The following is a 57671-nucleotide window of genomic DNA, read 5'->3' on the forward strand; positions in this document are numbered from 1 at the left end:
CATGAACGGGCAATATCTCCTCGGTTTCGGTCCACGCACGCCCAACGCCGTGCATGACCTTGCCAAGGCAATTTATGGCGACAAACTCAGCCAATGAGCAAAGCCTTGACCATAAAACTCATGGGGCGGCGCCAGACATCGACGAGGCACCTCGCCGATGGCGATCGATCCCATCTGGCAAGGGCAGTCATCGTCATCTTGTGTGGCTGCCTTCTGGCTTCCATGGCGTTCAGCCTTACGGCCGGCGCATCGGATGCGTCTGCTCTTTCAGTGCTCTCCAGTTTATTCTCCGCTTCGCAGGATAGTCTGGACGCGGTATCGCTCCGCGACCGGATCATCGTCTACGACATCAGATTGCCGCGGGTCATCCTTGGCGCACTGATCGGTGCCTCACTTGCAGTGTCCGGGGCGGTGATGCAGGGCCTCTTCCGCAATCCCCTCGCCGATCCCGGCATTGTCGGGGTCTCGGCTGGCGCAGGACTTGGCGCGGTGAGCATGATCGTGCTTGGCGGCACGGCGCTCGCGCCCATGATCGCATTCTTCGGTAGTTACGCCCTGCCGCTTGCAGCGTTTGCAGGCGCCTTGAGTTTCACTGCGATTCTCTACCGGGTAGCGACCCGGCGCGGACAAACGTCGATCGCGACGATGCTGCTCGCCGGCATCGCGCTCGGCGCCATGGCCGGCGCCTATATGGGCATACTTGTCTATGTCGCCGATGACAGGCAGTTGCGTGATCTCACCTTCTGGGGGCTTGGTTCCCTTGCCGGCGCGAGTTGGATCAAGATCGCGGCAGCCGGACCGTTCATCATCGTCTCGCTGCTTGCCTCCCCGTTCCTCGCGCAAGGCCTGAACGGGCTCGCCCTCGGTGAAGCATCCGCCGGCCACCTCGGCATTCCGGTGCAAAGGCTGAAGTATGTTGCCATCGTCACAGTCGCCGCGGCGACCGGCGCATCCGTTGCAGTCAGCGGTGGCATAGGCTTTGTGGGGATTGTCGTACCGCATCTTCTGCGCATCGTTATCGGCCCGGATCACCGCTACCTCCTGCCAGCCGCGGCGCTGCTCGGCGCATGCATGCTGCTGCTTGCCGATACGGTGAGCCGGACGATCGTGGCACCCTCGGAACTGCCGATAGGCATTGTCACAGCCGCTGTTGGAGCACCATTCTTCCTCTGGACATTGCTGCGCAGACGCGGCATCCTCGATCTCTAGGACCCGCACAATGGCGAATTCCCATTGCATTGACGTGAGCGACGTAACTGTCTTCCTTGGCCGCAAAAAGATCATCGACTGCGCTGCTTTCACGGCTGAAGCCGGAAAATTCACCGTCGTCGTAGGGCCGAACGGATCGGGCAAGACGACTTTGCTTCGGGCGATGGCGGGCGACCTGCCATTTACGGGCCGCATCAGCCTCAACGGTACACCGATCGACAGGATGAAACCCTGGCAGATGGCTGCCGCGCGCGCCATCCTGCCGCAAGCCACCTCGCTCTCATTTCCGTTCACCGTCCGGGAAATCGTCAAGCTGGGAGTGATCGCCGGTCGTACCGGTGCAGGGGCGGCAAGAGATTTGCCGGATCTTGCGCTGGACCTTGTGGATCTTGCCGGATTCGGCGGCCGGTTCTACCAGGAGCTCTCAGGCGGCGAGCAACAGCGTGTGCAACTTGCCCGCGTTCTCTGCCAGGTATGGCAACCCGTGCTTGACGGACAGCCGCGTTTTCTTTTCCTCGATGAGCCGGTCTCGAGCCTGGACATCAAGCATCAGCTGATCATCATGCGGATCGCGCGCGACTTTGCTGAACGCGGGGGAGGGGTCGTTGCGATCCTGCATGATCTCAATCTGACCGCGATGTACGGCGACAAGGTCGTTATCATGAATCGCGGTCATACCGATTGCGTCGGCACGCCGGCCGAGGTGCTCACGGACGAGCGCATCCTGCGTGTCTATGATTGTGCGCTGAAGGTCGGCGCATTTCCGGCGCCGGGCACGCCGTTTGTCCTGCCGCATTCCGTATTGTCCTGAATAGTAGCCGCACGCAAGACGGAACCTTGGGCTCAGGCAGCACCCGGGCAAAACCGTCCCCGTCGCAAAGGCGACATTTCACAGCATAATTTATTTCTGGTTGCATGAAGCGGAGACTCGCTCTCCCTTCGATGCCGAATTCTATCGCGCCCCGCCTATGCTAACCGGCATCCCGAGGATAAAAGGGGCGAAAGCGGCGCACTATTCGTGCTTCGAGAAGGTTGAAATGGCTCAGAAACCAGCGACGTTGAAGGATGTGGCAGCTTTTGCGAACGTCTCCCGTGCGACGGCTGCCCGTGCGCTCAACAGCTATGGTTACGTTGGCGACGAGACCGCGCAGCGCGTCCAGGAAGCGGCGGAAAAGCTGGGTTACAGGGGCAATCGCCTGGCACAGGCGCTGCGCAACGGCCAATTGCCGATCATCGGCTGCATTCTCGGTGACATTCAGAATCCATTTTTCGCCCGGATCGCGCACGATATCGAGGCTTTGGCGCGTCGAAGCCGGTACAATCTGATTATCGGCAGCAGCGAAGAGCAACTGGAACAGGAAGTCTCCTTGCTGGCGAGCCTGCAATCCCTGAGCATACGCGGCTTCATCGTCGCGCCGACATCGGACGAGAACAACATCCATCTTAAGCGCCTGATCGAGGAAAACGTCCCGCTGGTGCTGATCGACCGTGTTGTGCAAGGAATCGATTGCGACAGTGTCGTCGTCGATAATGAAGGCGGAGCGCGCAAGGCCATCGAATACCTCATCGCCATGGGCCACCGACGTATCGGCCTTCTGCAGGACGATACGCGCATCTTCACGTCGCGCGCACGCCTGAGCGGCTATCAGAGCGCGCTTGTCGCCGCAGGCATCAACCCGGACGACAGGATGATTTCCGTATCCCAATCGACAGTCGAACACGCGATCGATGCGACCATTCGACTGTTCAGCCAGAAATCGCCACCGACTGCACTCTTCACCGTCGACAGTTTGATGACCCAAGGCGCGCTGTTGGCCTTTCGTTCGATGGGAATCTCCATCCCCCATGACGTGTCGCTCATCGGATTCGACGACTTCAACCTGGCGACATTTACCGATCCGCAGATCACAGTCGTTGCACAGCCGGTGTCGGAAATCGGCCTTGCTGCGGCCCGGCTCCTTTTTGAACGGCTCTCCGGACATAACCGCCAGACAAGACAAATTCGCTTTGAAACCAAGCTGTTGGTCAGAGGTTCGGTGAGCCGTCGACAGGACGTTTGAGCCACACCGCCCATCTCAGCAAAAAAATATTCCAACCCACTTGTCAGCGTGAAATTCTTGTGCGCTAAATATGTGTGAGATCGATCTCACATTGTCTTAACGAACATTCGCGCAAGACGGTACCTCGCTCTCCAGCGGTGTTGATATGCGCAAACGGGAAGGTTCTAATGCTCAACTTCGATAAAGATCGCTTTGTGAAGATACAAAGTGGCGCAGTCGCAATCGCCGATGACGTGCGCGCCCTGGTGCGCAAGCTGCTCGACGATGGCCTCGAACGGATTTTCTTCATGGGCACGGGCGGCGTGCAGTTTCTGACGCAGCCGGCGATCGAGCTTGCCCGGAACGGAACTGTTTTCCCGGTCTCGGCGGCATTTCCGGCGCAGGTCGTTCTCGAAGCGCCGGCTGGCCTTGATGAACGGGCGCTCGTCATTCTTCCGTCGCTATCGGGAACAACCAAGGAAAGCGTCCAGCTTATGGCTTTCCTGAAGGAACGCGGCGTCAAGACGCTTTCCCTCACCGGGCATAAGAACACGCCTCTCGGCCTCGATGCGGACTACAATTTCACCAACTTCGCCGAAGACGATACATCCTCGGAATCGTTCTACCTGCAAACTCTCCTGATCGTTCTCGCCCTGCTGGCTGAGCGTGGTGAATTTGCGGACTTCGATGCAACTGTGGCAGAGCTTAAGAAGCTGCCGGAATTGCTCGTATCGGTGAAGGAAGATTACGAGGCTGGCGCTGCCGCGCTCGCCCAGGAAATCAAGGACGAGACCTATCACATCTTCACCGGCGCAGGTTCGGTCTGGCCGGAAGCGCATTATTACGGGATGTGCATCCTTGAGGAAATGCAGTGGATCCGCACACGTCCGGTTCATGCGTCCGATTTCTTCCACGGCACGCTCGAATTGGTCGAGCCCGGTGTCAGCCTGTTCATCTTCAAAGGTGAGGATGCCTGCCGCCCACTGACCGATCGCGTCGAAAACTTCGCAAAACGCTATACCGACAAGGTCCGGGTTCTGGACGCAGCCGCTGCCAAGCTGCCGGGAATTTCCGAGAATACGCGCAAGCTGATCTCTCCGATCATCCTCGCCACCATGCTGGAGCGTCTGAGCGCCCATCTCGAAGTTTTGCGCGACCATCCGCTGACAACGCGCCGCTATTACAAGCGCGTCGAGTATTGAGATTGTCCCGATCCGATCAAGTCGGATCGGGATTGATTCATTCACAGAAACGAAAGATCAAAAAAGAGAGGAACTGCGAAATGAAAAGCACCACGTTTTTAAGCACGACGAGTCTCGCTTCTTTCATGGCGGCCGGATTGATTGCCGGCAGCGCAAGTGTCGCGCTGGCAAAAGACCCGGTCGTAGCGGATCCGGATGCAAAAGTTGAATATTCGGGCACACTCAGCATTCTCACCAAGTTCGGTCTGCAGCAGCTTTCTCCGTTTTTCGTCGATGCCGCCAAGGAATATGAAAAGCTTCATCCAGGCGTCAAAGTCGAACTTATTCAGGAGAGCGACGACAGCGTGAAGGGCAAGACGAAAGCTCTCGTTGCGTCCAATTCCTTGCCTGATATCTATTTCTCCTGGACCGGCAGCTGGGGCGAAAACTTCGTCCGCGGCAATCGCGCGGTCGACCTTAGCAAGGTGATCGGTCCCGATACCGCCTGGGGCAAGCAACTTGCCGGCGCCGCAGTCAGCGCCTTCCAGTACAATGGCAAGCTCTATGGCATTCCGCTCTATCTCGACGCCAAGTTCATGGGCTACAGCAAGCCGCTGTTCGAAAAAGCCGGCGTTTCCGAACCCAAGACCTTCGATGAATTGCTCACCGCCTGCGCGGCTCTGCACAAGTCGGGTGTTACACCGATCTCCTTCGGCAACAAGGAAGGCTGGCCGGCGGTTCATTATGCCGGTCAACTGCTCTCCTATAACGTGCCGCAGGCGACGCTCGAAAAGGATTTCACGCCGGCCACGGCCGACTACTCCGATCCGGGCTATGTGCTGAGCCTGACCCAGTTCAAGCAGTTGATCGATGAATGTTCGGATGGTTCCGGGACGAACGGCTCGTCCTATGCATCGGCGCTGCAGCAGTTCTCCAATGCCAAGTCGGCCATGTACTATCAGGAAATCATCGAGTTCGATCAGAGCACTGCCGACGGCGCCTTGAAGCGGGACGATTTCGGCTACTTCAAACTGCCGGCACCGAAGGACGCAAAGGGCGACGTGAAGTCGATCGAAGGAGCGCCGGAAGGTTACATGATCAATGCCGCTTCGAAGAACATCCCGCTTGCGATCGACTTCATGAAGTTCGTCACTTCTGCAGATAATGGCAAGGTTCTGTCGGCTCCGCCTTATGGCCAGCCGAGTGCGACCGTCGGAGGATATTCCGCCGATACGATGAACCCGGCGGTCGTCGGTGGCCTGAAAGTTATCGCGGACTCTTCCTATCTCATGCCCTGGCTCGATACGGCCAACCCACCACGCGTGGCGGCTGCCTGGCTTTCGGGCCTGCAGGCACTCATCGGCGGCTCGCAGACTCCCGAGCAGGTCATGGAACAGGTGAAGAAAGCTGCGGCTTCTTCAAAGTAAGAAAGCTCTCAGACAATGACTGTCGTGAAGCATGACTATAAGGGTGAAGCCGCCGCGATCGGCTTCACCCTGCGGAGGAAAGCCGGGAATGATCAGACCAGCCCCTTGTCGGGCTTGCTGTCGTTCCGCTGGGTGCTGGTCGCATTCGTTCTGATCCTTTGGTTCGTCTATTATCCAATCATCGACAACTTCATCGTCAGCACGAAAAACCAGGATATTTTCACCGGCGAAACCGCCTTTGTCGGCCTCGACAACTATCGCCGGCTCCAGAGCGATCCGATCGTCTGGACCGCGATCCTCAACAACACGCTTTATGCGGTCATCTCGATTGTTTTTCAGGTATTTGGCGCATTCGTGCTCGCTGCGCTCATCGAGGGTCTCGACAACGAAAGATGGCGCAGGTTCTGGCGCGCCGTCTATTTCATCCCCTCGGCGATTTCGATCACCGTCACCGGCCTGCTATTCTACTTCATCTATCAGCCGGACATCGGTCTGCTTGACTCCTTTCTCACACAGATTGGCCTCGGGAATTGGTCGCGGGCGTGGCTCGGCGAAGAGCATACGGCGATCTATGCAATCATAGCCATGAGCCAATGGCAGGGTTTCGGCTATTCGACGCTGTTGTTCGGCATTGCGATCCAGAAGATACCGCGCGAACTCTACGATGCGGCGATCATGGACGGGGCTGGCACCTGGCGGCGGCTGTGGAACATCACCATGCCTCTGACACGCGAGATGACAGGCCTGATGGTCATTGTCACGATCACCGGCGCCTTCCAGGTTTTCAACGAGGTCATGGTCATGACGGCCGGCGGTCCGAACAATTCCAGCCAGGTGCTTGGAACCTGGCTCTATCAACAGGGCTTCATCGAAAACGACTTTGGATATGGCGCCGCCGTGGCAACCGTGATCTTCGTCATCACCTTGCTGACCGGCTTCGCCCAGCTCTGGTACACAAGGAAGCGGAGGGTGCATCTGTGAGCGTCACCCTTCAATCCAGTGAGAGGGAACCGGTCGATTTCGTGTCGGCGCTGGCAAAGGTCTGCCTTGTCACCTTTCTTGTCAGCCTCGGTGTCATCGTCATCTATCCATTGATCTGGATGGCCCTGAACGGCTTCAAGAGCAACTCGGAGATCTTCGGCAATCCGTTTGCGCTTCCGACCAGCTTTACGATCGGAAACTATATCTCTGCGTGGAACCAGGGCATCCGCAATTACATTGCGACGAGCATAATCGTGACGCTTGGTTCCGCCATCTGCACCGTTCTCGTAAGCGCGTGGACCGCATACGGCCTGACCCGGTCAAGCTTGCCCGGGAAGCCTTATTTCGTGGGCATCGTGCTTGGCGGTCTCATGCTCAGCCCGACTGTCGCGGTAATCCCGCTGGTGCGCATGATGCAGGATCTCGGCCTCTACAATACCTATTGGGCGCTGATCATTCTTTATACAGCCTTCCGCATCCCGTTCACGACCTTTCTCATTCGCGCCTACATGCTCGGACTCCCACGCGATCTCGATGAAGCAGCGATCATGGACGGCGCGACCGAGGGCCAGATCTTCTGGAAGGTGATCCTGCCGCTGTGCAAGCCGATACTTGTATCCTGTGTCATCCTGCATGTGCTTTTCGCCTGGAATGAATATCTCTTCGCGATGATTTTCACGAGCGGCGCAGACTTGCAGACACTGCCTGTCGGCCTGACATCGATCATGGCGAAACACGGAACCAATTACGCCATCGTCTTCGCTGCGATGACATTATCGGCACTTCCCATCGTCATTGTTTTCTTCGCCGCGCAGCGCTTCTTCATCCGGGGCCTCGCCGAAGGCATCGGCAAGTAAGGGGAGTGGGAAATGTTGAGACGTGAACAACTCATCGGAGCAAATTTCTCCTTTCAGCACCACCCGTTCCGGTGGGTTGCGGAGCAGCTGCGCCGGATGGGATTCAGCCGCATGGAGCTTTGGGGAATTGCTCCCCACCTCGACCTCTTCAACGATAGCAATTCGCGCCTGAGAGAAGTGAAGGCCGTCCTCGTCGACAATCAGTTGTCGGTTCACTGCTTCACGCCGGAACAGGTGCTCTATCCCATCAACATCGCATCGGGCGACGACACCTATCGCGCAAAGAGCGTGGAGCGCTTTCTCCATGCTGCCGATATTTGTGCTGAACTTGGTGCGAAATACCTGTTTCTGACACCGGGCCGCGGGTTCGAAAGTGAAAGCCGCGAGCGTGCCTGGGCTCGCTCGATCGAGTCGGTCAACACGATTGCCCGGCACGCCAGGAGCAACGGGGTTGCCTGTCTTCTGGAGCCACTGCAACGTACCGAGAGCAATATCGTCAACAATGCGGATGAGCTCTTTGCCTTCTGGCGCGAGCTCGACGCAGATAATGTCGACGCCGTTCTCGATATCGTGGCCATGGCAACCGCGAAGGACAGCGTCGGCGCCTATGTCGAGAAGTTTGGCGAGCGCCTTTCCCATGTTCACATCGTTGACGGGACGCCGGCCGGCCATCTGGTCTGGGGCGATGGCAACCTGCCATTGCACGACTATCTCGCCGAACTCGATGCGAGTTCCTTTACAGGGACCCTTACCTTCGAACCCTTCGGCAATGGATCTTATGCGCTCGATCCCGTTTCGGCCTGGCAACGTTGTCTGACCGCGATTGCTCCTCTTCTTGATCGTGCGGAGCAATGATGCAGAACGCCAGTCCAACGCTGATTGCTGTCGGCGACAATTGCCTTGATGCCTACCTGAGCAAAGGCTTCGTCACGGTGGGAGGAAATGCGCTCAATGTCGCGGTTCAATGGCAACGACAGGGCCACAATGCGCGCTATTTCGGCGCCCTCGGCCATGATGAAGAAGCCGGGATCATGCTCGACGAGATCGAACGTATCGGCCTCGCTCCGGGCGACGTGGAATTGCTGACAGGGAGTTCCGCGGTAACCCTCCTTGCCGACGATGCCGGCGAGCGGCGCTTCCTGCTCGAGTCCCTCGGCGTCGGGGCAGACTATTTCCCCAAGGGCGAACATTATGATGCGCTGCTGCGGGCCGACTGGGTCCATCTCGGCACAAATGCGAGCGAAAAGCTGGTGCGCCGGCTTGTAGCGGATGGCGTAAGGTTCAGCGTCGACCTGTCGACGCGACACTTCGATTTGCCGCTGGATAATGTACCGCTGGTTTTTGCGTCAGGTCCAGACGATCCGGACGAACCGGTCAAGCCGCTCATCGAAAAGTTCAAGCGGGCAGGGGCCCGCGAAGTCGTGGTCACATGCGGCAAGCGCGGCTCCTTCTACGATAATGGCAGCGCTCTGTTCTTCGCGGATTCCGTCCCGGTATCTGTCGTTGATACCTGCGGCGCCGGCGACAGCTTCATCGCAACATTCATCGTTAGCCGCTTTCTTGAAGGCTGCTCGGAGGAAACCGCGCTTAATCGTTCGGCCGTGCGGGCTGCGGAAACCTGTACGCATCTCGGCGGGTTTCCGCAGGCGATCCTGCCTATACCGCAATGGCTTCTCGACAAATACGACAGCGTCATCCGTACCGCGCAAAGGGCTTGAGCATGAGCAGCATCAAAATGAGACCGCCGGTTGCGGCCTCAAGAGAAGACCGGTCCTTTTGGTTGCAGAGCATTGCCGCCGATGCCGCAACGACACCGCTCAAGGGCAGCGAGACGTGCGATATTGCAATCGTCGGCGGTGGTTACGCCGGCCTGTGGACCGCGCTGCGGATAAAGGAGCATGCGCCCGAGACGCGCGTTACGATCCTCGAAGCTGATTTTTGCGGGTCGGGCGCTTCGGGCAGGAATGGGGGACAGGTCCACACCTGGTTCGCCGAGATCGACATGCTACGGGAACTCGTGGGTACTGAAGACGCGCTCATGTTGTGCCGCGCTACTGCCGACGCCATCGATGAACTCAAGACCCTGCAGGATTCCGGCACGATCGACATGGATTTGCGACTGGACGGCTGGTTGTGGACGGCAAGTTCCGCCGCCCAGGAAGGGGCGTGGTCGAAGGCCTATGATCTCACCCGGACGTTGGGCGAGAAGCGATTTCGGACCCTTGACCGGGCCGATATGCTGAAGCGGACCGGTTCTTCTGCGTCCTACCTTGGCATCGTGGAAGACCGGGCTGGGACAGTCCAGCCGGCAAAGCTGGCGCTGGGTTTGCGCCAGCTTGCAATCTCGAAAGGCGTCATTATTCACGAACAGAGTCCGGTTCTGGAGATCGTACCCGGGGCACAACCGCAATTGCGCACGGCTCAGGGTACGTTGTCTGCCAAGAAGATCGTCCTAGCTGCCAACGCATGGCTTTCGGCGATTCCGGAACTTCACCCCTATCTTTATGTAGTCAGCAGTCAGCTCATCGCAACCGCGCCTGCTGCCGACATTCTGGATGAGATCGGTTGGGTCGACGGTGCATCGATCTGCGATGCCCAACACCACGTGCTCTACTACCAGCGCACCCCTTCAGGCCGGGTGATCTTCGGCCGGGGAACCGGCGGCATTGCGTATCAGGACCGCATCGGCTCCAGCTTCAACCGGAGCGGAGACAAGGGTTTGGACAATATCCGCGAGCTGCACCGCGTCTATCCGCAACTTAAAGAAGTTGAGGTGCAATATGATTGGAGCGGACCAATCGACTGCACTGCCCAGCATCTGCCGGTTTTCGATCATCTGAAAGAGCATCGGAACATCTTTTACGCTGTCGGTTTCAACGGCACCGGAATTGCCCAGACGCCCGTTGCCGGCCGCATCATGGCAAGCCTCGTTTTGGGACGCGACGACAAGTGGAGCAGATGCGGGTTGGTCGGTATCGGTCGCCGGACGAAGCTCCCGCCCGAACCGTTGCGATATGTCGGTGCAAAAATCGTCAGGGGCGCCATTCGCCGCAAGAATGACGTGGAAATTCTCAATCAGAAGCCGGATCGGATCACGCGATTTCTGGCCAATCTTGCTCCCTGAGTGATGGGAAGCAAATATAAGGAACGGAACGATGGCTGACTTGTCGCTGAGAAACATACGTAAGTCATACTCCAATCTGGAGGTCCTTCACGGCATCGATCTCGACATTAAATCCGGTGAGTTCATCGTTTTTGTGGGCCCCTCGGGCTGTGGAAAATCGACACTGCTTCGCTCGATTGCCGGGTTGGAAACGATTACCTCCGGCGACCTCATCATTGACGGCGAGCGGATCAACAATGTGGCGCCGTCCAAGCGCGGCATTTCGATGGTGTTCCAGTCCTACGCCCTGTACCCGCACATGACTGTCTTCGAAAATATGGCCTTCGGTCTGCGCATTGCCGGCCTGCCCAAAGCCGAAATAGATAAACGTGTGCGCAATGCAGCAAACATCCTCCAGCTCGACAGCTATCTGCTGAGGCTGCCGAAGGCTCTTTCCGGCGGGCAGAGGCAACGTGTTGCCATCGGCCGCGCCATCGTGCGTGATCCGCGCGTGTTTCTCTTCGATGAACCATTGTCCAATCTCGATGCGGCGCTGCGCGTAGCGACCCGGATCGAGATTGCGAAGCTGAAGCAGAGCATGCCGGACGTCACCATGATCTACGTGACACATGACCAGGTCGAGGCCATGACTTTGGCCGACCGCATCGTCGTCTTCAAGGACGGAAACATCGAGCAGGTTGGAACACCGATCGAGCTTTACAAAAATCCTGCCAATCTTTTCGTTGCGCAGTTCATCGGGTCGCCTTCGATGAACATATTGGAGGGGAAACTCGAAAAAGACTTGTCGGGCTCCGCGAAATGCAAGCTGGATTGCGGGGTCGCTCTCGATCTTGGTGTGCTGCCCGCTGGCGTTTCTGCTGAGGATCGGCTCAGCATCGGTATTCGTCCTGAAAATACACAGATCGCGGATGCAAAAACGAATGGGCCGGTGTTTACTGGTACCATCGATTTTGTCGAACACCTCGGCGAAGTACAAATTCTCTATGTCGATATGCCGGGCTCTGATCGAAAATATCTCATCAAGGTAGACGGTGCAGGCACTTACGCCAGGACGGACAAGATTCGCTTTACCGCGCGACCGCAAGACGTCCACATTTTCGATGCCAATGGCGCTGCTATCGCGCGCTTGTCACAAGCCGGCGTCCAAAAGCAAAGTGAATACGGGATGCAATGAAACCTGCTTTTGAGGCGAGCGGGCGGGAAAGGGTGTTCCGCCGCTATTAGACTTAAATATGAATGTGAGACTCCTCTTTGCAGTTTATGAAAAAATTCAAACCAGCAAGGAGGCTTTCGTGACAAGGATCTTATTCAAGCGTGCGCGCGCGCTCGGTATCGCGGCATTATTGGCTTCAGGCAGCGCCTTCGCTGCCGATCCGGGCAAGGTGTCGATTGTCGATGATCGCGGCGTCACGGTCGAAGTTCCTGCACAACCGAAGCGCATCGCCTCGATCTCCTACTTCGCCGATGACATCGCGCTGGCCCTCGGCGTCAAGCCGGTCGCAAGCACATATATGACAGCGGGCCGCGAACCGGATTTCTTGCTTGGCCTGACCTCGCGGATGAAGCGGATAGGACAGCGCGCCAAACCGAACCTTGAACTGCTTTCCGAAGCAAAGCCCGATCTGATCATCGCAATCCGCCGCTATACCGTCGGCAACGCGGCGCAGTTGCAGGGCATCGCACCCTATGTGGCGTACAACATGGAGTTGCTCGACGAGAGCTATAAGGAAGTTGCCGAGATTTCGAAGCTGCTCGGCCAGCCCGAGCGGGGCGAGCAGTTGAATGCCGACTTCCGCAAGAACCTGGCCGACTTCGCAGCCAAGGCACCGAAGGATGTCCACCCGCGTTTCATGATCATGTGGGGTGGAGCAACGCCGTTTGCGTTCCATACCGAAAACACATCCGCCTCCATCGTGGCGGCTATAGGGGGCGACAATATCGCCGGCCCGAAGTCGCCGGGCGGCGAGTTCGGTATCGATCTCAGTCTCGAGACCATGCTGGAGAAAGATCCGGAGGTCATCTTCGTCTACGATTCCGGGCCGGACCGCCCCCACGAAAGCAATCCGATCTGGTCGCAGCTCTCAGCCGTCAAGAACAACCGGGTTTTCTATGTCGGTGACCAGTGGGTCGAAACAAATGGTCCGATCGCTCGCGAGATCGTTCTGAGGGAAGCGGCGCACTATCTCTATCCGGACACCTTCTCCGCCGTCGATGTCCGTGCGGAAGCGGCAAAGATCATTCCCGCGACCGTTCAGGACTGACGGCCAGTCCGACGAATGAGCCCAAGCCGATCATTGCTGCTCATTGGGCTTATCGTGCTGGCCTGCCTGGCGACGATCGCCGTCGGTTTGCTGGTTGGCGCAAAAACCCTATCGGTCGCGACGGTTTTCCATGTTCTTGTCGCGCCCGATGGCAAGGTCGATTCAATCCTCGTGTGGACGCTGCGGCTGCCGCGAAGCCTGACGGCCGCCGCCGGCGGTGCGGGGCTCGCCGTTTCAGGCTACCTGTTGCAGACGCTGACGCGCAATCCGCTGGCAGATCCCGGCATTACCGGCGCGACCGCCGGAGCCGTTGCGCCGATCGTTTGTTGCTTCGTGTTCGTGCCCTGGCTCTCCCCGGTTTATTACCCGGTCATCGGGCTCCTGGGCGGGCTCGCGGCTTCTTCCGTAACGTTCTGGGTTTCACGCGGCGGGCAGGGGCGTCCGCTGCAACTGGCACTTGGCGGTGTCAGCGTTTCGCTGTTTCTCGGCGCGATAACCACCTATGTCCTGTTGCTGACGGGGCCGCAGGCCGCGTCACTGCTGTTCTGGCTGTCGGGCGGGTTTCAGGGAAGGACTTGGACGCATCTCATCCATATGCTTCCTTGGACGGTAACAGGTGTCGTCGGGGCGCTCGTTTTTCGTCGTGTAATTGGAATGTTCATGCTGAGCGACCATGCCGCTGCCGGAATGGGCCTGCAGCTTGGTCTCTGGAAGCCGGTCATTCTCATTCTGGCGATTATCCCGGTCGCGGGTATCGCGCCGATCGCCGGTCCGGTTGCCTTTGTCGGCCTTGCGGCACCCCACATTGCGCGCCTTCTCAGACCAGGCGGGACTGGATGGGACATCGGGTTGAGCGCGGTCATCGGTGCGCTCATCGTCACCTTTGCCGATGTTGTTGGACGCAGCATCGCCGTCCCGCGGGAATTGCCGGTCGGGATAATCACGGCGCTGATCGGCGGCCCTATCTTCATCTACCTTGTCCAGCGCGGCCGGCTCAATCTTTCGGGCGCTGAGCGATGAGTGCAGTTGCCTCCACGCGAGCGGGCTCGAACGCCGGCTGGATCGTTTTCGCTCTGGTCGCCGTTACCACCGCTTCGATCGTCGCAGCGGCGTTGCTGGGCGTCGCCGATATTTCCCACAACGACATCATGGCTGTCCTGAAGGGCAACGGATCCGATGAGGCCCGGGCGATCATCCTCGATATCAGGCTTCCACGCATCGTAACCGGCGTATTGGCAGGAATTCATTTTGCATTGGCGGGGTTCCTTCTCCAGGCAATCACACGCAACCCGCTTGCGGACCCATCGCTGATGGGGATCTCGCAAGGGGCCACGCTTTCGGTAACGACCTTCCTGATGTTCACCGTCTATATCTTCCAACCGGGCTCGAACACGCTTGCAGAGTTGCCGGTGGCTTGGCTTCCGGCGGCGGGGCTTGCCGGGGGACTGCTAGCGGGTGGCATCATCTACCTGCTGGCATTTCGCCTCGGTCTCAGCGCCATGCGTATCACGCTCTGCGGCGTGGCGGTCGGCGCAGTGCTGCATGCGATAGCCATCGGCCTTATCGCAGGATGGGGCTCGGCACGCATCGAGATCATTCTGGAATGGTTGTCCGGAAGCCTTTATGCCCGGACCTGGGACCATGCGCTCTTCCTGCTGCCCTTTACGATTGCCGGCCTGTTAATGCTTCCAGTCATCTATCGGCCGCTGCGCCTCCTGCATTTCGATGCAACGGTGGCGCAATCGTTCGGGCTTGCTTATCGCCGCCAGTTTTCCATCGTTCTTGTCGTTGTCTGCATGCTCGCTTCAAGCGCCGTCGGAGCGGTCGGGCCGCTTGTCTTCGTTGGCCTGATCGTGCCTCATATGGCAAAATTCATTGCCGGCCGAAACTTTGTGCTGTCGCTGGCGCTAACGATAGGCCTCGGCGCCATTGTCGTCACGCTTGGCGATCTGATCGGGCGTTTGCTCGGACAGGCCGAGGAAATTCCCATCGGGGTTGTGACCGCCATTGTCGGCGTCCCCCTACTTCTAGCATTGTTGCGCAAAACCACGTGAGACCGCTCATGCCACTGTCCTGTTCCAACGTGTCGGTTGCCTATGGAGAGCGCAAGGCGCTCAACCAGTTCGGCCTTTCGCTGGAGCAGGGAGAAATCCGCGCGCTCATTGGCCCTAACGGTTCGGGCAAGAGCACTGCCCTTCATGCTTTGGCCGGATTGATCCGACCGGTCGAGGGCCGGGTGCTCCTTGGCGAAACGCCGGTCGCAACCTTGTCACGGCGAGCGCTTGCCAAGAAGCTCGCATTCCTGCCGCAACAGCCGGCAGCGCCGGACGAATTGACCGTGGCCCAACTCGTTCGGCAAGGGCGCTATCCGCATGTGGGATTATTCCGCTCCTACGACAGCACGGACGAAAAAGCCATCGACTGGGCGCTAGAAAGCACTGGATTGGGCGGTCTCGCCGACCGCAGCCTCAACGAGCTTTCGGGCGGCGAGCGCCAGCGGGCCTGGATATCGGCCGCTTTGGCGCAGGAAGCAGCCATTCTTCTCCTCGATGAACCGACATCCTTCCTCGATATCGGCTACCAGGTGGAAGTCCTTGACCTTATCCACCGCCTCAGCCGCGAAAAAGGCGTCACCATCGTCATGGCAATCCACGACATCAACCAGGCGATCGCCGTTAGCGACCGCATTTCATTGTTGGAGAAGGGCAGGCTTCGATTTGACGGCTTGCCGGAAGACCTGGCCGGCAGCGGGTTGATCCAGGATATTTTTCGCGTGAGAGGCCGTTTCGTTCAAGTCGCCGCCGACAGCCCGCCGCACTTTGACGTCGAGCTTGCCAGGTTGCAGCGGCCTATGGTTTGACCAATCGGAAGACGATCTTGGTCTGCGTATAATATTCGAGCGCGTCGGCGAAATTCGGGGTCCAACCATCGGCCACGAAGGGGATAAAACCATTGAATTCAAGCTTGCGCGCCGAAACTCCGAAACCCGCCTTCTCGAAGGCGCGCCCGTAATCCGTGATCGAGCGATCCTGTACGATCGTATTGGTCCGCTTGGCCACAAGCTCGCGCCATTTCGGCCACAGCGGATTGTCCATATGACAGCCGGTTACCGCATAATAGACGCCGCCGCGCTTCAGCGCCTGCCAGATGTCCGCGGCATGCGCATCGATATCGGGAACGAGGTAGATTACTTCGTGACTGATCGCGACATCGAATTGATCCGCCCAACCCGTAAGACTGCTTGTGGCCTGATGCTGATTGGCAGGTTGCCTTTCAGTGCCTCGGCCTTGGCGACGGACGTGTCGGCGATATCGACGCCAAGAGCTTTGTGAAAGGGCCGGATCGCATAGAGATGCCTCAGAAGGCCACCTTGATTGCAACCGAAATCAAGCACGCTCTTGGCGGTAAGATCCTTCTCGACGATAAGGTCGATAAGGTGCCGCCAGATCGGCGCATGACCGTCGGCCATCTTGTCTTCTGCATCGGGATCGATATACCACGTGCCGATGTTTGCTGATTGAGTTTGAGCCATACCTGTCTCGTTCACCGGGATCGGAGCGCGGTTTTACAATGGCTTGTCTCGCTTGGCCAGCGTCTCAGACGTGTAAAGCCGTAAGACGACAACCATATGTCGCGGTCATGGAACCGCAGATCGCGTATGATGCTTGAAAGCAAGGAGGTCCCCGCATGGTTGACATCGGTCGCGTAGGCATCATTGGAGGGTCGGGGTGGCTGGGAACAGCCATAGCGAAAGCTCTTGTCGGTTCGGGAACAGTCGGGTCTGAACGGCTCACTTGCTCGTTCCGCAGCGGACGACCAGAAAATTCGCTCGGCTGTCATTGGACGTCTGACAACACGCAACTCGTAAATAATTCTGATGTCATTGTGCTCTCGGTGCGGCCGAACGACTGGAATGCTGTCGATATCGACGCCGCGGGAAAATTAGTGGTGTCGGTAATGGCCGGTGTGACGATCAAGGACATCAAGCAACGAACCGGCAGCAACAGGGTAGCCCGCGCACTGCCCAATGCGGCAGCAGAACTCGGCTATTCCTATACCCCCTTCTTCATCGATTCGCCTGAACCCGGAGATAGCGATACGATAGCGAGGCTGTTCCGCAGTTGCGGCGTGGTCGACGCGGTCAGCCAGGAGGAGCACATTGATTACTTCACCGCCATGTCGGGTTCGGGCGCTGCATTCCCGGCCTTGCTCGCCGAAGCGATGATGAATCATGCGGTCGCCCGGGGTGTTTCCCCTGACGTCGCGCGACGCGCCGCACAGCAGGTGATCATTGGCGCTGGCCGGCTTCAGGAGTTCAACGGCGCATCGCCATCCGAGACGGTCAAATCGTTCGTGGACTATAAGGGGACGACGGCGGCAGGCATCATTGCCATGCGGCAAGGGGGCTTTGACGCCGCGGTGGACACCGGTCTTGATGCCGCTTACCGCAAGGCCAAGGCATTATCGACGACGCCATAGAAGGACTGACGGATGAATGCGAGACCCCTGACCTCCGAGACGGCGCGATTGAAAATCGGCTTCGTGCTCGCGCGTTCCTTCACTCTGTCGGCCTTTGCCATGTTCGTCGATACGTTGCGGCTGGCAAGCGATGAGCTCGACCGTTCTGGACGGGTGCATGCCGACTGGCAGGTGCTCGGCAGCACCCGGCATCTGATCACGTCAAGTTGCGGCGTCGAGGTGGCTCCGACGTCGGATTTCGTTGATCCCGGCCAGTTCAGCTACATCGTGGTGGTCGGGGGGCTGTTGACCGTAGAACGCCCCATCGACAACGACACGATCGCTTTCCTCAAGCGGGCAGATCTGCAAAAGGTGCCTCTGATCGGCGTGTGCACCGGATCGTTCATTCTAGCGGAAGCCGGATTGATGGATCATCATGAGACGTGCGTCAGCTGGCTACACTACCAGGCATTCAGGGAGCGCTTTCCTGATCTGGCGGTACGTTCGGATCGACTGTACAACCTCGACAAGGCGCGCGGATCATGTGCTGGCGGCACCAGTGCCGCCGATCTGGCGGCGTCGATCGTGCGCCAGTCGATCAGCAGGGACGCCGAACGCAACGCGCTCGAAGTGCTGCAGATAGAACGGGCACGAACTGCGCTGGATATTCAGCCGCGCAGGCCGCTGGATATCGACTGCAGCGACGATCGCCTGAAGTCGATCCTGATCACCATGGAACGGCATGTCGAGGACATTATCAGCATCCCCGACCTCGCAGCGTCTGTCGGCATCTCGCGTCGCCAATTGGAGCGTCTCTTCCATGAAAAGACAGGCCGCTCGCCCGCCCAGGCCTATATGGCGTTGAGACTGCATCGCGCACGGGCGCTGCTCCTGCAGACCAAGGCGCCGCTGATCGAGATCGCCATTGAGGTAGGCTTTGAGACCGCGGGGCACTTCATAAAGGCCTTCAAAAAGGCTTACGGGGAGACGCCGGGGCGGGTACGGGGCGCAACGACGCACTGATACGCAGAGTGCGCATGTCTGTACCAAACGATTGCGTGCGATCCATTCAGCAGGCCTCGTCCCTTGCTACAAGCCACCTCACGCTAGAAACAAATGCGCCCGCCGCTGCCAGGGGTTTGCAGCAGCGGCGGGCCAAGTTTCAAGTCTAGAGAGGGGAACTTGAGATATCGACAATATTGAGAGGATCAGCACGCCGCAATCAGCACTAACCCTAGGCTCTGCCGAGAAAACTACGTAGAGCAGCCAATGATTGACTTCGATCGGAATATTTCCCCGATAAGTTGTGTCTAGATGGCATTTGCTTTCGGGCGCGGCTGCAATACCCTCCGTCCGTCCAATTCAAACCGTCAGGAGAGAGCGATATGCCAACGATCAACACAAAGGATGGGGTCGAGATTTTCTACAAGGACTGGGGAGCAGGGCAGCCCATCGTCTTCAGCCACGGGTGGCCGCTATCGGCGGACGATTGGGATGCGCAGATGATGTTCTTCGCCAACAACGGTTTTCGCGTCATCGCCCATGATCGGCGCGGTCACGGGCGTTCAAGTCAGGTGAGCGACGGCCACGACATGGATCATTATGCCGATGATCTTGCTGCATTGACCGAAAAGCTCGACCTGAAGAACGCCATTCACGTCGGCCATTCCACCGGCGGCGGGGAAGTCGTGCACTATATTGCGCGTCATGGCGAAAGCCGGGTAGCCAAGGCGGCGATCCTGAGTGCCGTCCCGCCGCTCATGGTCAAGACCGACGCCAACCCCGGCGGACTGCCGAAGGATGTATTCGACGACTTCCAGAAGCAGCTCGCCGCAGGCCGCAGCGATTTCTATCGTGCGATAGCCGCCGGCCCGTTCTACGGCTACAACAGACCCGGCGCAAATGTGTCGGAGGCCGTGATTCAGAACTGGTGGCGTCAGGGCATGATGGGCGGCGCCAAGGCGCATTATGACGGCATCGTCGCCTTCTCGCAGACCGATTTCACCGAAGATCTGAAGAAGATCAAGGTCCCGGTACTCGTGATGCACGGCGACGACGACCAGATCGTTCCTTATGCCGATTCTGCTCCTTTGTCGGCAAAGCTTTTGCAGAATGGAACGCTCAAGACCTACAAGGGCTTCCCGCACGGCATGCCGACGACGCACGCGGAGACAATCAACGCGGACCTTCTCGCATTCATCCGCAGCTGATCGACGCGGCGGGGCCGACCCTTGGCCCCGCTTCTTTTTTTACAAGGCGCAAGGCCTTACCCATGATTGATCATGATGTGGCGCACGGCCGTATAGTCCTCCAGCGCATAGACGGACATGTCCTTGCCGTAGCCTGACTGCTTCACGCCGCCATGCGGCATCTCGTTGGTGAGCATGAAATGCGTGTTGATCCAGGTGCAGCCATACTGCAGGCGTGATGCTGCCTGCATCGCCTTGGTGATGTCGCGAGTCCAGACCGACGACGCCAGACCGTAATCGCTGTCATTGGCCCAGCTAACTGCCTGCTCGTCCTCTTTGAACCGTGTCACGGAAACGACCGGTCCGAACACTTCCCGGCGCACGATTTCGTCTTCCTGCGTGGCGCCGGCGACCACCGTCGGCTGAAAGAAAAATCCATTGGTGCTGCCGGGGCCGCCGCCCGTCGTGATCTCGATGTGCTTCTGTTCAGTTGCCCGTTCGACGAAGCTCGCAACCCGGTCGCGCTGGCGTCCCGAGATCAGCGGCCCGATCTCGTTGACCGTGTCATCAGGGTCGTTATAGCGGATTGTCGACACCGCCGAAGACAGGTCGGCTACAAGGCGCTCATAAATGCTGTCCTGCGCGTAGATGCGGCAGGCCGCAGTGCAGTCCTGGCCGGCATTGTAGTAGCCGAACGTGCGGATGCCATTGACGACGGCTTCAAGGTCGGCGTCTCCATATACGATCACCGGCGCTTTGCCGCCAAGCTCGAGATGGGTGCGCTTGACGGTCTTGGCCGCCGCCTGCAAGACTTTCTTGCCTGTCGCAATGTCACCGGTAATGGAAACCATGGCGATCTTCGGATGGTTGATAAGGGCGTTGCCGACGGTCTCGCCGCGGCCAAGGATGATGTTCACGACACCTTCAGGCAATATTCCGGCGAGCAGGCGCGCCATTTTCAAGGCTGTAAGCGGTGTCTGCTCCGATGGCTTGAACACGACTGTGTTGCCCCCCGCGATCGCTGGCGCGAGCTTCCAGGCCATCATCATCAATGGATAATTCCATGGGGCAATCGAGCCGACGATGCCGATCGCATCGCGGCGGATCATGGAGGTATGTCCGGGCAGATATTCTCCGGCAACAGGGGAGGTCAATGTTCGAACTGCTCCGGCAAAAAACCGCCAGCAGTCGATGATGGCCGGCAGTTCATCGTTGCGCACCGCATTGATCGGCTTGCCGCAATTCAGTGCTTCGAGCGCGGCAAAACCGTCCGCCTCCGCTTCGATCGCATCCGCAATCTTCAGAAGATACCCCGCGCGCTCGGCCGGCGTTGTGCGCGACCAGCCCAGGAAAGCTCGTTCGGCAGCATCGACCGCCGCGTCGATCTGGCTGTGGGAAGCCTCGGCGAGATCGATGATCCTGGCGCCGGTCTTGGGGTTGAGGATCTGTTCCTCCGTTTCCGTTCCGGCTTCGAACCTTGACCCGATGAGCAATTGCGTATCCATGACATGTTCTCCCATAGTCTTATTATTTGCCTGAACCGGCGATCTGGTCGCCGTCACGTGTGAGGTAATAGGCGGCAAGGATCGGCAGGAACGTCACGAGCACCACAACCATTGCCACGACGTTGGTGACGGGCCTCTGGCGCGGACGAATAAGCTCCTGCAGCATCCAGATCGGCAGTGTCGATTGTTGGCCACCGGTAAAGGTGGTGACGATCACCTCGTCGAACGACAGGGCGAAAGCGAGCATGCCCCCGGCCAACAGGGCGGTTCCGATGTTCGGCAGGATGATGTAGCGGAACGTCTGGAAGCCGTTGGCGCCGAGGTCCATCGATGCTTCCATCAGCGAGCCGGAAACGCGGCGGAAGCGGGCCACTGCATTGTTGTAGACGACGACGATGCAGAAGGTCGCGTGACCAAGGACGATGGTCCAGAACGAGAAGGGTATATCGGCCAGGCTGAAGGCGGAACGCAGCGCAATGCCGGTGATGATGCCGGGCAGCGCGATCGGCAGGATGACGAGGAGCGAAATTGTCTCGCGGCCGAAGAAGCGCGTCTGGCTCACGGCGGCGGCGCAAAGCGTGCCGAGAATTAGCGCCAGTATAGTCGATACCGTCGCGACACGCACGGAGAGAAACAGCGCCTGCCAGACATCGGGCCGCTCCCAGGTGACAGCGAACCATTGGAGGGTCAGGCCGGGCGGCGGGAACTGGTAGCTCTTGTCTTCGGTCGTGAAGGCATAGAGAAAGATCAGAAGCAGCGGCACATGCAGGAAGAGGAGGCCGCAACCGGCAGCGATCTTCAGTCCGAGCGGAGCAGAGCGATCAGAGCGCATCGAATGCCCCCATGCGCCGCGCCATCCAGAGATAGAAGCCCATGATCACGATAGGAACAACGGTGAACGCCGCTGCCAGCGGTATGTTGCCCGCCGTGCCCTGCTGCGCATAGACCGCCTGTCCAATAAACAGGCGCGACGAACCAATGATCTGCGGAATGATGTAGTCGCCGAGCGTCAGCGAGAAGGTGAAGATCGAGCCAGCAACGATTCCGGGAAGGGCAAGCGGGAAAAGGACATGGCGGAAGGTTTGTTGCGGCGTGGCCCCAAGGTCGGAAGAAGCTTCGATTAGGTTGCCGGGCACGCGTTCGAGCGCTGCCTGGATCGGGAGGATCATGAACGGCATCCAGACATAGACGAAGACGATGAACGTCCCCGTATAGCTGACCGATAGGGAGTTGCCGCCGATGACCGGGAGGGAGAGCCAGGCGTCGAGCAGCCACATCAGATTGAGCTTGGTCAGAACCCAGGTGAGGATGCCTTCCTTGGCGAGGATCAGTTTCCAGGCATAGATCTTCACGAGGTAGCTCGACCAGAGCGGCAACATCACGCCGAGGTAGAAGAAGGCCTTCCATTTTCCTTGCGCATAGCGCGCAGCATAGTAGGCGATGGGAAAGGCAATGACCGCCGAAACCAGCGTCACGATCGAAGCCATGAGAACCGTCCGGAGGATGATGTCCAGGTTGGCTTCGTTGAGCAACTGGCCATATGTGGCGAGTGTAAACTGGTAGTTGATAAGCCCGGAGTAGTCGTCAATGGAAAAGAAGCTTTGCAGCAGGAGCGCAAAGAGGGAACCGAGATAGATTATGCCGAGCCACAGCAGCGGCGGGGCGAGCAGGAGCATGAGCAAAACATGCGGATGCTTCCACAGGAAGTCCGAGAGCCGCCCGCTCAGCCTGCCGCGATCGGTGAGGGTTGATCGTTGTTGCGCGATGGCGCTCATGACGCCTGGTCCATCAGGTGGAGATCGGCCCGGTCGAAACTCAATGTTACGCGCCCGCCTTCGGCGGGGACCGTCGCTGCGGCCGGGCTCATCACGTGGATGCGCGTGCCATTGACGCTGACGAGGATGCGGTTGGTCGCACCAAGGAAGCTGCGCGACACGACGGTGCCGTCAAGCACCAGCTTGCCGTCGCCAGCGCGGCCGAGCGTGATAGCTTCGGGGCGCAGGCTTGCATAGCGGTTGGCAGCGCCAAACTGGCTGACGAATTCCGGTGGCAGCACGTTCGACGAACCGACGAAGTCGGCGACGAAGCGCGTCTGCGGTCGCTTGTACACCTCCTCCGGTGTGCCAAGCTGTTGAATTTTCCCGTCATTGAACACAGCAATGCGGTCGGCCATCGACAAAGCCTCGCCTTGGTCGTGGGTAACGAAGACAAAGGTGATGCCAAGCGACTTCTGCAGGGACTTCAATTCCTCCTGCATCTGCTCGCGCAACTTCAGATCGAGCGCGCCGAGAGGCTCGTCAAGCAGAAGTACCTTCGGCTTGTTTACGAGCGCACGCGCCAGCGCCACGCGCTGGCGCTGACCGCCCGACAACTGACCCGGACGCCGCGAGCCATAGCCGGGAAGCTTCACCATGGCGAGGGCGTCCTCCGCGGCCTTGCGCCGCTCGTCCTTGCCTGCGCCCTTCACCATGAGCCCGTAGGCAACGTTGTCGAGAATATTGAGGTGCGGAAACAGTGCGTAGTCCTGAAACACCGTGTTGACGCTGCGCTTGTAAGGTGGAACGCCCTCGGCGGTTTCTCCGAAGATCTCGATGTGACCGCTCGTCGGTTGTTCGAACCCGGCCATCAGCCGCAGGCACGTCGTCTTGCCCGATCCCGATGGGCCAAGCATTGCGAAGAACTCGCCTTCAGCGACTGTCAGATCAACTGCATCTACCGCACGAACGGCACCGAAATGGCGGGATACGTTCTGGAATAGAACAGCAGGTGTCATGGCCTTGCTCCAGCAAGTTGGGGTATGATTGGCCCGGGCCTAGCCTATGCAGTTCGCGATCGACCGGCGTCCATGGCCGGTCGACAAATCTGCAAACATCAAGCGGCGTAGCGGCAGTGACCGGTATCAGCGTCCGCCAATGACGGCGATATAATCCGAGACCCAGCGGTTGTAGGGAATGCATTGGCCCTGTGATTCACACTTGGCAACCGGCGTCTTCCAGAACTTGATCTTGGCGAAGTCGTTATAGCCGTTGGCGGTGCAGCCCTCCTCCGTCAGCAGTTCATTGCCCTTGCAGGCAGCACCGACCGAAGGATTGGCGCCGAACCATGCCGAAACGTCACCCTGCACCTTGGGCGAAAGTGAATGTTCGATCCACATATAGGCGCAGTTGGGGTGCTTGCTGTCAGCGTGCAGCATGGTCGTATCGGCCCAGCCTGTCGTTCCCTCCTCAGGGAAAACCGATGCGACCGGCTGTTTCTCGCCTTTCAGAAGATTGACCTGGAACGGCCAGGATCCCGATGCGACAACACCCTCATTCTTGAAATCGTCAACCTGTACCATCGCATCGTGCCAGTAGCGGCCGGCGAGCGTGCGCTGGACGCGCAAGATGTCGAGCGCCGCCTTGTATTGATCCTCATTCAATTCATAGGGATCCTTGATGCCAAGCTCGGGCTTGTGGAACATCAGGTAGTTGGCAGCGTCGGCGATGTGGATTGGACCGTCGTAAGCCTGAATGCGGCCCTTGTTGGACTTCCCGTCCGGCAGATTCATTTCCTCGAACACCACGCTCCAGCTCGTCGGTGCCTTGTCCTTGAAAACATCCGTATTGTACATGAGGATATTCGGGCCCCAGACATAGGGGACGCCGTAATGGACGCCATCAATCGTATGCCATGGCGCATTTTGCATGCGCTCGTCGATGGTCTTCCAGCTCGGGATGAGGTCCGTGTTGATTGGTTGGACCCGCTTGCCTGCGATCAGGCGCCGTGTCGAATCTCCGGATGCGGTCACAAGATCGAAGCCGCCTTCGTTCATCAACGCTACCATCTCGTCGGATGTGGCCGCCGTCTTGACGGTGACCTTGCAGCCGGTTTCCTTCTCGAAGCCGGTCACCCAGTCGTAGTTCTTGTCTGTGTCGCCGCGTTCGATATAGCCCGGCCAGGCGACGATCGAAACTTCACCTTCACCTTTGCCGAGTTCCTTCAGCGCTTCCTGCGCCATGACCTGTGTCGCGAACACCAGCGAAAGCGTCAGCGCGGTGCAGGATTTGAGTAGCTGCTTCATGTTCGAATCTCCCCGATTCGGCTGCGATTTTGCGAGCCATGTTCCCTGAGAAGAGACTGCCTCTGTTTCGCTGCATTCGCAAATTCATTTACGAGAAGGTAGGTATCGGAAATTCCGATATCGCCAATGTTAACGGGTGCGCCCGCTACGAAGCGCTTCGGCTATGCCGACGAAATCCCGCGCCGCCTGCGGCAGGCTCGAGCCCTTGCGCCAGACCATGCCGACCTGCACGACGGGGAGGGCGCCCGAAACGTCGCGGCTTTCGATGCGGTCGCCTTCCAGTGACCACGGGCGGTACACGAGATCGGGAAGAAGGGCGATGCCAGCACCCGTCGCCACGAGACTGCGCACGGCTTCAACCGAGCGCGTGCGAAAGGCCACGTGCGGACGGGCACCAAGAGCGGTCAAAAGCTTGCCGGTATTCTCCTCGATTTCGTCGACGGTCAGCATGATCAACGGCTCCTTGGCGATATCGTTGATCGAAATGATGTCGGCGCTGACCAGCGGATGCCCGAGGGGCAGCCACAATCGATAAGGCGAGGTCTCGATAATTTCAGCCTGTAGCGCCATCCGATCGCGCAGGTTGGAGATCACCATCACGGCGACGTCCAACTCGCCTCCGATGAGCAGATGTTCGAGATAGGAACCATTGTCCTCGATGGCGCTCACTTCGACGCCGGGACTGGCACGGCGAAACCGGGCAAGCAGGTCGGACAGCACATACCCTGCCACCAGCGAGGTGACGCCAAGGTGCAGCTTTCCACCCATGGCTGGCGCATCGTTGGAAAAAGACCGGCGCGCATCGGAAACGTCGGCGAGGATCTTCGTCGCGTGCCGCAGGAACTGGTGCCCGTTATAGGTGATATCAAGCCCGCGCGGATGCCTCTCGAAAAGTTCGACGCCAAGGTCGTTTTCAAGTTCCTTCACTGCTTCGGTGATGGATGACTGCGATATGGAAAGATTCTGTGCTGCTCTGGTGACGGAGCCTTGCTCCGCCACCGCTACGAAATATTGCAGTTGCCGCAGTGTAAATGCCATGCCACGAGTTAATGGCCCTGCGCGCAATTGGCAAGGCGCGAGGCATTGGCAGCCTTCAGTGTGCGCCGGCCGCTGCAGGGCCTTTCGGCTTTTCGGCGAACAATAGGGCAATTGCCGCAATAGCAAGCAGGACGCCAATAACCGCAAAGGTGTCGCCGAAGCCGAGGATCAACGCCTGTCGCTTGACGAGCCGGCCAAGGACGACGACGGCCTGTTGGGCGGCCAGGGCGTGATCGGAAACGCCGTGGGCGATGAAATAACCCGTCAACTGGTCGAGGCGCTGATGAACCTCGTCGCGCGCCAGGGTCACAGACTGGCCGATGATGTTCGAGTGGAACTGTTCCCGCTTGGTCAGAACGGTTCCGAGCGTTGCCGTACCGACCGCGCCGCCGAGATTGCGCAGCATGTTCGTCAAACCCGATGCTGCAGCGGCGTCGGCAGCGGCGATCCCGGCCGTGGTGATGGCAGTGATCGGCGTTAGGACAAGCGCCTGCCCGATTGCACGAACAATGTTCGGGATCCAGAATTGGTCGCCGGCATTGTCGGGTGAAAGCATGACGTTCATGAAACAGCTGACAGCGAAGATGCTTATGCCGAGAAAGCCGATGTAACGGGCGTCGAAACGTTTCATCAGCATCGGTACCAGCGGGATCAGCAGCAATTGCGGCAGACCGGTCCAGGCAAGGACATTGCCGATCTGCTCGGCATTGTAACGCTGCACCTGCCCGAGGTATTGAGGCAGGATATAGACGGTGCCGAACAGGGCGACACCGACCAGAACGTTGACGACGACACCGATGGCGAAGTTGCGCTGCTTCAAGAGGCTGAGTTTCACCAGGGGTTTGTCGACCGTTAACTCAATCCAGATGAAAGTCACCAGAAAGACGACGGCGACAGCGCTGAGCTTCAGGATGAAGGGCGAAGAGAACCAGTCCTCCTTGTTGCCCTCTTCGAGCACGGTTTGCAGAGCCGATAGCCCGACAGCCATCGTGAAAATGCCGGCCCAGTCGCCTTCCTTCAGCAGATGAAGCTGCATCGGCGCCTTGTCCAACGTTGCCGCCAGGGCAACCGCCATGACGGCGCTCGGAACCGCGTTGATAAAGAAGATCGTTTGCCAGCCGTAATTCTCAGTAAGGTAGCCGCCGATCGTCGGCCCAATCGCCGGAGCAAAAGTGACGGACAGCGCGAACAGCGCAAGGCCAACCGGCTGTTGTGCCTTTGGCAGCTTCGTCAGCACCATGGTGAAGGCCATGGGGATAAGCACGCCGCCGGCAAAACCCTGCAGGCCGCGCATGACGATCATCGAGCCGAGATCATGCGTGAAGGCACAGGCGATTGAAAACAGCGGGAATAATATCGTGTTCACCAGCATGTAGCGGCGAAACGAAAAAACGCTGCTGAAGTAGGCCGTAAGCGGGATGACGACGATTTCGCCGATGAGGTAGGACGTCGAGATCCAGGCGCCGTTATCGACGCCGGTGCCAATGCCGCCTTCGATATCGAGCAGCGATGCATTGGTAATCTGGATGTTGAGGATTGCCATGAACGCGCCGATCATGCCGGCGAGTACGGCTATCCACTCCTTTGTGCTTGCGCGCGGCTGCGGCACGGCTGGGGCGTTGAATGTGACGGCAGACATGACACGATCCTCCTGCCGGCCATCAACGGCTCTGACGCTGGGCAGCGTCGGGCTTGGTGTCGATGCTTGGTTGAACGGACATGCCGGGCCGCAGGTCCCCGGCCGCGGCACTATCGGCGTCGAGGACGATCTTCACGGGAATGCGCTGCACGACCTTGGTGAAGTTGCCGGTCGCATTGTCCGGCGGCAGGAGCGCAAATTCCTGTCCACTCGCCGGAGCAAGGCTATCGACGTGACCGTGATAGACCCGGTCCGGAAACATATCGACGTCGATATCGACCGCCTGGCCCGCATGGACATCGGTAAGCTGCGTTTCCTTGTAATTGGCAATGACGTAGACCGAAGCTGTCGGCACCACCGTCATGAGCTGCGTTCCAGCCTGGACATATTGTCCGACCCGCAGCGTACGGTTGCCCACGACACCATCGACAGGCGCAATTATCGTGGCATAGGACAGGTTGAGTTCGGCCTGGTGTTGAACAGCAAGATCATGCTCCAGAGCCGCCTTTGCCTGCGCAAGTTCGGCCTTGAGCAGGTCAACCTGCTTGGTCGCAGCGTCCAGGGCAGCGCTATCGCGAACGACCGTGGCCTTTGCCGCCGCGATCTGCGAGGCAGCCTGCTGTGCATTCTGGATGTTGCCATAGCCGCTGGTTGCGAGCGTCGCATAACGCTTGTTGTTCTGTTCGGCAAAGATTGCATTGGCCTGATCGACATCGACCGTGGCTCGCGCGGCTGCGATGACCGACTCCTGAATCTCGAGCGAGGCTTGCTTTGCTTCGATCGTCGCCTCGGCGGCAGCGACATCGCCCTTCGCTTGTTCGAGCGCGGTCTTGAAATCGCGATCGTCAATGCGTGCGAGGGGCTGACCGGCCTTCACCGTTTCGTTGTCCTTGACCAGAACTTCGGCGATGTAGCCCGAGATTTTGGGAGCGACCGAACTATTGTCCGCCTTGACATAGGCGTCGTCAGTTTCGACGTTGAAACGGCCAACCGTCCAGTAATTGTGGCCGTAGTAGACGCCGCCGGCCAGCAGGACGATCGCGGCGGTCCCGAACAGCAGACGTCGGCCGCGTTTTCGCGCCGGCTTTGCGTTGGCCGCGGGTGCCGGCATCACGTCTGGCACGAGTACGGGCCTGCCGGCTTCCGCGGTTGGTGCAGTTTCGTCGGGCTTGGCGACATTATTGTTCAAGGCATGCAGCTTGCTCATTTTGATCTCCGAATTTACGGGTCGCCGTCACATCGGGCTGCGGCCTTTGTCGATAATTTCGATTTAGGAAACTTGATGTTTTCCAAAATACGCTCTATAAATCACTTGTCAATCATATTTTGGAAAATGATCATGGTCGTAATTCACAAGATCGAGAAGCGCCCCCGGGGCCGCCCGCAAATCCGTTGCGATGATGATACGAAGAGCCTCATCATCGAAGCTGCCAATGCGCAGTTTCATGAGAGCGGCTACGCCGCTGCGAGCATCAGCGTGATCGCGCAAAACGCAGGCGTTTCCACCAAGACCCTTTACCGGCTTTTTCCCACCAAGGCGGATCTGTTTGCCTGTATGATTTCCGATCGAATCGGTCGCTTTTTCCTTGCGGTCAATCCCGATGCGCACGCAAACGAGGATATGAGAGAAGGTCTCGAACGCATTCTGACGGCCTACGGCATGCTGACGCTCTCGCACGATACGATTGATATTATCCGGCTTGTCATTGGCGAATCCGACCGGTTTCCCGAGCTCGCGGCATCGTTCTATGAGCGGGCAATCGTCAAAACGAATACGGTGATGGAGGCCTGGCTCCGCGATCAGATCAAGCGGGGGCGAATAGCGCTCACCGATCCACATGCCGCGAGCGGTATGCTGCGCGGAATGATGGTGATGGAGCCGCAGCGGGCAGCGATGCTGCGCCAGGAACCCGCGCCGCAGAGCGAAGAAATTGTCGCCCGCGCAAAAATGTGCGCCGAAATCTTTCTCAAGGGTTGCGCAATCTAGCCCCTCCAAAGCACATTTGTTCGCTCGGAGATTGCTGAACCTGAAGCGGCTTTTTGGATCGGCTCAGGCGGAAAGTCTGGAGATCCGCCGCATGGCCTGCGGAGGCTGGCCGAAAGCGCGCAGAAACGCCCGGCGCATCCGCTCGCGATCGGCAAAGCCGGTCTCATTTGCGATCATATCCATGGAGAGACGGCCTTGCTCCATCAGCAGGCGCGCGGTTTCCACACGCAGATTTTCGACAGCCTTCGCAGGCGACTGACCGGTTTCCGCGCGAAATGCCCGGCTGAACTGGCGCGGACTCAAGTTCGCCGCATCCGCCAGATCTTCGACCGAAAGGTCTGTCTTGAGGTTCTGCTTGGCGAAATCGACAGCCTTCTGGATGCGATCAGATTTCGGATCAAGCTCGAGCAAAGCGGAAAACTGCGACTGGCCCCCGGCACGGCGATGATACACAACAAGTTTTCGGGCGACTGTGCGCGCTACTTCAGCACCGAGATCCTTCTCGACCATCGCTAATGCCAGATCGATGCCAGCGGTCATGCCGGCAGAGGTCCAGACAGGGCCATCGATTATGAAAATACGGTCCTCTTCCACCTTCACCCGGGGAAAGCGGTTATGAAGTTCGCGGGCGAAGGCCCAATGCGTCGTCGCCCGCCGATCATCGAGGATGCCTGCCTCGGCAAGCGTAAAGGCGCCGAGGCATGGCGCGGCAATCCGGCGCGATGTCTGCGTCGATTTCTGCACAAAGTCGAGGAGCCCTGGGGTTGCCGGTTGCAATGACGTCCCGGCACCGAAGATGACCGTGTCAAAGGTCGACTTGCCGAAGGGCTCCGTCTCCACATTGAAGCCGGCCGAGGCACGCACCATGCCGCCGGTCTCGGAGAGCAGGCTGATGGTGTACACCGGCTCGTTGACCGTGAGATTGGCGATCTCGAATGCAGTGAGCGCAGCAAATCCCATGACTTGAAAGTCAGGGAAGACGACGAAACCGATGGTGTGCATATCGATGTCCTGAAACTTGAATGTCTTGATATGCAGCATATTGCAGTTTTCGGACAAACAACAGGGTTTTCGCTGACGCTCGCGTTCAGGCCGGAGAACGCCGGGTTGGCCCCAAGAAAAACGGCCCCAACGGGGCCGTTTCCAATTCATCGACAATCGAGCGTTAGAAGTTGCGCTGGAAACGGATCGTTCCGCCGAGCGCGTCGTCGCCGCCGCCATTGGCCTCGGAAAATGCCCGGCGCGCGCCGTCAAACTTCGTGTAGTTGATTTCCGGCGTGATGACCAAGCCGGGGACCAGCGTGTATTCGACGTTGGCGGCCAGCGCCCAGGTCCCTTCCGATTCATAAGCAGCCTGGCCGTTGAGGTTTGCCTTGTCCGTGAGAGCTGCGGTAACGCCGGCCCAGGCAGCCCAATCGCCTTCCCAGGTGCCGAACCAGTTGCGATTGTTGGGATCGACGTCGCCCGTATCCGGATCAAAATTGTCATCATAGTCCGACTGGTAGCCGCCCATGACGAAAGCTGAGAACGTCTCACTGAACTTTACATCAAGGCGCAACTTACCCGCGAATTCCTCAACGTTTGAATCATAGCCGGCGACGCCGGAAATGCCGCCCCAGTTCTGTTCCCATTTCGCGCCCGCCAGGACATGCGGCATATAATCTTCAATGACGTAGTTGCCGCCGAGACCGGTGACGTCATCCTGGCCCTGTTCGGCGCCGATCATGGCGGAGAAGCCGTTGCCGCCCGTAAACGTGTAGCTGACCTGATTGCTCTCGCCGGACTGATAGTTGATCACATCGTCATTGATGATGTTGCCGGCATAATTGGTCCACGAACCGAAGAGTTCGTCGGCCGTGCCGATGCGAAAGCCACCGAGTTCGATGAAGGCCTGGGAAAGGGTCGCGCCGATATCCGATCCGTTTTCGAATTCTACACGGGTTTCGGCATAGGAACGCAAGGTGCCGAGTTCGGTTTCGGAACGGGCATCAAACCGAATTTCGGCACGTGTCTTCTTGTACCAGGTTTCGTTGTCGTCGGCGCCGACATTGGTGCCGTCATATGGATCATCGCCGCCGGCGGCATCGTAGCGGACATAGCCGTCGATCTTCAGGCAGGTCTCGGTTCCAGGTATGTAGAAAAACCCGGCGCCATAGGCGTCGCAAACGCGGACATATTCGACCGGTTCCGGTTCGGCGACCACGACAGCATCGGCGGCATAGGCGCCCGATGCACTTATGAGGGCGGCGGCTGAGCCGAGAAGCAAGCTCTTTATATTCATGCGAAAGTTCCCCTTTCCGTCAGTCCTGGTACCGGAGTGTCATTTCCCCGTGACGAACTCGCGTCACGGAAGTATTTCGATATGCTTGATGAATGCAATTGCCTCGTCTCGGTTTGAACGCCTCTTGCTTGATATTTTCTTGGTTAGTGACATTAATACTACTCGTATGCTTCATTGAGCCTGTTGAGCCAGGCGATGCCTACATGCTGGGATTTCAGAACGGCAATCGGGTCTTCACCATCCATCCGCGCGCAAATCCGGTATATCTCGAGGGCCTCATCGCTCAATTCGCCGCGTTTGTTGAAATACATGGCGGCAGCGTAGCGGGCGCGGCCTGACCATTTCTGTCCGAGCGGCGTATTGAGCAGGGCAAATTGCTCGCGCGCCTCCTCGCCAGACCCATGCATCAGAAATCCCCGGGCGGATTGGCCGTGCGCCGGTCGAGCTTGATGAACGGCCTCGCCACGACCTTGGCGCGCTTCATCATCTTTTCGTAGCGCAGTTCGCGCATCGCATAGATCTCGACCCAGAGATCATCGGTAACCGTATCGCCATAGGGCCGTTCGAGACTCGCGATCGCAATATTGCGCTTGGCAAGGGGTGACCAGATGGCGGCACTGACAAGACCGACTTCACGCTTGCCCTTGTGATAGACGATTGCATGTTCGGCCGGGATGTTGCCTTCGATTTCCAGCCCAACGAGGACATGGCGCAACTGCTTCTTGAACCGCGCTCGCTCGATTGCCTTGCGGCCGTTGAAATGGCCCTTCTTAAAGTCGATCATGAAGCCGAGGCCGATCTCGTCCGGCATGCGCGTGCGATCAGCGCGCAGCGCGTGGTCGGCGGTGATGAAGTCGGCATTGGCAACGATCAAGCCCGCTTCGATGCGCGCACGATTGAGCGCCGCATAGCCTATCGCTCGAAGGCCCCGTCGCTCGCCGGCACGGAACAGCCGGTCCCAAAGGCTGAGCGCCGCCTTTGCCTCGATGAAGAGTTCGTAGCCAAGATCGCCCGTGAATCCCGTGCGCGATATGGTGACAGTACCGGTCTCATGAGAGAATTCGGCAAGATCAAAAACCTTGAGCCCTTCGACCCCTTCGAAACCTGCGTCACGCAACACCGCGAACGAAGCAGGGCCCTGCAACGCCAGTGCCGCCACCGCTTCCGTCTCCTCGGCAACGGTGACGTCGAAGCCGATCGCGCTATCGAGGAGCCAGGGCAGATGTCGCTCCTGACAGCATAGGCGGAACCGGTTTTGCGCCAGCCGGAAAAGAGTGCCATCGTCCAACACATGCCCCTCGTCGTCGCACCAGGCGGTATAGTGGACGCGCCCCGGCTTGAGCCTGGTCACATGGCGCAACGTCAGGCGATCGAGATAGGCCTCCGCATCGGGGCCATCGATGCGATATTTCACCATGGGCGAAATATCGAACAATGCGGCCTGGCTGCGGATCGCGAAATATTCGAGTTCCTCGTCCCAAAGCGACATGGGCGCCTTGTAGCCGCCCCAGGCGTACCATTCCTCGCTCTGCATCAGGGCTTCGAGACGCGGCTGGAAAGGCGTTGTAATCAGCGGCTTGCGAAAATGGCCCTGTTTGCGCGTGCGGGCTGGCAAGAGCTTGCTCAAAGGTGCGTGTTCCATGGTCTCAGCCCTTCATTGCAATGATGCGGCGTGCGGCGTTGAGGCCCGGAACTCCGGATATGCCGCCGCCCGGATGAGAGCCCGCACCGGCGAGGTAAAGCCCGTCGATGGGGGTGTCGTACCCCTCGGCGCCGAAGGCGGGACGCGACATCAGCATCTGGTCAGCCTGCAATTCGCCATGGTGCCAATGACCGCCGGGAATACGATAGCGCTGTTCGATATCGACCGGGGTCAGCAGTTCGGCATGGCGGATCGAGCGGCCGATGCCAGGGGCGTATCGCTCCAGTTGTGCGATGATCGCCGCCTGAAGTTTTGGCTTGCCAGTGGCCCAGCCCTCTTTCAGGGCGTAGGGCGCATATTGCACAATCGCCGACAATGTGCAGGCGCCCTCCGGCGCGAGCGAGGCGTCGACGAGGCTCGGCAAGGTGATTTCCATGACCGGCTCGGGCGAAAACTCACCGTATTTCGACGGGTTGAAAGAACGCTCGACATGATCAACCGAAGGAGCAATGACGAGACGACCGCGATGGCCGGCATCATCGACGCCGAGAAACTGTGGCAATTTGTCGAGTGCAAGGTGGAGTTTGGCGGCATTGCCGTGGGTGCGGATATTGCTGACGCGGCGAACGAAGCCCGTATCGAGATTGCGGGTTCCCACGAGATTGAGGAAAGTCGTCTTCGCGCTGATCGCCGAGACAACCGTATTGGCGCGCAGGATTTCGCCGTTTTCGAGGACCGCCCCGACGGCCTTGCCGCGTTCGACCAATATGCCACCGACCGGCGCATTGGAGCGTACGCGCACGCCGGCTTTCTCTGCGGCAGAACGAATTGCGGCGATGACAGCATCAGCCCCACCTGCAGCGCCGACCTGGGCGCCCGAGGCGCCGGCGACTTCGCCTGTCAATCGATAGTAGAGCCCGAGCAGCGAGGTGGGAGAGCGCGGGCCAAGGTGACTGCCGAGCGTTGCGTCGAAGGCGAGGACGCCCTTCAGCCGGTCATCCTCAAGATGTTCGTCGAGGACGTCCGAAACGTTCATCAGCAGCATGCGCAGGAAGTCCCGCATCCCCTCCTTGCCAAGTCGTTTCAACGAAACGCCGAGCATTGCGAGGGCTGCGGTTTCCGACAATGCCATATTGCCGCGAAGGTCGGGAGGACGGCGGATCAGCATCGGCTTCAGGATCCCGGCGAACTGCAAAAGCTGTTCGCGCAATCCTCGCCACGCAGCGGTATCGGAGGGCGCAGCACCTTGAACGCCTTCCCCGTAGGCACCGGTCAGCACAAGCGGTTGCCCCGTGGCGGAAAGCCCGATGCTCGGCATGAAGTCGGTCTGCGCAACGCGCAGGCCGTTGCGTTCGAGCTCCAGCGAACTCACCACTTCGGGATGGAGACGGTTGATGACATGGGCGAGGGTGGAGACGGAAAATCCAGGTGCGAATTCCTCGGTCCGCGTGCCGCCCCCGGTATCGTTTCTTGCCTCAAGGACCAGCACCTTGCGCCCCGATCGGCCCAGCGTTGCCGCTGCGACCAGTCCGTTATGGCCGCCGCCGATTACGATTGCATCAAATGACGTCATGGGCAGGGCTCATATGTTTGGTGCCGCGCTTCAGGTCGCGGAGGATTTCGGCTGCAGCATTTCGTCCGGGGGCGCCCATCACGCCGCCGCCCGGATGGGTCGATGAACCGCACATGTAAAGACCCCCAATCGGAGACCGGTACTGCGCGTATCCAGGCACCGGTCGATTGAAGAGCAATTGGTCGAAGGTGAGTTCACCCTGGAAGATGTTACCTTCGGTCAGGCCGACTTCCGCTTCGATCTCACGGGGGGTACGGATTTCCATGTGCACGATGCGATCGCGAAACCCGGGCGAATAGTCGGCGATCTGCGAGATGACCGTTTCGCCAAAGGCGTCCCGGTCGGCATCGGTCCATTCCTGGCCCTCGACCTTGGGCGGACAGTACTGCACGAAGCAGCTCATGAAATGCTTGCCGGGCGGCGCCATGGTGGGGTCCAGCGTCGTCGGAATGACCATGTCGAGGAACGGATCGGCCGACCAGCGTCCGGCTTTCCAGTCGTCATAGCCACGCTCCATGCGCTCGACAGTGTCGGTAAAGTGCATGTCGCCGCGATAGACGGGAGAGTCCTTCGGCAATGCCGGAAATTCCGGCATGGAGTCGAGGGCTATATTCACCTTGCCTGACGATCCGCGCATCTTGAAGTTCTTCACGCGGCGCAGGAACGGGGAGGGGAGTTCCTTTTCCTCCACAAGCTTCAGGAAGGTTCGTTTGACGTCAGCATTGGAGATGACCATCTTGCCGTGAATTTCGTCGCCATTGGCGAGAACGATCCCTTTGGCGATACCATTGCGGACGAGCACCCGGTCCACCCCGGCTCCGGTGCGGATCGTACCGCCGGATGCTTCGAGCGACGCGGAGAGCGCTTTGGTGACGGCTCCCATACCGCCGCGTGCATAACCCCATGCGCCGACCGAACCATCGACTTCCCCCATATAGTGATGCAGGAGCACATAGGCCGTGCCGGGCGACATAGGACCAAGCGCTGTTCCTATGATACCTGACAGGGCGAAATTCGCCTTGATCACGTCGGTCTCGAAATATTCGTCGAGGAAGTCTGAAATCGACATCGTCCAGAAACGCAGCGTGTCTGCCATCTCCTTTGCTCCAAGACCGGAGAATTTCTTGGCGAGAAACATGAGTTCGGAAATGTCGCGGGGGCGCAGGCTCGTCGGATCGGCAGCCGTGCGCATCAAGAGCGGCTGAATGAACCTGCACTGGCGCGTCACGTCGCGGGCATAGCGGTCATAGGCCTCGGCGTCGCGCGGCGAAAAGCGGGCAAACTCGCGCCGATGCGCATTATGATCACGGTAATTGGCAAGATAATCGCCGTCCTGAGTGAAGACCGCGCCGCCTTCGTACGAAATGACCTGAAGTCCGAAGCGGGGTAGCTCGAGATCGCGCATGATCTCCGGGCGGAACAGCGAACACACGTATGAACAGTTGGAGTAGAGGTAGCCGGGCGTCAGCGAACGGCTCGTCGCGGCGCCGCCGATCCAGTCGTTCTTTTCGACGACCAGCACATCGAGGCCGGCGCGCTGCAGGTAGCAGGCATTTACGAGGCCGTTATGCCCGGCGCCGATGACAATTGCATCCCAGCTTTTCATGCGATTTCTTTCCACCTTATTTTCTTATTGCATAATTTCACACGGAAAATTGTCTTCTGTCCAGCAGATATTGAATGAATGTTCAACAAATTTGATTGCGTTTTGAAGACAGTCGGTTAATCTCTGGCCGATCACCTCGATCACGCGATAGCTAACCTTGGAGTTCCTGGCGCCCAATATGATGCAGACCAAGCTTGACAATGCATCCCATCGCTTCACTCATCCGTTGACCGGATGCAGCTGCAAGCCGGTACGACGCAGGAAGGGTCAAGCATGAAGGTGACACCAATCAAGGAAGCAGAGGCAGGTAAACGCGGCCGAAAGGCATCGAAGGAGACGCGGCAGCTTCAGCTCATCGAGGCGACGATCGATTCGCTGGCCAAGCGCGGCTATTCGGAAACGACGATGGCGGATGTTGCCGATGGTGCGGGCCTGTCGCGCGGCATCGTCAACTTCCACTTCGAGAGCAAGGAAAAACTCCTCGTCGCGACCCTGCAATACATGTCCGAGGAATATGCGGTTCACTGGCGCAATGCGCTCGCCAAGGGAGGGGACGACCCGGCCCGGCAATTGGCAAGCGTCGTTGCCGCCGATTTCGATCGTGCGATCTGCAACAAGCGCAAGCTTGCCGCCTGGTGCGCCTTCTGGGGCGAGGCCAAGTCTCGGCCTACCTATCAAAGTCTCTGCGGCGCACGTGATGAGGACTACCAGAATGTCATCATCGATATCTGCACGGCACTGAAGTCGAGCGGAGATTATGACTTCGACCCGATCTCTGCGGCGCTGGCGTTGAGCGCAATGCTCGAAGGCCTGTGGTTGCGGCTGCTGATGGGAACGGAAAATGTCACGCGCGCGACCGCCTATGCGGCGGCATGCGATCACCTCGTTTCGGTGTTTCCGAAGCACTTTTCCAGGGAAGAGCTGCGCGCAAGAAAAATTGCCTAACAATCAAAATGGGGAATGAACCATGACAGGACTTGGCAGAAGCGTAAGCGTATTTTTGGGAATAGCCGCACTATCGGCAACGGCGGCGACAATCGCACTTGCGGCCGACGGCGATCTGATCGTCTTCGACTGGGCGGGCTACGAGGAGCCGTCTTTCCATCCTGGCTACACAGCCAAGAATGGCGATTCGCCGACCTTCGCCTTCTTCGGCGACGAGGACGAGGCGTTCGAGAAGGTTCGTTCAGGCTTCAAGGCCGATCTCGGTCATCCATGCTCGCAAAGTGTCGCCAAATGGCGTGATGCCGGCCTGCTGCAGCCACTCGATACATCAAAGATTGCCGGCTGGAATGATCTCCTCCCCGACATCATGGCCATGAAGGACCTGGCCACCACCGCCGACGGCCAGGCATGGTTCATGCCATGGGACTGGGGCAATACCTCGCTCACCTATAATACCGAGAAGGTGGATGCAAAGGACGTCCAATCGCTCAAGGCCTTTGCCGATCCGAAGTTCAAGGGGCGCGTATCAATCGACGACAATGTCGACGATGCCTATGCCCTCGCCAGCCTGGCCATCGGCCTCCACGACTGGACGAAAATGACCGATGAACAGTTCAAGGAAGCGTCAGACTTCCTCCGCGCCGTGCACAAGAACGTCCGGCTCTACTGGACTGACACGACGGAGATCGTACAGGCCATGGGCGGTGGTGAGGTCGATCTTGCCTGGGCATGGAATGATGCGGCGACCCAGCTCAGCATGAATGGCACGCCAGTCGCACGCAAGCCCGATACTGATGAAGGCATCTCGACATGGGTCTGCGGCTATGTCCGCTTCAAGGATGCACCGGGCTCCGAGCAAAAGGCTTACGATTTTCTCAATGCGGTAAATGACCCGGCCATTGCCAATTACATGGTCAAGGATTGGGGTTACGGCATGGCCAACGGTAAGGGCATGGCTTCCGTCGATCCGAAACTCCTCGAAGAAAAGGGCTATGCGAACAACCAGGAAACGACGAAGAACGTTCTGTTCCAATCGCCGCTTCCCAACGAGCTCAAGGCGAAGATGATTGCCGAGTTCGAGAAGATCAAGGCGGGCTATTGAACCCAAAGGTCACAGAGACCGATGTCGTCGTCGTGGGGGCCGGCTTTGCCGGTCTTTCCGCCGCCCGCGAATTGCAGAGCGCCGGCGTCGATTACGTTGTTCTGGAGGCACGTGACCGCGTCGGGGGTCGGGTCGAGGCCAAGAGCAACGGGCTCGGAGAATTGCTTGACGTCGGCGGCCAGTTCTTCTGCGAGGACATGAAGGAAATCACTGGCCTTGCTCGAGCCTACGGCAAGACGTTTCTTGAGCCGCCAAAGGGCGGTGATACCATGGCCCAGCCTCCGCCGCATGGCCGGCATGATGCCGGGCAAATTTCTGCCGGATCCGCAGCCATTCGCCGACGCTTGCGCCAGCTCGATCCGCGCGATCCGTCGCTCGCTGGCCTGAGCGTGGCAGAATGGGTGCAGCGTCAAGGCGACCCACCGGACGCAAAATCAATGTTCCTGTCGCTCGTTGAAGGCCTGTGGTGCCGCGCGGCCGAGGGCATGCCGTTCTGGTTCCTTGTCGATAATGATGAGCGGATCACCAACAAGGTCTCGGAGCTTCAGTATTTTCTGAAGGAGTCGATGCATTCGCTCGCCGCAGACCTTGGCAGCGAACTAGGGAGCAGATTGAAGCTGGGGTACGCGGTCGAGCGGATCATACGGCAGGGATCGGGCTTTGAGGTGGACACGGCGCGCCAGCGCTTAGCTACGCAGCACATCATTCTGACTGTCCCGCCGACCATGGTGTCTAAGATAGCGTTTGACCCGCCGCTGCCCGGACCGATCTCGCACGCTCTTGCCGCTTGGAAGAGCGGGACCGTCGCCAAGCTGCTGCTTCGCTACAGAACGCCATTCTGGCGCACTGCAAATTTGAGCGGGAGCGTGATTTTCCTCGAACCACATGGACTGTTCGCCTGCGACATCAGTCAGGATCAGGAACATCCCACCCTCGTGGTGTTCGTAGGCGGACGCTGTGCCGTTGAATGGCCTGCCTTGGGAGAAAGTGGTCTGAGGGATGCAGTGCTGTTGCGGCTGAGCAGGGCCCTTGGACCGGAGGCAGGCAAGCCGCTGGACATCCTTTTAAGGAACTGGTCGCATGATGCGTGGAGCGGTGGCGGCTATTCCGATGTCATTGACGTTGGAACATCCGACACTGAAACGGAGAATGTGCTGAGACAAGGCGTGCCGGGTATCACCTTCGGCGCATCGGAACTTTCGCTGTCCTTTCCCGGCTACATCGAAGGCGCGATCGTCGCCGGCAGGTCAGCTGCCGCCCAAGCCATCGTTTCGCTTTAGTCCGCAAGCGCGACGAGCGCATCCGGATCGTAGGCAAGCCTAATCGGCGCGCCGACAGGAATATCGTCCGCGCCGAAATTATTCGTCTCGGTGACGGACAGGGGCTTTTCGAAGCCGGGGATCTCTATGACAAGGTGTGTGATTTCGCCGAAATAATGCCGGTCCACCACTTTCCCCGCCACCTCATGCTTGTCCGTTGCGTCGTCCCACAGAACGCGCAGCCGTTCCGGGCGAATGCCGAGCGTCGCCGCATTGCCATTGCGGGCAAACGCTACCGGCTTGTCGGTCTTGACGCGCCCGAACACCGGGGTATCGAGCGTGATGGTGCTGCCATTTTCTTCGACGATGTTGGCCTTGACGAAATTCATGCCGCCAAGAAAATCCGCGACCTGGCAATTGGTAGGCCGCTGGTAGATTTCCTTCGGCGTCGCCACCTGTGCAATCCTGCCACCGAACATGACGGCGATACGATCGGACATGGCGAGCGCCTCATACTGGTCGTGGGTGACGAGGATGAAGGTAATGCCCACTGCCTGCTGCAGCCGCCGCAACTCCACCTGCATTTGCTCACGCAGTTTCTTGTCGAGCGCCGAGAGCGGCTCGTCGAGGAGCAGCACCTTTGGCCGCATGACGAGCGCCCGCGCGAGCGCAACGCGTTGCCGCTGGCCGCCGGAAAGTTCAGTGGCGCCGCGTTTGCCGAGCCCTCCGAGCGAAACCTGGGCAAGCGCTTCCTCGACCCGCCGCTTTTCTTCGGAAGGATCGAGACGGAGCCGCTTCAGGCCATAGCTGACATTTTGCTCGACGTTCAGATGCGGAAAGATCGCATAACTCTGGAACACCATATTGGTCGGCCGTCGATTGGCCGGGATCCCGTCCATTGGCTGGCCGTCGACGGAGATCGTGCCACTCGTCGGCGTATCGAAACCGGCTATCATGCGCAGCAAGGTGGTCTTGCCGCAGCCGGACGGTCCGAGCAGTGAAAAGAATTCACCCTCGCGGATCGAGAGCGACGTCTCGTCGAGCGCCTTGAAGGCGCCGTAGCTGCGCGTCACGCGCGATATTTCGATCATCGTACGTTCAGGCAATCAAGCCTCCCATGTTCTGGGTGCGGCGGCTGGCACGGCGGCGCACAATTTCGGCAATGGTCAGTAGAATGACGGAGGCGATCAGGAGCAGCGTACCGAGCGCAAGGACGCCGGGGAGCTTGGCGGCAAATCTGAGCTGGCCCCAGATATAGACGGGTAGCGTTGCATCAGTCCCGGTGAGGAAAAACGCCATGATGAATTCATCGAGCGATATGGTGAAGGAGACGAGCAGGCTCGAAATGATCGCCGGGGCGACCATCGGCAAGGTAACGCGGCGGAATGTGCCGAAGGGCGATTCCCCGAGATCGGCAGATGCTTCCTCAAGGCTTCTGTCGAAGCCCTCGAAACCGGAGGTGAGAACGCTGAGCGAATAGGGAATGCAGATCAACACATGTCCGAACACCACTGTGATCAAGGACAGATTAAGCCCAAGCTGCAGCATGACCAGCAGCATGGAAACGGCAATGATGATTTCCGGCAGGACAAGCGGCGCCATGAGCAGGCCGTTAATGCTGCGGCGGGCAGGAAAGCGATAGCGCGTGATCGCCCGCGCCGCGCAAATGCCGAACATCGTGGCGAGAAGTGAAGCCGAAACTGCGACCATAAGGCTGTTCCAGGCGGCGTCCGTCAGGGCAGGGGTCGTGGCGAGGTCGCGGTACCATTTAAGCGTATAGCCGCTGAGCGGGAATTTCGGCGTCGCTGCCGTGTTGATGGAGAAGATCGGCAGGAAGATCACCGGCAAATAGAGGAAGCCGATATAGAGCACGGCATAGGCTGTCAGCCAGCTCGGGAGCATTTTACGCAAAGCCGTCATCTTATGCGCCTCGCGGCCGTGCGGATGGTGAGGACGACGGCCGCAGCAATCGCCGTCACAACCGCCATGGTTGTAACCGAAAGCGCGGCGCCGAGTGGCCAGTTCGCAGCCTTGCCGAACTGTGCCTGGATGGCATTGGCGATCATCACGCCGTCCTTGCCGCCGACGAGCTTCGGTGTCACGAAATCCCCGACGGTCGGGATCATCACGATGAGTACCGCCGAAATGATGCCGGGCGCTGAAAGCGGCAGTGTTATGCGCAGGAAGCGCCGCACCGGACCATCGCCGAGATCGGTCGCGGCCTCGATCAGCGTGCGGTCGATCTTTTCCAGCGAGACGAAGATCGGCAAGACCGCAAACGTCGCCCATGCATGGGTGAGCGTGATGACCACTGCACTCGTATTGTAGAGAAAGGCATCCGACGGCTGGTCGGTGATGCCGAGCCCCATGAGGGTGGCGTTGAGAACGCCGTTATAGCCAAGGATGACCTTCCACGACATGACGCGCAGCAAATAGCTGGTCCAGAACGGGATGGTGATCAGGAACAGCCACAGCCCCTTGTGTCTGCCACCATGAAAGGAGATGAAAAACGCGATGGGGTAGGCGAGGACCACCGTGAAGAAGCTGACCAGAAGCGAGATCCACAGCGATCGCATAAGAAGATCGCGGTATATCGGATCCGTCAGTGCGATCCGGTAGTTTTCGAGGGTGAAGGTTCTGTCGACAACCAGATAGTGCTGGGTCCAAAAGCTGTTGGCGATGACGAGAAGTATCGGCACCACGAGGAAGATCAGGGCGTAGATGAGTGTCGGACTGATGAGGCCGAGGCCCGTCGCAGATTCGGATTGCAGCCAGTTTCTTTTTCGGCCTCGTTCAGGAGGCATGGCGACAATTGTTTCTGCAGGTACCGTCATTGGCACGGTCCATACAGATTGAACAGATTACAACAACAATGAAGCATTCTATCCCATTCCGAAATGTGGCGCGTTCCCGTTAGTCGCCATCTTTCCTCCATCATGCGCTCAATCTACCGTTGAAATCAAGAACTATTTCTGACATATTGATTGAACGAACATTCAATATATTCGAGAAATATGTTTTATTTCCGATAATTGGTATCGAAAATCTGTGGGGATACCGGAAAGCGAGGACGGCGTGGCTGCTGCGAAGCAAATGACGGACGCAATCAGGGAAACGGCCCAATCCAACGCTCAGGACGTGGTTGAGCTCGCAAAGCGTCACCTCGTCCAACCCTGGCCCACGGCCGGCGAAGTCGGTGTGGAAGCACGCCCGCTTATTCGTGGGGGCGAGGGCATCTACATCACTGACGGCGCGGGAAAACGGCTCATCGACGGTCCGGCAGGCATGTGGTGCGTCAATGCCGGCCACCGCCGCGAGGAACTGGCAAGCGTCATGTACGAGCAGGCAATGCTGCTCTCCTACAATACGCCGTGGTATACGATGAGCGAACCCTCGGCGGTCCTGGCGAAGCGTATCGCCGATTATGCTCCGGGCGATCTCAATCATGTGTTCTTCACGACAGGCGGCTCGTCAGCAGTCGAGAGCGCACTGCGCTTCATGCAGTTTTACAATAATGTGCGTGGCCGTCCGGAAAAGAAGCTCATTTTGTCGCGCGGCGGCGCCTATCACGGCTCCACCTATCTTTCCGCTTCGCTGAACGGACGTCCTCGTGACCGCGACTGGATGGATGGAGCTGATGACCTCGTCGTCAAGCTGTCGTCGCCCAATCCTTTCCGCAGGCCAGAGGGCATGAGTCTTGCCATCTTCTCCAACATGCTTGTTGCCGAGTTCGAGGAAACGGTGAGCCGCATCGGCGCCGACAAGATCGGCGCTTTCATTGGCGAGCCCATCCAGGCGTCCGGCGGCGTGATCGTGCCGCCCGATGACTATCTGCCGCGCATCCGCAAGATTTGCCGCGACAATGACATCCTGTTCATCGCCGACGAAGTCGTAACCGCCTTTGGCCGCCTCGGCCACGTGTTCTCGTCCGGTGAGGAATTCGGCCTTGACCCGGATATCATCACCTTCGCCAAGGGCGTCACCTCCGGCTATTTTCCTTTGGGGGGCATGGTCGTATCGGAGCGCCTGCTGGCGGAACTTCGCCGCTCCAATCATCCGACCGCGATGTATGCCCATGGGCTCACCTATACCAGCCACCCGGTCGGCTGCGCCGTGGCTCTCGCCAATCTCGATCTGCTCGAAGGCGGCATCCTGGCGCATGCCCAGGCCATCGCGCCCTATTTCCAGGAACAACTCCGCACATTGGAGGAATTGCCGCTTGTCGGCGAGGTGCGCGGCACCGGTCTCATGGCCTGCGTCGAATGCGTTGCCGACCGCGAAAGCAAGAACCCGCTCGAACTCGACACCAGTGTCGGCATGCGTATCGATGCGCATTGCCATGAACTTGGGCTGCTGGTGCGGCCGCTCATCAACATGTGCGTGATGTCGCCGCCGCTTGTCATAACCCGTGATCAGATCGACGACATGGTAACGATCCTGCGCGAAGGCATCTCGCGCACCATGGACGATTTGAGAAGAGAGGGCGTCTGGCAGGGCTGAGCTCGGTCATAAGACCTCAAATGAAATCGGCCCGGCAAGTTACTTGCCGGGCAGTTTTCATTTGCTGATCGCTTCGTTTCAATGGCGGGCGCAGAGACTTTCGTTAAGGGCCGAGACCTCGCGTTCGTCCGGCGCCTTATCGACGTTCAGGACCGGCAGAACCTTGCGCAGATGGTCGTGGTGCGAACGCACCGTATATTCGAGATCCGACAGGTAGAAGCCGGAGAAGGATTTGGACATCATCGACTCGTTCGACCATTTGGTCAGCTGGATATCCTCGGAGTTGGTCTCCCGGTCGATGCGCGAGGCAAGATAGCGTGCTGCGGTTTGCTCGCGGCTTTCGTCCCTGTAACGGAAGACCGCGCCACGCAGCAGCGTCTCGCCCGTGGAGAGCGGAAACTCCTGGTAGTATTGCGCGCCTTCAGGGGTCACCGCGATGACTGCATTCGGGAAGAACCCGTAATAGATCCAGGCCTTGCGCAAATGCTCGGGGAGATGCGTCGCTTCCGGTGCAATCTTGATGTAGTTGCGCACGCTCCAGCGACGCCCCGCATGCGGGTTGTAACGGGCAAAGGAACGCGAGACGCCATCGATGAAGGGCTCGTCGTAATATGTCGAGCCGTAAAGATCCTGCAGGGCAGGGTGCGCCATGGCGACATGATAGCCTTCGTTGTCGACATCGCGCACCGATTTCCAGTTGACCGGGGACTTCTGCTTCCAAAAACCGGCGGGCACCATTTCGGCAATACGGTAATGTGCGAGTTCCTGCTCGAAAGGCTGCATCAAGGTGGCGACCGACGGCTGATTGCCCTTGCGGAAGCGAACGAAGATAAATCCCATCCAGATTTCGAGGTCGAGCGGCAGCAGCCCGAATTCAGTCTTGTCGAGATCAGGGAACGAGCGCGGCCGGGCGGCGCCGCGCAGCGTCCCGTCGAGGTTGTAGACCCAGCCATGGAAAGGGCAAACCAGCGCATTGTTGCAGGTGCCCTTATTGTCCGTGACAACGCGCGAGCCCCGATGGCGGCAGATGTTGTGAAAGCCGCGCACCACACCGTCCTTGCCGCGCACAATAAGCGCCCGCTCGCCGACGACGTCGAGCGTTACATAATCTCCGACATTCGGCACATCGGAAATGTGACCGGCGATCTGCCAATGGCTGCGGAAAATATGTTCTTTCTCCAGTTCCAGGAGCGCCGGGCTGTTATAGCACCAGGCCGGCAGTCCCCGCCGGTCCCAACCTTTCGGAATCGTCAAGTCGCGCGCATGCATAAGTTCACCCGTATTTATTGAACGTTCATTCAATATAATCATGAACAATGTTTATTTGCAAGCTATTAGCCACGGAGAATCGGAAATGTTCACTACGAATGTTCCGACGCCCAGCGAATATTCAAAGGTCTGTTACGTGTCATGAAATTAACGCCGCACGCCGAGTTGGCGTGCGGTTCATCTCTATCCAGGGTGGGCGCTCGGTTCCGCGGCGGCAGACCCCTTGGGAGCCTTAAAAACTCCTCAACATGCAGCGAAAGCTCAGTTTTCCCTAAGCTCGGCTAAACGCAGCCCATCGATCCAATGCGTTTTTTGATCCGGGTCGCCGTAGATGTAGGATTCCGACAGTTCCACCGTCCAATCAGGATCATTCTTGCTGAACTCTGCCATTATGGTCTTCGCGTCATCAATGTTCCCACGCCGGGCTTCACTCGCAGCCAAAATCAGGAGAACGTCATTGGGCTTTTTGGCGGGGTCGATGCTGTTGATTTCATTGATCGCTTCAGTGTAGTTCCCAAGCTGATAGTGCGCGCGGGCAGCAAGCCATTTCAACCACCACGGAAACTCGGGATAAGAAGCTTCTGCCCCGAGGATCAGGTCCAGAGCCGCGCCTGGATTGCCGTAATAGATCAAGGCCTCGGCCTTGTCGGCATCAAGCTCGGCGGTGTTTTTAATCTTCCAGACGGGATCCGTAATACGCGAGCGTGCCGCATCATATTCGTCGAAGCTTCGCTTAAAATCGCCCGCATTCCACGACACCATCGCGCGGTACCAGAGCCCCCTGAAATCAAAGTGCCAGTCACTGTCGGGATCGTTGCTCAATGCGACTGCTTTATCGGCCAGTCTCGCAGCTTCGGTAATAGAGTCATTCGATCGGAGCTGGGGCGGCCAGTTGTTCTGATAGGCTCGCAGGTGCACATAGGAGCACTCCGCGTAAGCGGGCAAATAGCCATCGTCCGCCTTGATCGCGAGGCCGTAGAGCCTTGCAGCTTCTATGTTTCCTGCAGGCGTTAGTTCCTGCTGACGTGCGTCGTGGCAATATTGTTTAGCGGTTGGCATGATATTCCCCCTTTTGATCGTGACATTGAAAGCTCATGCGCTCGTTTGAACGCCGGCTCGTTTACTCAATTCAATGCTTAACTCATAAGACAGGGTATCAATGGCAGGTGACACCTTGGCGGAACTGTCCGAACGGGGGTGCACTGCCAGTCTGAGATCAGCTCAAGTACAAATTTGAAAGAGCTCTCTCAGCTTCATTCGCCAAGAAAAGACATCCACCGAAGTGGGTAATAATTACAAGTTACGGTGCAATTTTGCCGCTCTGTTTCGAGGAATGTCAACGTTTGTCCAAAGTATCCATTTGCTTGTCGGTGCTAATTCTCCTTCAATCCCGCTTTCCGCAATCCGTCCAGCCAATGCTGACGATCGCTGTCGTTTCGATAGTAGTATTCGGCCGATTTTTCGATCGACCAATCCGGGTCGATCTTACTGAATTCGGCCATGATCGCCTTGGCGCCAGCAATGTCGCCGAGTTGGGCTTTGCTTGCAGCGGTGATTAGGCGAACATCGTTTGGCGGCGAGGCAATCTTGTTGATGGCGTCAATGGCCTGCTGGTATTGGCCCGCCATGTATCTGGCTTTGCCCTCGTTCCAAAAGTACCAGAACGGGACCCTTACGTTGCGCTTCTTGGCTTCTTCGATCTGCTCAATGGCCCTCAGCGGTTCTCCACCATAGATAAGCGCCTCCGCCATATCCGCGGCGAGATCCGGATCGTTCGGATTTATCTGTCGCGCGGCCTCATACTCGCTGAAACTCTTGTCGAAGTTGCCCTTATTCCAGGCGACGATGGCAAGATACCAATGGCTGTTGGCATTATCACTGAGTGCGAGGGCCTTCTCCGCCAAAGCTTCCGCCTTGTCGAGATTCGCCTTGCCGCCATCGTCGAGGCCGCTCTGATAGGCACGCACATAGACATAGGATAGTTCCGCATAGGGCGCCGAATAGTTCGGGTCCAGTTCAATGGCCTTCTCAAAGAGTTGACGTGCTTCCTCATTGCCTTCCGCCGTGACTTTGGTCGGGTCGGCCCATATCTGCTTGCCTTTGAGGTAGTAGTCGTAGGCGTCCATGTTTGCCGGAGGCTTCAGGCGGGTACGGCGCTCCTCGGCGTCGGTCACTTTGACCGCAAGCGTCGTCACTATATTTTTCGTAATGCCTTCCTGCACCGCGAAGGTGTCTCCGAGCGGCTGATCGTAGCGGTCGGCCCACACGTGATAACCGGTTTCGGCATCGATAAGCTGGGCATTGATGCGGAGCCGCTCGGCCGTCTTCTGAACGGTGCCCTCAAGGACGTAACGCACACCCAGAGCCTTGCCTATATCCTGAATCTTGGCAGGCTTGTTCTTGAAGGTCGACGACGAATTGTATGCGGCGACGAGAAGGCCGGAAAACTTGGAAAGATCGCTGGTAATGTCATTGGTGACGCCATCGCTATAATATTCCTGCGAGGGGTCGCCGCTTATATTATCCAGCGGCAACACCGCGATCGAAGGCTGCGAGGAAGCCACGATTTGCGCCCCGGTAGTCTGATTGCCTGAAACGCCCGGTACGTACTTCCACCAGATCGGCAGCGCGATGACGGCAAGCAAGGCTGTCGTTGCCGCCGCCAGTCCCCACATAGGCAGGCGTTTGCGGGAGCGCTTTGAATGGATGCTCTTGACAGAGTAGGCATGGACCGGCAGCGGGATATTTTTCAGTCTCTTTGTGCCGAGATCTTGAAATCCGACATCCGGAAGGTGCTTCACCTGTTCATAGAGGCTCCCCGAAACGCAAATTCCGCCCGGCTCGGACAAGCCTTCGAGGCGGGCAGCAACGTTTACGGCTTCCCCGAGAAGATTGTCCTGTTCGACAACAGCATCGCCAAGGTTGAGGCCGACGCGAAACAGCATGCGCCAATCTTCGGAGAGTTTTTCATCCAGGTGCGCTATCTGGCTCTGGATTTCGATGGCGCACCGCATTGCTTCAACAGGGCTTGGAAATTCCGCGACGACGCTATCGCCGGCGCCGCCAAATACGCGGCCGTTATGGGCCCGAACCCGCTCGTCGATGATTGTCGCACATTCCTTGAAGAGCTTGAGGGCCGCATCTTCATCCTTGCCGACGAGACGACTGTACCCGACGGCGTCAGCGGCCAGTATCGTGACAAGCCTGCGCTGCATCTTTGCTTCCCCCAGCACTCCCATCATACCATGAGTAGGGTAGGCACAGGAAGGATGGCCAAAGGCATTAGAACGGCGCTGGAAAGCGCTGAAAATCGCCGGTTTTATAGGGGATTGCGCTGCCCGGATTGGAATGCATGTCTGGTTGAAGCGGAGCGTATGATCTGCTCGATCAACCCCTGATATGACATGCCTTTCATGCGGCCGAGCAGGGGCAAATCCGAGTCTCTCGGATGCATGCCGGGAAGCGGATTTGCCTCGAGGAAATGGGCATTGCCAGCGTGGTCGCAGCGTATGTCTATGCGTCCTGCATCGCGGCATCCGAGGTGTTTCCATGCTGCGAGCGCAAGCCGCGTCGCTTCTGCGCCTGCCGTATCGTCCACGAGCCTGACGGTGACCCTGTCGTCAAAGTTCTTCTTGTTCTGATATGAGTAGATTTCGGGCTCGGGCCCATCTCTCACCATTATTTCCATGATTCCAAGTACACGAGCCTGTTTGCCGGTTCCGAGGATGCCAACCGTGAATTCGCGGCCTGGCAAATAGACTTCGACCAATACCGGCTGCTTGTGTCGCGCAAGCAGCCTTTCGCACCCCTTTCGAAGCTCTTCCGGATCATGGACCTTTGATGCCGCCGAGATCCCCTTGCTGGTACCTTCCGCGATGGGTTTTATGAACAGAGGATATGGCAATGCAATACGTTCAACATCGCCCGGCGTTTCCACAACGGCGAAATCCGGCGTGGGAATGCCACAGTCGCGAACGACATGTTTCGCAGTGGCTTTGTGCAGCGTTATCGTCAGGGTGAGGGGATCGGAAAAGGCGTAAGGCACGCCATAGGAGTCCAATAAGGTGGGAGCCAGGGCCTCGCGTCCAAAGCCGTGCATTCCTTCAGCCGAATTGTAGACCAGATCCCATCGATCACCATTTTGGAGCCGCTGTGCGAGCGTCAACGCAGAGCCGATGCGTTCCGTTTTGTGACCAAGCGAGAGTAAAGCCGCTTCAATAGCCTCGATGGTCTCTATACTGTCGAACTCGACAATGTCTTCCTCGTCATATCCGGCGTTCGCGTAGTCATCACGAAGATCGAATGCAATGCCGATTCTCATCGCGTGCCCCCATCACCCGGACCCAATTCGGTCGTGCCAAATCTACGCCCGGCAGATGAATGCAGCAATGCTAGTCATCTGGCTACCAGGGTTGTTTTATCAGCCGTGAAGTCGGCGCAGGAGAAGGCCGAGCCTGTCTTCGGGAGCGCTTGCCATGAGATCGGCTGCCGGATGGGTCGAGGGACGTTCCTTGCCGCTAAGGCGTGCCTCGCTCGGTGTGTACCCGAACTCACGCTTGAAGGCGCGGCTGAATTCAGCTCCGTCACTGAAGCAGCGTTGCTCGGCTATCTCTATGATGCGCCGGCCATCGTTCGGATCGGCGAGCGCGGCATGTGCATCGAGAAGCCGCCGATGCTGGACATAGTGCATCACGCCGCCAAAGGGTTCGAACATCCGGTAAAGGCCGGTGCGCGAGATGGCGAGCTCGCGCCTCAGGGCTTCAGCGTTGAACGTCGGATCAAACAGTCGCGACTGAATGATGCCCCGTGCGCGTTCGAGCAACACGCGCACGACAGGCCCCTGCGCCTCTTCGACATGGTCGCTTGATGGCAAGACGCATGCGCGGATCATGGCTCGCGTGGCGGCGACAAGTTCGGGCAGGTTTGCTGCGTCGATGATGGGCAACCGCTTCGCGAGACCAATGAAATAATCCGACAGGAGCCGCCCCATCGCGGTATCAATCGCCGAAAACTCTGCTCCCCTCAAGGCATGGGCAACCTCGCTGCAAAAATCGCGCGGGATAAACAGGATCAACATTTCGCCGGCAGCCATATGGCATTCAAACGGGGTTCCGAGTGCGTGAACCTGGATGACGCCAGCGCCGCCGCCAAAGACGCGGGATGTGCAGGCGGTGTTGATCCTGCCGTCGAGGGGCAGCGTCATGGCCCAGTGGTCGATCGGATTTTTGGGCGTGTCGGCACTCACAAGACGCAAGGGTTCAGTATTGATACGAGCAAATACAAGAGATCCGAAATCCCATATCAACTGCCGGCCATTGAAGCCGGATGCGCGGTCATCGGGCTCGTCGATGGCGAATATGGATGAGAAACTCCTGCGCCAGGCCTCGAACCTGAGTTCTACCGGAACATCGCGCGTGTCGAATTCGAAGGTCGGGATGCCGCTGCGGTCGGGTAGGCCGAAGTCGGTGAGTGGCGATTGCGACAGGCCGGCAATCATATTGGCGGATACGGTTTCCGCCAGCGCATGGGGATTTAGGGCATTTTCATATCCCATTGCGTCATTCCCCTTTCCAACGCAGTGCCCTGGGCAATTCTTCCCCTAGTTGGGACTGGAATTGTCAGCGTCAGAGCGGGTCGGGTAAAGACGGGTTGGAAAATTCGATACAGCGCCGTGCCAAATTGCAACGTCTGCCACCGCGACTAATGGAATGACTTTCCAGCAGTTTCAGGAATGCGAAGGACCACCAGCAAGCTGACGAGTGACGCGGATACCACGTAGAGCGCAGGGGCGTACGGACTCCCCGTCGTGCTGATCAGCCAGTCGGCAATGAACGGCGCAAAGCCTCCAAACAGGGCGGCCGCGAAGGCGTAGGATGTCGCCGCCAGCCTCGCGCGATTTTGCGTTGGAAAGAGTTCGGCCATGAGTGCCGGGGCGGGGCCCGAATAAAGAGCAATGGCCAGTCCGAAGACAATCTGTACGGGGACAATGACCGCGAAGCTTTGCGTCGCAAGGATCAGCCAGAGTGCCGGAAGGGTCATCAATGCAATTGTCGAACACGACATGATAAGGAACGGCCGTCGTCCGTGCCGGTCCGACAATAGCCCGACAATTGGAACAAGGATGACGATCGTCAGCAGGCATATGGTGTTTGACCACGCGGCCAAAGCCGGAGCGATACCGGCCTGCACCCGCGCATACGTCGGAAGATAGACGAGGAACATATAGAAACAGACCGTCCAGTGAATGGTAAGGCCGAATGCAAGCAGGCCGCGCACAAGGTCCGATCTTGGGATTGGAGCACTGCTGTTTTCCGGACGTGTGCGTTGCAGTTGCCGGTAGGCGGGCGTCTCATCGACGCTGGCCCGCATCCACCGGCCGATCAGCCCGAGCAATCCCCCAATCAGAAAGGGTATACGCCATCCCCAGGCCGCCATGTCTTCAGGTTGCAGGAATGAAATAAGGATGGCGGCAATTCCACTCGCAAGAAGGCTGCCGAGCGCCACTGTCATTGAAAGAAAGCTGCTGAAAAAGCCGCGTCTTCCGGGCGGTGACCACTCCGAAAGAAAGGAAATCGCAACACCAAGTTCTCCGCCGGCCGAAAAGCCCTGCAGAAGACGCGCCAGCAGCAACAGAAGCGGAGCCGTCATACCGATCATCGCGTAGGTCGGCAGGAACGCGATCATCAAGGTGCCGGCCGTCATGGTGACGATGGTCAAAAGAAATGCGGGTTTTCGACCGTAGGTATCGCCGACCCAACCGGTCACGATCGCCCCCAAAGGTCGTAACACGAAACCGACGCCAAAGACCGCGAACGTCTCCAGCAACGCGGTATCACCGTTGTCAGCGCGGAAGAAAGCCCGTGCGATATAAGTCGCGAGGATGCCGTATGTCACAAAATCGAACCACTCGAGCGTATTGCCGAAAAAGGTTGCAACGAGCGCGCTCATTCGAGCGCGGTCGATTGAAGTACCGGGTTCCGCTAGAGTCTCGTCCGCCTCAGTTGCCATGCCGGGCATCGATCCCGATTGCGGATGCATGGGAACCGGCAATCGGCCTTTCACCCTCATCCTTGACGGCCGACGGCGCATGGCCGAAGTGCTCGCTGAAGGCGCGCGAAAAGCTCGCATAGCCGCCATACCCGACACGGCGTGCGATCTCGCTGATCGACAGATTGCTGTTGCGCAGAAAATTCTGCGCCTCCTCCATGCGCAGGTTGAGTGAGAAGGCGTGCGGCGTTACTCCGAAATTTTCCAGAAAACCGCTCACAAGCGCATTGCGATTCACGCCCACACGGATAGCGAGTTGCTCCAGTGTCGGTGGCCGGTGCAACTCGCGTCTGTAAATCGCTGCCGCGGCTTCGATAGCGTGAAACACGCTTGGTGCCTGCGCGATGCGTGACCTTGAGGGAAGCATGCTGTTGAGTTGGTAGACGATGTCGCAGATGATTTCCGTGGTCTTGTTGATGAAATAGATACTTCGCAACGGCTCCTGATATTTGCACGAGAGGATTTGCTCCGCGGATATGCGAACCGAACTCACCGCCGGAATTTTCATGGCCTGGACCATGCCCACATCCGACGCAAAGATGGGCCGGTAGGCAACCGGGATCCGATCCAGGTTGACGCCGAAATGCTCGAGCAAATGGGACCGCTCCACGGCAATCAGGATGCCTCGCAGCCTTCCGCCGGCACGCGCTTCGCTCACCGATCGCGGAAAGTTGGTGATCTGCACCGAGGCCGAATTGACAGTGTCGACATAGTCGCTGGCCAGGCGATTATAGGTACCGGTAAGAATAATCTGGATGCACACCAGATTTTTTCGCGATGTATCTATCGCGTAAGGCTGCACGACGTGGAAATCCATAACATGCAACACCGTCGAATCGTCTATTCGCCGGTATTGATGATGCCGCGTTGCAAAGATGTCTTCTGTCGGACCCCACGCTTCGCTGCTGCGGATGATGGGCCTGTTGCGCAATTCGGCCTGAATGGCTTTAAAATCCAGTTGTAGCGACTTCCGCATGCGTCCCCTGAGGAAAAGTCTCTGGTCGTTTTCTTATGATCACCTAAACTCAACTAGAAATATCATCTGGTTGTTATTGATACGGCGACACGCAAAGCGATAAATCAAGGATTTTCTGCATGCTCGCTTGAATATGTCGTCCTTTGCAGCCTTCCCGCCCGGTGCAACGGCTACGTGGAAGCTTCGTCGTCGATTGGATTTTGCCTGAACAGTTCACCGACCAGCCAACTATCGAGATAAGCGCGCACTTCGACGATCTTGGCGTCAGCAAACCGGCACAGCCAGCAATAGTGGTTGTCAAACCGCAGGCCGCTATGGGCCGTCGCCATCGACCGGAGTTCGACCACCGCCCATGCGCCATCAATCAGGACATTCTGAACAGTCAGCTGTACGCCGTCGGGCAGCACCTTCGCCAGCTTTTTAAACGTGCCGGCGACGAAATCCTTCTTGCTGTGATAGTGGCCCGCAAGAGGGTGTGTGCCCTCTACGATCCAATCGACATCATCGGCAACATGCGCGAAGAAATTTGCGCCGTCGCCGTGCTCGAGATGCGCGAAGAGCGCAATGACATCCTGCTTGTTCATGGCGATGTCCCCGTGTTGTCGCCACTATATACGGACAATGCTTAAACGCGAAGATGTGAGCTTCCCCGCCTCGCAGCAAGGCGCAGCCACGTCGGCAGATGGAAGACGCTCATAAGCAGATACATAATAGCCATATCATTGAGCGGGGACATGCTTTGAACGGAGCCGCACATGCTTTCCGCCGTGCCACTTGCCGTCAGCACCGCCATCAAAACAAAGGCGGGCGTCGCTGCGTAGCTCAGTCCGTCCGCAATACGCAGCAGCAGATTAAGCTTCGGCGAGCGTGCAGTGACCTTGGATGCAGTCATTCTCCTTCTCCTGCTTTTATCGTAGCATCGCCATTGCGAGCGGTTGTGTGATGGGCAGACTAGGATGGCGGTGGAAATGCCGAGAGTTACAAGTTTGACGGGATCTGCATGGACTCGATGATTACCGCCGCCGCACGGCTGCTCGCGACCGGAGATCTCCTCGGCGCATTGAAGCGGGTCGCGCTTCGTGACGACGCACCGGCACTGGCGCTACGCGGCATCGCAATGGCGCAGCTCGGTGAACTTGCTCGCGCCAGAGCGCTGTTAAAGTCTGCCGCGCGCGCATTCGGGCCGCGCGAAGCGGTCGCCAGGGCGCGTTGCATTGTCGCCGAGGCGGAGATTGCACTCGTCTCTCGCGACCTTGCCGGCCCCCTCAAGACATTGGCCGACGCCCGGGCCGTGCTCGAGACGCATGGAGACCGATTGAATGTCGCGCATGCTCGCCACGTGGAAGCTCGGCGGCTGGTTTTGATCGGTCATGTTAATCAAGCGGAGCAACTGCTCGGCGATCGCGATGCTACGAGGCTTCCCCCGCCCTTGCGCGCCGCCTACGAGTTGGTGATTGCCGGAATTGCCATCCGGCGCTTGCAGACCAAAGCTGCGCGCGTCGCCCTGCAGCGCGCAGCCGATGCTGCAATGCAGGCGCGTATCCCGGCACTTGTTGCAGAAGTTGAAAGCGTCTCGCGCGTGATGGAGATGCCCGCCGCGCGCCTCATCGCGCGCAGCCATGAGCGGCTTGTACGGCTCGAAGATGTCGAGGCGCTTTACGCGTCGGACACTCTCGTCGTCGATGCCTGCCGCTACGAGATACGCGATTCAAGCGCCTGCGTTTCGCTGGCCAGCCGCCCGGTGTTGTTCACACTCGCCCGCACCCTCTGCGCGAATTGGCCAGGCGATGCATCGCGACGTGACCTTATTGCCGGCGCCTTTCGCAGCAAGGAAGCCGATGAATCGCATCGGGCTCGCCTGCGCGTCGAGATCGGCCGGCTCCGCAGTGCGCTTCGTGCAATAGCGGATATCAAGGCGACCGGCGAAGGCTTTGCACTGCATCCGCTGCATTCTCAAGCCGCGGTCATCCTCGCTCCACCTGTCGAAGAGCAACATGGCTCGCTGCTCGCCTTGCTTGCCGATGGCGAAGCATGGTCGAGTTCCGCCCTGGCCATCGCTCTTGGAACTGGCCCTCGCACCGTTCAGAGGGCGCTCGAAGCCTTGGCGGCTGCTGGCAAAGTACAGGCCTTCGGTCGCGGGCCGGCACGCAAATGGATGATCCCGTCCATGCCGGGATTTCCGTCAACTTTGTTACTCCCCGGTCCATTGATGAACGGCTAGGATATAGCGATGAAACACTCCCAAGCTGAAATTCTCCGCGAGTATGGACCGTTTCCCGGCGTGGAACGCGTCCATGGCGTCACCTATGACGGTCAACACGTGTGGTTTGCATCTGGCGAGAGGATCAATGCTCTCGACCCCGCTGCCGGAAAGGTCGTGCGGTCGATCGATGTCCCCGCGGATGCCGGAACAGCCTTCGACGGTAAATATATCTATCAAATCGCCGAAGATCGCATCCAGAAGATAGATCCAGAGACGGGTGAAGTCGTCGCGACGATCCCGGCGCCAGGCAATGGCGGCGATTCCGGCTTGGCCTGGGCCGAGGATACGCTGTGGGTCGGGCAGCATCGCGGCCGGAAAATCTACCAGATCGACCCCGAAAGCGGTGCAATCCTGCGGACGATCGAGTCCAACCGCTTCGTCACGGGTGTTACCTGGGTGGACGGTGAGCTTTGGCACGGCACCTGGGAAGGCGACCATAGCGATGTCCGGCGCATCGATCCGAAGACGGGAGAAGTCCTGCAACGCATCGACATGCCGGAGGGCTCGGGCGTGTCAGGCCTCGAGTCCGATGGGAAAGACCGGTTTTTCTGCGGCGATGGCAGTGAAAGCAAGGTGAGAGCCATCCGCAAGCCGAAATAAGCAAGTTATCGTCGACCCGTTTCGTGCACCTGCGCGCGAATTTCTGACTCCCACTTGCCAAGCTTGCTGCACTGCAGCATAGTTCAACCTAAAGAGCCGGATTTTGCTCGCTTGAGTTGCAACGGCATGCTGCCCTTGCAGCGTTTTGGCTTCGCAAGTTTCTGGCGGGGTAGGGTCCATGGGCGCGGCGAGTGACGACAGGTCTGAAGCTGCCAACGCTAAATCGCGAAACCCTCTGCCAATCGACCTCGCCCTGCAAGGCGGCGGGGCCCACGGCGCCTTCACATGGGGCGTCATCGAGCGATTGCTCGACGAGCCATGGCTGACGATCGAAAGCGTGACAGGAACGTCGGCTGGAGCAATGAACGCCGCTGCGCTCGTGTCAGGCTACGCCTTGAATGGTGCTGAAGGCGCAAAGACCGCGCTGGAAGTGTTTTGGCGCCGCGTCAGCGATGCGGCAAAATACAGTCCGATCCAGCGGACGCCGTTAGACAAGATGGTCGGGAACTGGTCTCTCGATAATTCGCCCGGCTATCTGTTCTACGATATCTTCAGCCGGCTCTTCTCGCCCTATCAAACCAATCCGGCCAACCTCAATCCTCTTCGCGACGTTCTTGAGGAATGTATTGATTTCGATCGGCTGAAGCAGTCTG

Annotated in this window: 53 protein-coding genes and 1 pseudogene (2 of these 54 running past the window's edge); 27 read left to right on the forward strand and 27 right to left on the reverse strand. The window is 58.6% G+C overall.

Annotated features, from left to right (window positions below; genetic code table 11):
- From BM074_RS19385 to BM074_RS19460, 16 genes are all read left to right on the forward strand, one after another.
- Positions 1-97 carry the 3' portion of a heme/hemin ABC transporter substrate-binding protein gene (locus BM074_RS19385; protein WP_091924462.1) on the forward strand. The gene continues 782 nt to the left of window position 1, outside the view, so only the last 97 of its 879 coding nucleotides appear in the window; its start codon lies beyond the left edge, outside the window; the stop codon is at positions 95-97.
- A 23-nt stretch (positions 98-120) separates the two neighbouring features.
- Positions 121-1209: a FecCD family ABC transporter permease gene (locus BM074_RS19390; RefSeq protein ID WP_091924465.1), complete on the forward strand. Its 1089-nt coding sequence runs from the start codon at positions 121-123 to the stop codon at positions 1207-1209.
- A gap of 10 nt (positions 1210-1219) precedes the next feature.
- Positions 1220-2020 carry a heme ABC transporter ATP-binding protein gene (locus tag BM074_RS19395; RefSeq protein WP_091924296.1) on the forward strand — a complete coding sequence of 267 codons (801 nt, stop codon included), beginning with the start codon at positions 1220-1222 and terminating at the stop codon, positions 2018-2020.
- A gap of 226 nt (positions 2021-2246) precedes the next feature.
- Entirely contained in the window at positions 2247-3269 is a 1023-nt protein-coding gene (locus BM074_RS19400; RefSeq protein ID WP_091924298.1) for a LacI family DNA-binding transcriptional regulator, read from the forward strand.
- A 167-nt stretch (positions 3270-3436) separates the two neighbouring features.
- Positions 3437-4450 carry an SIS domain-containing protein gene (locus BM074_RS19405; RefSeq protein WP_091924300.1) on the forward strand — a complete coding sequence of 338 codons (1014 nt, stop codon included), beginning with the start codon at positions 3437-3439 and terminating at the stop codon, positions 4448-4450.
- 80 nt (positions 4451-4530) lie between these two features.
- Entirely contained in the window at positions 4531-5856 is a 1326-nt protein-coding gene (locus BM074_RS19410; RefSeq protein ID WP_091924302.1) for an ABC transporter substrate-binding protein, read from the forward strand.
- Between the two features lie 15 nt (positions 5857-5871).
- Positions 5872-6837, forward strand: a complete 966-nt coding sequence (locus BM074_RS19415) for a carbohydrate ABC transporter permease (protein ID WP_091924305.1) — start codon at positions 5872-5874, stop codon at positions 6835-6837.
- Positions 6834-7694 carry a carbohydrate ABC transporter permease gene (locus BM074_RS19420; RefSeq protein ID WP_091924307.1) on the forward strand — a complete coding sequence of 287 codons (861 nt, stop codon included), beginning with the start codon at positions 6834-6836 and terminating at the stop codon, positions 7692-7694. The genes BM074_RS19415 and BM074_RS19420 overlap by 4 nt, the downstream gene beginning before the upstream one ends.
- 12 nt (positions 7695-7706) lie before the next feature.
- Positions 7707-8549, forward strand: a complete 843-nt coding sequence (locus tag BM074_RS19425) for a sugar phosphate isomerase/epimerase family protein (protein ID WP_091924310.1) — start codon at positions 7707-7709, stop codon at positions 8547-8549.
- On the forward strand, positions 8549-9412 hold the full coding sequence (locus BM074_RS19430; RefSeq protein ID WP_091924311.1) for a PfkB family carbohydrate kinase: 864 nt from the start codon (positions 8549-8551) through the stop codon (positions 9410-9412). Before BM074_RS19425 ends, BM074_RS19430 begins: the two co-directional genes overlap by 1 nt.
- A 2-nt stretch (positions 9413-9414) precedes the next feature.
- On the forward strand, positions 9415-10818 hold the full coding sequence (locus BM074_RS19435) for an NAD(P)/FAD-dependent oxidoreductase (RefSeq protein ID WP_091924314.1): 1404 nt from the start codon (positions 9415-9417) through the stop codon (positions 10816-10818).
- A gap of 31 nt (positions 10819-10849) precedes the next feature.
- Positions 10850-11992, forward strand: a complete 1143-nt coding sequence (gene ugpC / locus BM074_RS19440; RefSeq protein ID WP_091924317.1) for an ABC transporter ATP-binding protein — start codon at positions 10850-10852, stop codon at positions 11990-11992.
- A 118-nt stretch (positions 11993-12110) separates the two neighbouring features.
- Positions 12111-13079: an ABC transporter substrate-binding protein gene (locus BM074_RS19445; protein WP_244532978.1), complete on the forward strand. Its 969-nt coding sequence runs from the start codon at positions 12111-12113 to the stop codon at positions 13077-13079.
- Positions 13080-13094: 15 nt separating this feature from the next.
- Positions 13095-14099 carry a FecCD family ABC transporter permease gene (locus tag BM074_RS19450; protein WP_091924323.1) on the forward strand — a complete coding sequence of 335 codons (1005 nt, stop codon included), beginning with the start codon at positions 13095-13097 and terminating at the stop codon, positions 14097-14099.
- Positions 14096-15133: a FecCD family ABC transporter permease gene (locus BM074_RS19455; protein WP_091924325.1), complete on the forward strand. Its 1038-nt coding sequence runs from the start codon at positions 14096-14098 to the stop codon at positions 15131-15133. Before BM074_RS19450 ends, BM074_RS19455 begins: the two co-directional genes overlap by 4 nt.
- Positions 15134-15141: 8 nt before the next feature.
- A complete protein-coding gene (locus BM074_RS19460; protein ID WP_091924327.1) occupies positions 15142-15939 on the forward strand; it encodes an ABC transporter ATP-binding protein in 798 nt (265 codons plus the stop codon).
- On the opposite strand, the pseudogene BM074_RS19465 reads toward BM074_RS19460, so the two are convergent.
- A pseudogene (locus BM074_RS19465) lies at positions 15929-16611 on the reverse strand (class I SAM-dependent methyltransferase). The gene BM074_RS19460 and the pseudogene BM074_RS19465 sit on opposite strands and share 11 nt — an antisense overlap.
- Before the next feature lie 155 nt (positions 16612-16766).
- Between BM074_RS19465 and BM074_RS19470 the strand changes: the two are divergent.
- The 3 genes from BM074_RS19470 (at position 16767) to BM074_RS19480 (ending at position 19747) form a co-directional block, all read left to right on the forward strand.
- Entirely contained in the window at positions 16767-17558 is a 792-nt protein-coding gene (locus BM074_RS19470; RefSeq protein WP_027232664.1) for a pyrroline-5-carboxylate reductase family protein, read from the forward strand.
- 12 nt (positions 17559-17570) lie between these two features.
- Positions 17571-18560: a GlxA family transcriptional regulator gene (locus tag BM074_RS19475; protein WP_027232663.1), complete on the forward strand. Its 990-nt coding sequence runs from the start codon at positions 17571-17573 to the stop codon at positions 18558-18560.
- A 362-nt stretch (positions 18561-18922) separates the two neighbouring features.
- A complete protein-coding gene (locus tag BM074_RS19480) occupies positions 18923-19747 on the forward strand; it encodes an alpha/beta fold hydrolase (protein WP_027232662.1) in 825 nt (274 codons plus the stop codon).
- A gap of 56 nt (positions 19748-19803) precedes the next feature.
- On the opposite strand, the gene BM074_RS19485 is transcribed toward BM074_RS19480, so the two are convergent.
- The 8 genes from BM074_RS19485 to BM074_RS19520 all read right to left on the reverse strand — a co-directional run bounded on the left by BM074_RS19485 (position 19804) and on the right by BM074_RS19520 (position 29181).
- A complete protein-coding gene (locus BM074_RS19485; protein ID WP_091924329.1) occupies positions 19804-21231 on the reverse strand; it encodes a gamma-aminobutyraldehyde dehydrogenase in 1428 nt (475 codons plus the stop codon).
- A gap of 22 nt (positions 21232-21253) precedes the next feature.
- Complete coding sequence (locus BM074_RS19490; RefSeq protein ID WP_091924331.1) at positions 21254-22063, reverse strand: ABC transporter permease; 810 nt, start codon at positions 22061-22063, stop codon at positions 21254-21256.
- The gene (locus tag BM074_RS19495) at positions 22053-23006 is read right to left on the reverse strand and encodes an ABC transporter permease (protein ID WP_091924334.1); all 954 of its coding nucleotides are present in this window, start codon (positions 23004-23006) and stop codon (positions 22053-22055) included. The genes BM074_RS19490 and BM074_RS19495 overlap by 11 nt, the downstream gene beginning before the upstream one ends.
- Positions 23003-24004, reverse strand: coding sequence for an ABC transporter ATP-binding protein (locus BM074_RS19500; protein WP_091924337.1), 1002 nt, complete (start codon positions 24002-24004; stop codon positions 23003-23005). Before BM074_RS19500 ends, BM074_RS19495 begins: the two co-directional genes overlap by 4 nt.
- A 126-nt stretch (positions 24005-24130) precedes the next feature.
- Positions 24131-25291: an ABC transporter substrate-binding protein gene (locus tag BM074_RS19505; RefSeq protein WP_027232657.1), complete on the reverse strand. Its 1161-nt coding sequence runs from the start codon at positions 25289-25291 to the stop codon at positions 24131-24133.
- 129 nt (positions 25292-25420) lie between these two features.
- Positions 25421-26329: a LysR family transcriptional regulator gene (locus tag BM074_RS19510; RefSeq protein ID WP_027232656.1), complete on the reverse strand. Its 909-nt coding sequence runs from the start codon at positions 26327-26329 to the stop codon at positions 25421-25423.
- A 55-nt stretch (positions 26330-26384) separates the two neighbouring features.
- Complete coding sequence (locus BM074_RS19515; RefSeq protein ID WP_091924340.1) at positions 26385-27968, reverse strand: DHA2 family efflux MFS transporter permease subunit; 1584 nt, start codon at positions 27966-27968, stop codon at positions 26385-26387.
- Between the two features lie 22 nt (positions 27969-27990).
- Entirely contained in the window at positions 27991-29181 is a 1191-nt protein-coding gene (locus BM074_RS19520) for an HlyD family secretion protein (RefSeq protein WP_175499076.1), read from the reverse strand.
- Between the two features lie 126 nt (positions 29182-29307).
- On the opposite strand from BM074_RS19520, the gene BM074_RS19525 reads away from it, so the two are divergent.
- Positions 29308-29955, forward strand: coding sequence for a TetR/AcrR family transcriptional regulator (locus BM074_RS19525; protein ID WP_091924346.1), 648 nt, complete (start codon positions 29308-29310; stop codon positions 29953-29955).
- A gap of 63 nt (positions 29956-30018) precedes the next feature.
- On the opposite strand, the gene BM074_RS19530 is transcribed toward BM074_RS19525, so the two are convergent.
- From BM074_RS19530 to BM074_RS19555, 6 genes are all read right to left on the reverse strand, one after another.
- Positions 30019-30957 (reverse strand): GlxA family transcriptional regulator, encoded by a 939-nt coding sequence (locus BM074_RS19530; protein WP_091924468.1) that lies wholly within the window; start codon positions 30955-30957, stop codon positions 30019-30021.
- A gap of 163 nt (positions 30958-31120) precedes the next feature.
- Positions 31121-32236 carry a porin gene (locus BM074_RS19535; protein WP_027232651.1) on the reverse strand — a complete coding sequence of 372 codons (1116 nt, stop codon included), beginning with the start codon at positions 32234-32236 and terminating at the stop codon, positions 31121-31123.
- A 158-nt stretch (positions 32237-32394) separates the two neighbouring features.
- Positions 32395-32643 carry a hypothetical protein gene (locus BM074_RS19540; protein ID WP_091924349.1) on the reverse strand — a complete coding sequence of 83 codons (249 nt, stop codon included), beginning with the start codon at positions 32641-32643 and terminating at the stop codon, positions 32395-32397.
- A complete protein-coding gene (locus tag BM074_RS19545; protein ID WP_091924352.1) occupies positions 32643-33878 on the reverse strand; it encodes an aminomethyl transferase family protein in 1236 nt (411 codons plus the stop codon). Before BM074_RS19545 ends, BM074_RS19540 begins: the two co-directional genes overlap by 1 nt.
- A 4-nt stretch (positions 33879-33882) precedes the next feature.
- Entirely contained in the window at positions 33883-35451 is a 1569-nt protein-coding gene (locus tag BM074_RS19550; protein ID WP_091924355.1) for a phytoene desaturase family protein, read from the reverse strand.
- On the reverse strand, positions 35438-37057 hold the full coding sequence (locus BM074_RS19555) for a phytoene desaturase family protein (protein WP_091924358.1): 1620 nt from the start codon (positions 37055-37057) through the stop codon (positions 35438-35440). The genes BM074_RS19550 and BM074_RS19555 overlap by 14 nt, the downstream gene beginning before the upstream one ends.
- A 273-nt stretch (positions 37058-37330) precedes the next feature.
- Between BM074_RS19555 and BM074_RS19560 the strand changes: the two genes are divergently transcribed.
- The 3 genes from BM074_RS19560 to BM074_RS19570 are packed head-to-tail and all read left to right on the forward strand — an operon-like array spanning position 37331 to position 40384.
- On the forward strand, positions 37331-38002 hold the full coding sequence (locus BM074_RS19560) for a TetR family transcriptional regulator C-terminal domain-containing protein (RefSeq protein ID WP_091924361.1): 672 nt from the start codon (positions 37331-37333) through the stop codon (positions 38000-38002).
- A gap of 22 nt (positions 38003-38024) precedes the next feature.
- Positions 38025-39104: an extracellular solute-binding protein gene (locus tag BM074_RS19565; RefSeq protein WP_091924364.1), complete on the forward strand. Its 1080-nt coding sequence runs from the start codon at positions 38025-38027 to the stop codon at positions 39102-39104.
- Positions 39101-40384, forward strand: a complete 1284-nt coding sequence (locus BM074_RS19570; protein ID WP_091924367.1) for a flavin monoamine oxidase family protein — start codon at positions 39101-39103, stop codon at positions 40382-40384. Before BM074_RS19565 ends, BM074_RS19570 begins: the two co-directional genes overlap by 4 nt.
- Here BM074_RS19570 and BM074_RS19575 read toward each other — a convergent pair.
- Genes BM074_RS19575 through BM074_RS19585 form a run of 3 tightly spaced genes read right to left on the reverse strand, consistent with a single transcriptional unit; the run spans position 40381 to position 43197 of the window.
- Positions 40381-41454, reverse strand: a complete 1074-nt coding sequence (locus BM074_RS19575) for an ABC transporter ATP-binding protein (RefSeq protein WP_091924370.1) — start codon at positions 41452-41454, stop codon at positions 40381-40383. The genes BM074_RS19570 and BM074_RS19575 overlap by 4 nt on opposite strands.
- A 7-nt stretch (positions 41455-41461) precedes the next feature.
- Positions 41462-42283: an ABC transporter permease gene (locus BM074_RS19580; protein ID WP_027232642.1), complete on the reverse strand. Its 822-nt coding sequence runs from the start codon at positions 42281-42283 to the stop codon at positions 41462-41464.
- On the reverse strand, positions 42280-43197 hold the full coding sequence (locus BM074_RS19585; RefSeq protein WP_027232641.1) for an ABC transporter permease: 918 nt from the start codon (positions 43195-43197) through the stop codon (positions 42280-42282). The genes BM074_RS19580 and BM074_RS19585 overlap by 4 nt, the downstream gene beginning before the upstream one ends.
- A gap of 259 nt (positions 43198-43456) precedes the next feature.
- Between BM074_RS19585 and BM074_RS19590 the strand changes: the two genes are divergently transcribed.
- Complete coding sequence (locus tag BM074_RS19590; RefSeq protein WP_091924373.1) at positions 43457-44863, forward strand: aminotransferase; 1407 nt, start codon at positions 43457-43459, stop codon at positions 44861-44863.
- 78 nt (positions 44864-44941) lie between these two features.
- Here the strand turns inward: BM074_RS19590 and BM074_RS19595 are convergent, their stop codons facing one another.
- The 9 genes from BM074_RS19595 to BM074_RS19635 form a co-directional block, all read right to left on the reverse strand.
- Entirely contained in the window at positions 44942-46132 is a 1191-nt protein-coding gene (locus tag BM074_RS19595; protein WP_091924470.1) for an aromatic ring-hydroxylating oxygenase subunit alpha, read from the reverse strand.
- Positions 46133-46393: 261 nt separating this feature from the next.
- Positions 46394-47191, reverse strand: coding sequence for a tetratricopeptide repeat protein (locus BM074_RS19600; protein ID WP_091924376.1), 798 nt, complete (start codon positions 47189-47191; stop codon positions 46394-46396).
- Between the two features lie 314 nt (positions 47192-47505).
- Positions 47506-49347 carry an adenylate/guanylate cyclase domain-containing protein gene (locus tag BM074_RS19605; protein WP_162737206.1) on the reverse strand — a complete coding sequence of 614 codons (1842 nt, stop codon included), beginning with the start codon at positions 49345-49347 and terminating at the stop codon, positions 47506-47508.
- A gap of 104 nt (positions 49348-49451) precedes the next feature.
- Positions 49452-50453: a D-alanine--D-alanine ligase family protein gene (locus BM074_RS19610; protein ID WP_091924381.1), complete on the reverse strand. Its 1002-nt coding sequence runs from the start codon at positions 50451-50453 to the stop codon at positions 49452-49454.
- 99 nt (positions 50454-50552) lie between these two features.
- Entirely contained in the window at positions 50553-51686 is a 1134-nt protein-coding gene (locus BM074_RS19615; RefSeq protein WP_091924384.1) for a helix-turn-helix domain-containing protein, read from the reverse strand.
- A gap of 146 nt (positions 51687-51832) precedes the next feature.
- Positions 51833-53140 (reverse strand): MFS transporter, encoded by a 1308-nt coding sequence (locus BM074_RS19620; RefSeq protein ID WP_244532980.1) that lies wholly within the window; start codon positions 53138-53140, stop codon positions 51833-51835.
- A complete protein-coding gene (locus tag BM074_RS19625) occupies positions 53130-54155 on the reverse strand; it encodes a helix-turn-helix transcriptional regulator (protein WP_091924391.1) in 1026 nt (341 codons plus the stop codon). The genes BM074_RS19620 and BM074_RS19625 overlap by 11 nt, the downstream gene beginning before the upstream one ends.
- A gap of 170 nt (positions 54156-54325) precedes the next feature.
- Entirely contained in the window at positions 54326-54739 is a 414-nt protein-coding gene (locus BM074_RS19630) for a nuclear transport factor 2 family protein (protein ID WP_091924394.1), read from the reverse strand.
- A gap of 41 nt (positions 54740-54780) precedes the next feature.
- The gene (locus tag BM074_RS19635) at positions 54781-55047 is read right to left on the reverse strand and encodes a hypothetical protein (RefSeq protein ID WP_091924397.1); all 267 of its coding nucleotides are present in this window, start codon (positions 55045-55047) and stop codon (positions 54781-54783) included.
- Between the two features lie 108 nt (positions 55048-55155).
- On the opposite strand from BM074_RS19635, the gene BM074_RS19640 reads away from it, so the two are divergent.
- The 3 genes from BM074_RS19640 to BM074_RS19650 form a co-directional block, all read left to right on the forward strand.
- Positions 55156-56376 (forward strand): helix-turn-helix domain-containing protein, encoded by a 1221-nt coding sequence (locus BM074_RS19640; protein WP_091924400.1) that lies wholly within the window; start codon positions 55156-55158, stop codon positions 56374-56376.
- Positions 56377-56385: 9 nt separating this feature from the next.
- The gene (locus BM074_RS19645; protein WP_091924403.1) at positions 56386-57018 is read left to right on the forward strand and encodes a Vgb family protein; all 633 of its coding nucleotides are present in this window, start codon (positions 56386-56388) and stop codon (positions 57016-57018) included.
- Positions 57019-57196: 178 nt separating this feature from the next.
- On the forward strand, positions 57197-57671 hold the beginning of the coding sequence (locus tag BM074_RS19650) for a patatin-like phospholipase family protein (protein ID WP_091924406.1). 614 nt of this gene lie beyond the right edge of the window; 475 of the gene's 1089 nt are visible here — the first part of the coding sequence; the start codon lies at positions 57197-57199; its stop codon lies beyond the right edge, outside the window.

Origin of the sequence: Phyllobacterium sp. CL33Tsu (assembly GCF_900113985.1) — a bacterium.
GTDB lineage: Bacteria > Pseudomonadota > Alphaproteobacteria > Rhizobiales > Rhizobiaceae > Phyllobacterium > Phyllobacterium pellucidum.

Excerpts from the sequence above, each read along its gene's own strand:
- BM074_RS19560 (WP_091924361.1), top strand. The coding sequence starts at position 37,331 with ATGAAGGTGACACCAATCAAGGAAGCAGAGGCAGGTAAACGCGGCCGA.
- BM074_RS19510 (WP_027232656.1), bottom strand. The coding sequence starts at position 26,329 with ATGGCATTTACACTGCGGCAACTGCAATATTTCGTAGCGGTGGCGGAG.
- BM074_RS19405 (WP_091924300.1), top strand. The coding sequence starts at position 3,437 with ATGCTCAACTTCGATAAAGATCGCTTTGTGAAGATACAAAGTGGCGCA.
- BM074_RS19555 (WP_091924358.1), bottom strand. The coding sequence starts at position 37,057 with ATGAAAAGCTGGGATGCAATTGTCATCGGCGCCGGGCATAACGGCCTC.
- BM074_RS19425 (WP_091924310.1), top strand. The coding sequence starts at position 7,707 with ATGTTGAGACGTGAACAACTCATCGGAGCAAATTTCTCCTTTCAGCAC.
- BM074_RS19635 (WP_091924397.1), bottom strand. The coding sequence starts at position 55,047 with ATGACTGCATCCAAGGTCACTGCACGCTCGCCGAAGCTTAATCTGCTG.
- BM074_RS19615 (WP_091924384.1), bottom strand. The coding sequence starts at position 51,686 with ATGGGATATGAAAATGCCCTAAATCCCCATGCGCTGGCGGAAACCGTA.
- BM074_RS19530 (WP_091924468.1), bottom strand. The coding sequence starts at position 30,957 with ATGCACACCATCGGTTTCGTCGTCTTCCCTGACTTTCAAGTCATGGGA.
- BM074_RS19435 (WP_091924314.1), top strand. The coding sequence starts at position 9,415 with ATGAGCAGCATCAAAATGAGACCGCCGGTTGCGGCCTCAAGAGAAGAC.
- BM074_RS19475 (WP_027232663.1), top strand. The coding sequence starts at position 17,571 with ATGAATGCGAGACCCCTGACCTCCGAGACGGCGCGATTGAAAATCGGC.
- BM074_RS19610 (WP_091924381.1), bottom strand. The coding sequence starts at position 50,453 with ATGAGAATCGGCATTGCATTCGATCTTCGTGATGACTACGCGAACGCC.
- BM074_RS19575 (WP_091924370.1), bottom strand. The coding sequence starts at position 41,454 with ATGATCGAAATATCGCGCGTGACGCGCAGCTACGGCGCCTTCAAGGCG.
- BM074_RS19540 (WP_091924349.1), bottom strand. The coding sequence starts at position 32,643 with ATGCATGGGTCTGGCGAGGAGGCGCGCGAGCAATTTGCCCTGCTCAAT.
- BM074_RS19415 (WP_091924305.1), top strand. The coding sequence starts at position 5,872 with ATGACTGTCGTGAAGCATGACTATAAGGGTGAAGCCGCCGCGATCGGC.
- BM074_RS19505 (WP_027232657.1), bottom strand. The coding sequence starts at position 25,291 with ATGAAGCAGCTACTCAAATCCTGCACCGCGCTGACGCTTTCGCTGGTG.
- BM074_RS19390 (WP_091924465.1), top strand. The coding sequence starts at position 121 with ATGGGGCGGCGCCAGACATCGACGAGGCACCTCGCCGATGGCGATCGA.
- BM074_RS19590 (WP_091924373.1), top strand. The coding sequence starts at position 43,457 with ATGACGGACGCAATCAGGGAAACGGCCCAATCCAACGCTCAGGACGTG.
- BM074_RS19460 (WP_091924327.1), top strand. The coding sequence starts at position 15,142 with ATGCCACTGTCCTGTTCCAACGTGTCGGTTGCCTATGGAGAGCGCAAG.
- BM074_RS19450 (WP_091924323.1), top strand. The coding sequence starts at position 13,095 with ATGAGCCCAAGCCGATCATTGCTGCTCATTGGGCTTATCGTGCTGGCC.
- BM074_RS19515 (WP_091924340.1), bottom strand. The coding sequence starts at position 27,968 with ATGTCTGCCGTCACATTCAACGCCCCAGCCGTGCCGCAGCCGCGCGCA.
- BM074_RS19455 (WP_091924325.1), top strand. The coding sequence starts at position 14,096 with ATGAGTGCAGTTGCCTCCACGCGAGCGGGCTCGAACGCCGGCTGGATC.
- BM074_RS19640 (WP_091924400.1), top strand. The coding sequence starts at position 55,156 with ATGGACTCGATGATTACCGCCGCCGCACGGCTGCTCGCGACCGGAGAT.
- BM074_RS19550 (WP_091924355.1), bottom strand. The coding sequence starts at position 35,451 with ATGACGTCATTTGATGCAATCGTAATCGGCGGCGGCCATAACGGACTG.
- BM074_RS19605 (WP_162737206.1), bottom strand. The coding sequence starts at position 49,347 with ATGCAGCGCAGGCTTGTCACGATACTGGCCGCTGACGCCGTCGGGTAC.
- BM074_RS19410 (WP_091924302.1), top strand. The coding sequence starts at position 4,531 with ATGAAAAGCACCACGTTTTTAAGCACGACGAGTCTCGCTTCTTTCATG.
- BM074_RS19495 (WP_091924334.1), bottom strand. The coding sequence starts at position 23,006 with ATGAGCGCCATCGCGCAACAACGATCAACCCTCACCGATCGCGGCAGG.
- BM074_RS19545 (WP_091924352.1), bottom strand. The coding sequence starts at position 33,878 with ATGGAACACGCACCTTTGAGCAAGCTCTTGCCAGCCCGCACGCGCAAA.
- BM074_RS19625 (WP_091924391.1), bottom strand. The coding sequence starts at position 54,155 with ATGCGGAAGTCGCTACAACTGGATTTTAAAGCCATTCAGGCCGAATTG.
- BM074_RS19430 (WP_091924311.1), top strand. The coding sequence starts at position 8,549 with ATGCAGAACGCCAGTCCAACGCTGATTGCTGTCGGCGACAATTGCCTT.
- ugpC (WP_091924317.1), top strand. The coding sequence starts at position 10,850 with ATGGCTGACTTGTCGCTGAGAAACATACGTAAGTCATACTCCAATCTG.
- BM074_RS19600 (WP_091924376.1), bottom strand. The coding sequence starts at position 47,191 with ATGCCAACCGCTAAACAATATTGCCACGACGCACGTCAGCAGGAACTA.
- BM074_RS19470 (WP_027232664.1), top strand. The coding sequence starts at position 16,767 with ATGGTTGACATCGGTCGCGTAGGCATCATTGGAGGGTCGGGGTGGCTG.
- BM074_RS19485 (WP_091924329.1), bottom strand. The coding sequence starts at position 21,231 with ATGGATACGCAATTGCTCATCGGGTCAAGGTTCGAAGCCGGAACGGAA.
- BM074_RS19630 (WP_091924394.1), bottom strand. The coding sequence starts at position 54,739 with ATGAACAAGCAGGATGTCATTGCGCTCTTCGCGCATCTCGAGCACGGC.
- BM074_RS19535 (WP_027232651.1), bottom strand. The coding sequence starts at position 32,236 with ATGAATATAAAGAGCTTGCTTCTCGGCTCAGCCGCCGCCCTCATAAGT.
- BM074_RS19395 (WP_091924296.1), top strand. The coding sequence starts at position 1,220 with ATGGCGAATTCCCATTGCATTGACGTGAGCGACGTAACTGTCTTCCTT.
- BM074_RS19595 (WP_091924470.1), bottom strand. The coding sequence starts at position 46,132 with ATGCATGCGCGCGACTTGACGATTCCGAAAGGTTGGGACCGGCGGGGA.
- BM074_RS19645 (WP_091924403.1), top strand. The coding sequence starts at position 56,386 with ATGAAACACTCCCAAGCTGAAATTCTCCGCGAGTATGGACCGTTTCCC.
- BM074_RS19400 (WP_091924298.1), top strand. The coding sequence starts at position 2,247 with ATGGCTCAGAAACCAGCGACGTTGAAGGATGTGGCAGCTTTTGCGAAC.
- BM074_RS19525 (WP_091924346.1), top strand. The coding sequence starts at position 29,308 with ATGGTCGTAATTCACAAGATCGAGAAGCGCCCCCGGGGCCGCCCGCAA.
- BM074_RS19585 (WP_027232641.1), bottom strand. The coding sequence starts at position 43,197 with ATGACGGTACCTGCAGAAACAATTGTCGCCATGCCTCCTGAACGAGGC.
- BM074_RS19500 (WP_091924337.1), bottom strand. The coding sequence starts at position 24,004 with ATGACACCTGCTGTTCTATTCCAGAACGTATCCCGCCATTTCGGTGCC.
- BM074_RS19580 (WP_027232642.1), bottom strand. The coding sequence starts at position 42,283 with ATGACGGCTTTGCGTAAAATGCTCCCGAGCTGGCTGACAGCCTATGCC.
- BM074_RS19480 (WP_027232662.1), top strand. The coding sequence starts at position 18,923 with ATGCCAACGATCAACACAAAGGATGGGGTCGAGATTTTCTACAAGGAC.
- BM074_RS19490 (WP_091924331.1), bottom strand. The coding sequence starts at position 22,063 with ATGCGCTCTGATCGCTCTGCTCCGCTCGGACTGAAGATCGCTGCCGGT.
- BM074_RS19620 (WP_244532980.1), bottom strand. The coding sequence starts at position 53,140 with ATGGCAACTGAGGCGGACGAGACTCTAGCGGAACCCGGTACTTCAATC.
- BM074_RS19565 (WP_091924364.1), top strand. The coding sequence starts at position 38,025 with ATGACAGGACTTGGCAGAAGCGTAAGCGTATTTTTGGGAATAGCCGCA.